This window comes from Pseudomonas neuropathica (assembly GCF_015461835.1).
Classification (GTDB): Bacteria; Pseudomonadota; Gammaproteobacteria; order Pseudomonadales; family Pseudomonadaceae; genus Aquipseudomonas; species Aquipseudomonas neuropathica.
Genome location: NZ_JACOPX010000004.1, coordinates 336,193 through 393,863 on the forward strand (window position 1 = coordinate 336,193; position 57,671 = coordinate 393,863).

51 protein-coding genes (1 of these 51 running past the window's edge) are annotated in these 57,671 nt (G+C 58.5%); 14 read left to right on the top strand and 37 right to left on the bottom strand.

What is annotated here, in order from left to right; all coding sequences use genetic code 11:
• The 3 genes from H8F23_RS07470 to H8F23_RS07480 form a co-directional block, all read right to left on the bottom strand.
• Positions 1-100, bottom strand: partial view of a PIN-like domain-containing protein gene (locus H8F23_RS07470; RefSeq protein WP_194933922.1) — the start only. The gene continues 1,154 nt to the left of window position 1, outside the view; only the first 100 of its 1,254 coding nucleotides appear in the window; it begins with the start codon at positions 98-100; the stop codon falls past the left edge of the window.
• A gap of 960 nt (positions 101-1,060) precedes the next feature.
• Complete coding sequence (locus H8F23_RS07475; RefSeq protein ID WP_194933923.1) at positions 1,061-1,468, bottom strand: hypothetical protein; 408 nt, start codon at positions 1,466-1,468, stop codon at positions 1,061-1,063.
• A 13-nt stretch (positions 1,469-1,481) separates the two neighbouring features.
• The gene (locus H8F23_RS07480) at positions 1,482-2,264 is read right to left on the bottom strand and encodes a tetratricopeptide repeat protein (RefSeq protein ID WP_194933924.1); all 783 of its coding nucleotides are present in this window, start codon (positions 2,262-2,264) and stop codon (positions 1,482-1,484) included.
• Between the two features lie 350 nt (positions 2,265-2,614).
• Here H8F23_RS07480 and mutS point away from each other — a divergent pair, with 350 nt between their 5' ends.
• Together mutS and fdxA are read left to right on the top strand one after the other, a co-directional pair.
• Positions 2,615-5,185, top strand: coding sequence for a DNA mismatch repair protein MutS (mutS, locus tag H8F23_RS07485; protein WP_194933949.1), 2,571 nt, complete (start codon positions 2,615-2,617; stop codon positions 5,183-5,185).
• 163 nt (positions 5,186-5,348) lie between these two features.
• Positions 5,349-5,672, top strand: a complete 324-nt coding sequence (fdxA, locus tag H8F23_RS07490; protein ID WP_007908827.1) for a ferredoxin FdxA — start codon at positions 5,349-5,351, stop codon at positions 5,670-5,672.
• A gap of 510 nt (positions 5,673-6,182) precedes the next feature.
• Here the strand turns inward: fdxA and rpoS are convergent.
• From rpoS to H8F23_RS07530, 8 genes are all read right to left on the bottom strand, one after another.
• Positions 6,183-7,193, bottom strand: a complete 1,011-nt coding sequence (rpoS, locus tag H8F23_RS07495; protein ID WP_038357938.1) for an RNA polymerase sigma factor RpoS — start codon at positions 7,191-7,193, stop codon at positions 6,183-6,185.
• 106 nt (positions 7,194-7,299) lie between these two features.
• On the bottom strand, positions 7,300-8,169 hold the full coding sequence (locus H8F23_RS07500; RefSeq protein ID WP_093436549.1) for a peptidoglycan DD-metalloendopeptidase family protein: 870 nt from the start codon (positions 8,167-8,169) through the stop codon (positions 7,300-7,302).
• A 212-nt stretch (positions 8,170-8,381) separates the two neighbouring features.
• The gene (locus tag H8F23_RS07505; RefSeq protein ID WP_171057346.1) at positions 8,382-9,017 is read right to left on the bottom strand and encodes a protein-L-isoaspartate(D-aspartate) O-methyltransferase; all 636 of its coding nucleotides are present in this window, start codon (positions 9,015-9,017) and stop codon (positions 8,382-8,384) included.
• A 41-nt stretch (positions 9,018-9,058) separates the two neighbouring features.
• Entirely contained in the window at positions 9,059-9,808 is a 750-nt protein-coding gene (gene surE, locus H8F23_RS07510) for a 5'/3'-nucleotidase SurE (RefSeq protein ID WP_007908831.1), read from the bottom strand.
• Positions 9,796-10,854 carry a tRNA pseudouridine(13) synthase TruD gene (gene truD / locus H8F23_RS07515; RefSeq protein WP_194933925.1) on the bottom strand — a complete coding sequence of 353 codons (1,059 nt, stop codon included), beginning with the start codon at positions 10,852-10,854 and terminating at the stop codon, positions 9,796-9,798. Before truD ends, surE begins: the two co-directional genes overlap by 13 nt.
• A complete protein-coding gene (ispF, locus tag H8F23_RS07520; RefSeq protein WP_034149878.1) occupies positions 10,851-11,324 on the bottom strand; it encodes a 2-C-methyl-D-erythritol 2,4-cyclodiphosphate synthase in 474 nt (157 codons plus the stop codon). The genes truD and ispF overlap by 4 nt, the downstream gene beginning before the upstream one ends.
• A 43-nt stretch (positions 11,325-11,367) precedes the next feature.
• The gene (fghA, locus tag H8F23_RS07525) at positions 11,368-12,213 is read right to left on the bottom strand and encodes an S-formylglutathione hydrolase (RefSeq protein WP_093436555.1); all 846 of its coding nucleotides are present in this window, start codon (positions 12,211-12,213) and stop codon (positions 11,368-11,370) included.
• A 94-nt stretch (positions 12,214-12,307) separates the two neighbouring features.
• The gene (locus H8F23_RS07530; protein ID WP_093436558.1) at positions 12,308-13,420 is read right to left on the bottom strand and encodes an S-(hydroxymethyl)glutathione dehydrogenase/class III alcohol dehydrogenase; all 1,113 of its coding nucleotides are present in this window, start codon (positions 13,418-13,420) and stop codon (positions 12,308-12,310) included.
• A 116-nt stretch (positions 13,421-13,536) separates the two neighbouring features.
• Between H8F23_RS07530 and H8F23_RS07535 the strand changes: the two genes are divergently transcribed.
• Complete coding sequence (locus tag H8F23_RS07535; protein ID WP_194933926.1) at positions 13,537-14,433, top strand: LysR substrate-binding domain-containing protein; 897 nt, start codon at positions 13,537-13,539, stop codon at positions 14,431-14,433.
• 87 nt (positions 14,434-14,520) lie between these two features.
• Here H8F23_RS07535 and ispD read toward each other — a convergent pair whose 3' ends face one another.
• The 23 genes from ispD to rpsB form a co-directional block, all read right to left on the bottom strand.
• On the bottom strand, positions 14,521-15,228 hold the full coding sequence (gene ispD / locus H8F23_RS07540; RefSeq protein ID WP_194933927.1) for a 2-C-methyl-D-erythritol 4-phosphate cytidylyltransferase: 708 nt from the start codon (positions 15,226-15,228) through the stop codon (positions 14,521-14,523).
• On the bottom strand, positions 15,225-15,503 hold the full coding sequence (gene ftsB, locus H8F23_RS07545; protein WP_007908838.1) for a cell division protein FtsB: 279 nt from the start codon (positions 15,501-15,503) through the stop codon (positions 15,225-15,227). The genes ispD and ftsB overlap by 4 nt, the downstream gene beginning before the upstream one ends.
• A 171-nt stretch (positions 15,504-15,674) precedes the next feature.
• Complete coding sequence (gene eno / locus H8F23_RS07550) at positions 15,675-16,964, bottom strand: phosphopyruvate hydratase (protein WP_093436567.1); 1,290 nt, start codon at positions 16,962-16,964, stop codon at positions 15,675-15,677.
• Between the two features lie 157 nt (positions 16,965-17,121).
• On the bottom strand, positions 17,122-17,967 hold the full coding sequence (kdsA, locus tag H8F23_RS07555) for a 3-deoxy-8-phosphooctulonate synthase (RefSeq protein ID WP_016985082.1): 846 nt from the start codon (positions 17,965-17,967) through the stop codon (positions 17,122-17,124).
• Positions 17,968-17,972: 5 nt separating this feature from the next.
• On the bottom strand, positions 17,973-19,604 hold the full coding sequence (locus H8F23_RS07560) for a CTP synthase (protein ID WP_093436570.1): 1,632 nt from the start codon (positions 19,602-19,604) through the stop codon (positions 17,973-17,975).
• A gap of 274 nt (positions 19,605-19,878) precedes the next feature.
• Positions 19,879-21,207: a tRNA lysidine(34) synthetase TilS gene (gene tilS, locus H8F23_RS07565; RefSeq protein ID WP_194933928.1), complete on the bottom strand. Its 1,329-nt coding sequence runs from the start codon at positions 21,205-21,207 to the stop codon at positions 19,879-19,881.
• A gap of 132 nt (positions 21,208-21,339) precedes the next feature.
• Positions 21,340-22,287 carry an acetyl-CoA carboxylase carboxyltransferase subunit alpha gene (locus H8F23_RS07570; protein ID WP_108225216.1) on the bottom strand — a complete coding sequence of 316 codons (948 nt, stop codon included), beginning with the start codon at positions 22,285-22,287 and terminating at the stop codon, positions 21,340-21,342.
• Between the two features lie 139 nt (positions 22,288-22,426).
• A complete protein-coding gene (dnaE, locus tag H8F23_RS07575; RefSeq protein WP_038357916.1) occupies positions 22,427-25,948 on the bottom strand; it encodes a DNA polymerase III subunit alpha in 3,522 nt (1,173 codons plus the stop codon).
• Between the two features lie 76 nt (positions 25,949-26,024).
• Positions 26,025-26,651, bottom strand: a complete 627-nt coding sequence (gene rnhB / locus H8F23_RS07580; protein ID WP_093436573.1) for a ribonuclease HII — start codon at positions 26,649-26,651, stop codon at positions 26,025-26,027.
• A gap of 11 nt (positions 26,652-26,662) precedes the next feature.
• Positions 26,663-27,793 carry a lipid-A-disaccharide synthase gene (lpxB, locus tag H8F23_RS07585; RefSeq protein WP_194933929.1) on the bottom strand — a complete coding sequence of 377 codons (1,131 nt, stop codon included), beginning with the start codon at positions 27,791-27,793 and terminating at the stop codon, positions 26,663-26,665.
• 2 nt (positions 27,794-27,795) lie between these two features.
• Positions 27,796-28,572 (bottom strand): acyl-ACP--UDP-N-acetylglucosamine O-acyltransferase, encoded by a 777-nt coding sequence (lpxA, locus tag H8F23_RS07590; RefSeq protein WP_194933930.1) that lies wholly within the window; start codon positions 28,570-28,572, stop codon positions 27,796-27,798.
• On the bottom strand, positions 28,569-29,009 hold the full coding sequence (gene fabZ / locus H8F23_RS07595) for a 3-hydroxyacyl-ACP dehydratase FabZ (protein WP_003222142.1): 441 nt from the start codon (positions 29,007-29,009) through the stop codon (positions 28,569-28,571). Before fabZ ends, lpxA begins: the two co-directional genes overlap by 4 nt.
• 106 nt (positions 29,010-29,115) lie before the next feature.
• On the bottom strand, positions 29,116-30,171 hold the full coding sequence (lpxD, locus tag H8F23_RS07600) for a UDP-3-O-(3-hydroxymyristoyl)glucosamine N-acyltransferase (RefSeq protein ID WP_099758127.1): 1,056 nt from the start codon (positions 30,169-30,171) through the stop codon (positions 29,116-29,118).
• Between the two features lie 3 nt (positions 30,172-30,174).
• Positions 30,175-30,678: an OmpH family outer membrane protein gene (locus tag H8F23_RS07605; protein WP_007908849.1), complete on the bottom strand. Its 504-nt coding sequence runs from the start codon at positions 30,676-30,678 to the stop codon at positions 30,175-30,177.
• Between the two features lie 45 nt (positions 30,679-30,723).
• Positions 30,724-33,099, bottom strand: coding sequence for an outer membrane protein assembly factor BamA (bamA, locus tag H8F23_RS07610; protein ID WP_194933931.1), 2,376 nt, complete (start codon positions 33,097-33,099; stop codon positions 30,724-30,726).
• 74 nt (positions 33,100-33,173) lie between these two features.
• Positions 33,174-34,526, bottom strand: a complete 1,353-nt coding sequence (rseP, locus tag H8F23_RS07615; protein WP_186622030.1) for a sigma E protease regulator RseP — start codon at positions 34,524-34,526, stop codon at positions 33,174-33,176.
• 54 nt (positions 34,527-34,580) lie between these two features.
• The gene (ispC, locus tag H8F23_RS07620) at positions 34,581-35,771 is read right to left on the bottom strand and encodes a 1-deoxy-D-xylulose-5-phosphate reductoisomerase (RefSeq protein ID WP_194933932.1); all 1,191 of its coding nucleotides are present in this window, start codon (positions 35,769-35,771) and stop codon (positions 34,581-34,583) included.
• Positions 35,768-36,574 carry a phosphatidate cytidylyltransferase gene (locus H8F23_RS07625; RefSeq protein WP_194933933.1) on the bottom strand — a complete coding sequence of 269 codons (807 nt, stop codon included), beginning with the start codon at positions 36,572-36,574 and terminating at the stop codon, positions 35,768-35,770. Before H8F23_RS07625 ends, ispC begins: the two co-directional genes overlap by 4 nt.
• Complete coding sequence (gene uppS / locus H8F23_RS07630; protein ID WP_007908854.1) at positions 36,574-37,329, bottom strand: polyprenyl diphosphate synthase; 756 nt, start codon at positions 37,327-37,329, stop codon at positions 36,574-36,576. The genes H8F23_RS07625 and uppS overlap by 1 nt, the downstream gene beginning before the upstream one ends.
• Before the next feature lie 14 nt (positions 37,330-37,343).
• Complete coding sequence (gene frr, locus H8F23_RS07635; RefSeq protein ID WP_194933934.1) at positions 37,344-37,901, bottom strand: ribosome recycling factor; 558 nt, start codon at positions 37,899-37,901, stop codon at positions 37,344-37,346.
• Positions 37,898-38,641 (bottom strand): UMP kinase, encoded by a 744-nt coding sequence (pyrH, locus tag H8F23_RS07640; RefSeq protein ID WP_003222124.1) that lies wholly within the window; start codon positions 38,639-38,641, stop codon positions 37,898-37,900. Before pyrH ends, frr begins: the two co-directional genes overlap by 4 nt.
• 210 nt (positions 38,642-38,851) lie before the next feature.
• Complete coding sequence (gene tsf, locus H8F23_RS07645; protein WP_093436595.1) at positions 38,852-39,715, bottom strand: translation elongation factor Ts; 864 nt, start codon at positions 39,713-39,715, stop codon at positions 38,852-38,854.
• A gap of 192 nt (positions 39,716-39,907) precedes the next feature.
• A complete protein-coding gene (gene rpsB, locus H8F23_RS07650) occupies positions 39,908-40,645 on the bottom strand; it encodes a 30S ribosomal protein S2 (protein ID WP_194933935.1) in 738 nt (245 codons plus the stop codon).
• A 373-nt stretch (positions 40,646-41,018) separates the two neighbouring features.
• Here rpsB and map point away from each other — a divergent pair, with 373 nt between their 5' ends.
• From map to dapC, 3 genes are read left to right on the top strand one after another with little or no spacing between them, the layout of a single operon-like run.
• Positions 41,019-41,801 carry a type I methionyl aminopeptidase gene (gene map / locus H8F23_RS07655; protein WP_007908857.1) on the top strand — a complete coding sequence of 261 codons (783 nt, stop codon included), beginning with the start codon at positions 41,019-41,021 and terminating at the stop codon, positions 41,799-41,801.
• Between the two features lie 41 nt (positions 41,802-41,842).
• Entirely contained in the window at positions 41,843-44,545 is a 2,703-nt protein-coding gene (locus tag H8F23_RS07660; RefSeq protein WP_194933936.1) for a [protein-PII] uridylyltransferase, read from the top strand.
• A gap of 43 nt (positions 44,546-44,588) precedes the next feature.
• Positions 44,589-45,788, top strand: coding sequence for a succinyldiaminopimelate transaminase (dapC, locus tag H8F23_RS07665; protein ID WP_093436601.1), 1,200 nt, complete (start codon positions 44,589-44,591; stop codon positions 45,786-45,788).
• Positions 45,789-45,833: 45 nt separating this feature from the next.
• On the opposite strand, the gene H8F23_RS07670 is transcribed toward dapC, so the two are convergent.
• A complete protein-coding gene (locus tag H8F23_RS07670; RefSeq protein WP_194933937.1) occupies positions 45,834-47,465 on the bottom strand; it encodes a Na+/H+ antiporter in 1,632 nt (543 codons plus the stop codon).
• A gap of 292 nt (positions 47,466-47,757) precedes the next feature.
• Here H8F23_RS07670 and H8F23_RS07675 point away from each other — a divergent pair, with 292 nt between their 5' ends.
• The 4 genes from H8F23_RS07675 (at position 47,758) to H8F23_RS07690 (ending at position 50,927) form a co-directional block, all read left to right on the top strand.
• On the top strand, positions 47,758-48,120 hold the full coding sequence (locus tag H8F23_RS07675; protein WP_003222107.1) for an ArsC family reductase: 363 nt from the start codon (positions 47,758-47,760) through the stop codon (positions 48,118-48,120).
• A 32-nt stretch (positions 48,121-48,152) separates the two neighbouring features.
• Positions 48,153-49,187, top strand: coding sequence for a 2,3,4,5-tetrahydropyridine-2,6-dicarboxylate N-succinyltransferase (gene dapD, locus H8F23_RS07680; RefSeq protein WP_003222105.1), 1,035 nt, complete (start codon positions 48,153-48,155; stop codon positions 49,185-49,187).
• A 133-nt stretch (positions 49,188-49,320) separates the two neighbouring features.
• Positions 49,321-50,526: an aminotransferase class V-fold PLP-dependent enzyme gene (locus tag H8F23_RS07685; protein WP_194933938.1), complete on the top strand. Its 1,206-nt coding sequence runs from the start codon at positions 49,321-49,323 to the stop codon at positions 50,524-50,526.
• Complete coding sequence (locus tag H8F23_RS07690) at positions 50,523-50,927, top strand: SufE family protein (RefSeq protein WP_194933939.1); 405 nt, start codon at positions 50,523-50,525, stop codon at positions 50,925-50,927. Before H8F23_RS07685 ends, H8F23_RS07690 begins: the two co-directional genes overlap by 4 nt.
• A gap of 102 nt (positions 50,928-51,029) precedes the next feature.
• Here the strand turns inward: H8F23_RS07690 and tcdA are convergent, their stop codons facing one another.
• Positions 51,030-51,848, bottom strand: coding sequence for a tRNA cyclic N6-threonylcarbamoyladenosine(37) synthase TcdA (tcdA, locus tag H8F23_RS07695; RefSeq protein ID WP_095050392.1), 819 nt, complete (start codon positions 51,846-51,848; stop codon positions 51,030-51,032).
• Between the two features lie 214 nt (positions 51,849-52,062).
• Between tcdA and H8F23_RS07700 the strand changes: the two genes are divergently transcribed.
• The 4 genes from H8F23_RS07700 (at position 52,063) to H8F23_RS07715 (ending at position 57,268) form a co-directional block, all read left to right on the top strand.
• Positions 52,063-54,651, top strand: a complete 2,589-nt coding sequence (locus H8F23_RS07700) for a glycosyltransferase (RefSeq protein ID WP_194933940.1) — start codon at positions 52,063-52,065, stop codon at positions 54,649-54,651.
• 203 nt (positions 54,652-54,854) lie between these two features.
• A complete protein-coding gene (gene dapE / locus H8F23_RS07705; protein WP_095050390.1) occupies positions 54,855-56,006 on the top strand; it encodes a succinyl-diaminopimelate desuccinylase in 1,152 nt (383 codons plus the stop codon).
• A complete protein-coding gene (locus H8F23_RS07710) occupies positions 56,006-56,815 on the top strand; it encodes a putative RNA methyltransferase (protein WP_093436625.1) in 810 nt (269 codons plus the stop codon). The genes dapE and H8F23_RS07710 overlap by 1 nt, the downstream gene beginning before the upstream one ends.
• Before the next feature lie 75 nt (positions 56,816-56,890).
• Positions 56,891-57,268: a hypothetical protein gene (locus tag H8F23_RS07715; RefSeq protein WP_064120729.1), complete on the top strand. Its 378-nt coding sequence runs from the start codon at positions 56,891-56,893 to the stop codon at positions 57,266-57,268.
• 130 nt (positions 57,269-57,398) lie between these two features.
• Here H8F23_RS07715 and H8F23_RS07720 read toward each other — a convergent pair whose 3' ends face one another.
• Positions 57,399-57,608 (bottom strand): cold-shock protein, encoded by a 210-nt coding sequence (locus H8F23_RS07720; RefSeq protein WP_007908870.1) that lies wholly within the window; start codon positions 57,606-57,608, stop codon positions 57,399-57,401.
• Positions 57,609-57,671 lie beyond the last annotated feature (63 nt).

A 57,671-nucleotide genomic window follows, 5' to 3' on the forward strand; every position in this document is an offset into this window, starting at 1 on the left:
CCAGTAAAACATTTGCGTCGAGAGCAATGATCCCGCCCTCCCATAGCCCTTTCAATTTCTCAGGTTCATTTGCGAACTGCCCTGGAAATAAACTTCTCATAACGATCCCTCGACCCGTCCCAAAAATGGCTAATGGACAGTATGGCACCGGCCTTGACTCTCGCGAAATCTTCAACATCGGTTCGTTGTAGTCTTTCCCAATCGAAGCAACGCACAAAAACCCTTGGCAGAAAATAAAATTCGCCCCTTTTTTACCCTAGATATTTTCACAAAGCTCGCTAAGCCGCTGATGAATAGAACAATTTCAGACCTGTCCTCCCACACGTTTTGCAATGATCGGTCGTGAACCAGGTCCCCTGACGAAGGCAGAGTTCGACCAGTGAATAAATAAGGGCTGTTTACACGTTCAGGATTCGGCTGCGATCACACTCGCCGAGTACTAAGGCTTTCGGCCCGGAGAACTATGCGGGCTTGCAGTGGAGGATATTGACCTCGAACCCGGACAGCAGCACATAACCAGGGCGATCACTGCAGGTGGCACCTTCAAACTACCCAAGACCGGAAAGCTTCGCACCGTGTTTTTAATGCCTCCAGCCCTCGATGCGTGCAAAACCCTTATAGGTTGGTTGCCAACTATGAGCCGAGTAGGATCGAGATCTATATGAATCAGCATGAGAGCAGGGAGGAAATGGGACGCCATTGCCGTCTCCGACCACGCAGGCTAGAAAGAAAATAATCAATCACTGTTACGTCCCACCGTCATGGAATACCAAATGGGCCGCCATACAGGAGCGCTGAGATACGCCCACGTCGACCCAATCAGTCCAGACATACATATGCATGCCAGTGAATGACTGCGCGCGGAAATTTGGCGTTCATTGCGAAACGGATGGGACACAAAGACTTCACTATGCTCGTGGTTGTCTATGCGAAATGGATGGACAACGCCTCAAATATTGAGAACATCCATATCTGGAAAGGAATTTCGAAATTGATGTCTAACTGAAGCCCCTGATAACAGGTGCGAAAAATAGAAAAAGGAGCCGAAGCTCCTTTTTTTTCATGCCGCCTTTGAGGAAATAAGTTGCTGTACCAACGCAATTTTAGACGCACAGCGAAGGTATACCGCTTCAGCATCAATATGAGTGACAGTAGCATCCAGATGATAATCTGATTTACAACGCAACTCATGCAGACTCTTCAGGGACCATCCAATCTGTTTCAAATGCATTCTGACCTGTTTATCAGCGTGCATATGATTTTGATAGTACGCCCCGAGGGTGGCGTGAACTGGCCCTCTTACATCAGAAACTGGAGGCACACTTATCGTATCAGCATACTCGAGAGAGACATGATACAAACCGTAATACGCACGCGATACAGCACTACGTCGCTCAGCCTCTGTACCGGGCACCGCATTCAGTAAGGTCAACGCTACATTGCTAATATCTTCATAACTGACTGGCATACCGCAAATCCTTTTACGCTACCGCGGAAGATAGGACCGAACGACGATCAATGAAGTTCACTACCAATCTATCCCAGCTTAAAATATCGTCACAACCGAGCACTAACTCAGCAACACGATCATTGATTGCAACTAACTGCGCTGCATCCTTCACAGGTAAAGGAACTTCAATATAAATATGCTTAACGCCGTCGAAGTTACTGAGCTTCTCATGCATAAAGCTTGCAACAAGCCCAAACTCAATCATTGCCTGCTCAACAAATGTACCAACCAACTTATATTCAGACAAAGAGATATTCATCTCTCCCAGATGGCTGATAACAGATCGTGCAGTGGCCATACAAGGCATATCCTCTATGACAAAAGTTGGATTTGCTCTCGCAAAACCCGCGACAATCTTTTCAAGATCTTCGTAGTCACAAACAAAAGTGCTCGTATGTACAATTTTTTCGAGTATTTCTGGAGAGCCTGGCGATCTTTCTAAAGCTTTAAGAAAATAAACTTTAGCCTCGGTGTACCTACCGAGCATTCTCAATGAGATGCCGTAGTTAACCAACCCGACCTCATCCATGGATAAGCGCAGGTTTTTAAGATGAAGCTCCTTAGAAGCATCATATTCGCCAAGTGCTGCTTTAAGCATACCGGAGAGCATAAAAGCTTCGGCAGCGCTAATAGCTTTCAGACGCTCGATATCACGCTCGATAGACTTAACGTCAAAAGGACGTTTGGTTTCCTGGTCGCTGAGGGCCTGGATCCTATCTGTGATGCCTGCGGTCGCAAGCTGGGGAACGGGCATAAACCCTCCTTTGAACGGCTTTCCTTGCCATAATTTTCGCGATCTCTACCGTGCATGGCGGACCGCAAAAACGCTTACCTATCCTTACATAGGTAAGCGTTCTCGCCTTGGGGGCGGAAGTCTACGTAGCAGATTGGCATCAAGCAACATAGTCCGACGAAACACCCCTTCTCCATAGCTCCCGAGGACGACATTTTCTCATCGTGTTAACCTCGTTCAACTCATGCTAGTGACTGGGACAATAAAAGAACAGCACCATTCGAAAATAAATATCAGGCTGTTTTGTAATTTGCCCCATTTCTGCCCCACCTATCCTTACGATTAACGCTAACCTACTGATGAATAAAGCTATTTCAGATCTGTCCTCCCACACTCCGATGATGCAGCAATACTGGCGCCTGAAGAATCAGCACCCGGACCAGCTGATGTTCTACCGCATGGGCGACTTCTACGAGATCTTCTACGAAGACGCGAAGAAGGCGGCCAAGTTGCTCGACATCACCCTGACCGCGCGCGGACAGTCGGCGGGACAGGCGATTCCGATGTGCGGGATTCCGTATCACGCGGCGGAAGGCTATCTGGCAAAACTGGTCAAGCTTGGCGAGTCCGTGGTGATTTGCGAGCAAGTCGGCGACCCGGCCACCAGCAAAGGCCCGGTGGAACGTCAGGTGGTGCGTATCCTCACGCCGGGGACGGTCAGCGATGAGGCACTGCTGGATGAACGCCGCGACAACCTGATTGCAGCCCTGCTGGGTGACGAACGTCTGTTCGGCCTTGCCGTGCTGGACATCACCAGCGGCAACTTCAGCGTGTCGGAAATCAAAGGCTGGGAAAACCTGCTGGCGGAACTGGAGCGGATCAACCCGGTTGAGTTGCTGATTCCGGATGACTGGCCGAGAGACCTGCCAGCGGAAAAACGCCGTGGTGTCAGTCGCCGCGCACCGTGGGATTTCGAGCGTGACTCGGCGCTGAAAAGTCTTTGCCAACAGTTTTCCACTCAGGACCTCAAAGGCTTCGGCTGCGAGAACCTGACCCTGGCCATCGGCGCGGCCGGTTGCCTGTTGGCCTACGCCAAAGAAACCCAGCGCACCGCCCTGCCCCACCTGCGCAGCCTGCGCCATGAACGTCTCGACGACACCGTGGTACTCGACGGCGCAAGCCGCCGCAACCTCGAACTCGACACCAACCTGGCCGGTGGTCGCGACAACACCCTGCAATCGGTGGTCGATCGCTGCCAGACCGCCATGGGCAGCCGCTTGCTGACCCGTTGGTTGAACCGTCCGTTGCGCGACTTGACCGTGTTGCTGGCGCGCCAGACCTCGATAACATGCCTGCTTGATCGCTATCGCTTCGAAAAGCTGCAACCGCAGCTCAAAGAAATTGGCGACATTGAGCGGATCCTCGCGCGGATCGGCCTTCGTAATGCCCGCCCTCGTGACCTCGCGCGCCTGCGTGACGCGCTCGGCGCACTGCCTGAACTGCAAATGGCGATGACCGATCTGGAAGCGCCGCACCTGCAAGGTTTGGCGACGATCACCAGCACTTATCCGGAACTGGCGGCATTGCTGGAAAAAGCCATCATCGACAACCCGCCAGCGGTGATCCGTGACGGCGGTGTGTTGAAAACCGGCTATGACAGCGAACTCGACGAGCTGCAATCGCTGAGCGAAAACGCCGGCCAGTTTCTCATCGACCTGGAAGCTCGGGAAAAGGCCCGCACCGGCCTGAGCCACCTCAAAGTCGGCTACAACCGTATTCACGGCTACTTCATCGAGTTGCCGAGCAAGCAGGCCGAATCGGCCCCGGCGGACTATATCCGGCGCCAGACGCTGAAGGGTGCCGAGCGCTTCATTACGCCGGAATTGAAAGAGTTCGAAGACAAGGCCCTCTCCGCCAAGAGCCGTGCCCTTGCGCGCGAGAAGATGCTGTACGAGGCGCTGCTGGAAGACCTGATCAGCCAGTTGCCACCTTTGCAGGACACCGCCGGCGCGCTGGCCGAATTGGACGTATTGAGCAACCTCGCCGAGCGTGCGCTGAATCTTGATCTGAACTGCCCGCGCTTCGTCAGCGAGCCGTGCATGCGCATCTCCCAGGGTCGTCACCCGGTGGTCGAGCAAGTGCTGACCACCCCATTCGTGGCCAACGACCTGAGCCTCGATGACAACACGCGCATGCTGGTGATCACCGGCCCGAACATGGGTGGTAAATCCACCTACATGCGCCAAACCGCATTGATCGTGTTGCTCGCTCACATCGGCAGCTTCGTGCCGGCAGCCAGTTGCGAACTGTCGCTGGTCGACCGCATCTTCACTCGAATCGGTTCCAGCGATGACCTGGCCGGTGGCCGTTCGACCTTCATGGTCGAAATGAGCGAAACCGCCAACATCTTGCACAACGCTACCGAGCGCAGCCTGGTGCTGATGGACGAAGTCGGGCGCGGCACCAGCACCTTCGACGGTCTATCGCTGGCATGGGCGGCGGCCGAGCGCTTGGCGCATCTGCGCGCGTACACGCTATTTGCCACCCACTACTTCGAACTGACTGTGTTGCCGGAAGCCGAGCCACTGGTGGCCAACGTCCACCTCAATGCGACCGAGCATAACGAACGCATCGTCTTCCTGCACCACGTGCTGCCGGGACCTGCCAGCCAGAGCTACGGTCTGGCGGTGGCGCAACTGGCTGGTGTGCCAAGTGAAGTCATCGTGCGTGCCCGCGAGCACTTGAGCCGACTGGAAGAAACCGCTTTGCCGCATGAAGCGCCGAAACCTGCAGCCAAAGGCAAACCGGTAACGCCGCAGCAAAGCGACATGTTCGCCAGCCTGCCACACCCGGTTCTCGATGAGCTGGCTAAACTGGATCTGGATGACCTGACCCCGCGCCGAGCTCTCGAAATGCTCTATGCACTGAAGAACCGGATATAAGCACTGAAGAAGCGGATATAACGCAAACGGCTTCAAGCTGTTAGAATCTCGCGCGGTTTGGGATGCTGCTGGCTAATAGCCTGGCCAGCAGGTATCGCTCCCGAACCTGGCGACCCCAACCGTGAAGGGGCAACGCTGCCGCCGCCTGAGGAGAAAATTAGAAATGACCTTCGTCGTCACCGACAACTGCATCAAGTGCAAGTACACCGACTGCGTAGAAGTGTGTCCGGTGGACTGCTTTTACGAAGGCCCGAACTTCCTGGTGATTCACCCGGATGAGTGCATCGACTGCGCCCTGTGCGAACCGGAATGCCCGGCCGTAGCCATTTTCTCCGAGGACGAAGTTCCGGAAGAGATGCAGGAGTTCATTCAACTCAACGTTGAGCTGGCTGAAATCTGGCCGAACATCACCGAGAAGAAAGAATCGCTGCCAGATGCCGAAGAGTGGGATGGCGTCAAAGGCAAGATCAAAGACCTCGAACGCTGATCAGCCCCGCGCTCGAACGAAAAGGCCCCTCGCGGGCCTTTTTACTTTTCTGCAGGCGAAAAAAGGGGCGGTATGACCCGCCCACATTTTTCCCTATTCCCTGTATTCCTTTTCATCGTCCTGATGAATCGCGTCCTGCGATGTCCGTTCCCCTCTTCCTTGAAGGGCGTGTCTGTCCGTCGACACAGCCCCGATACTAGAGAGTTCCCTGACAAGAGCAATCGGCTGTGGGTGCCGAAAAAAATTGTCATAAGCACTTAATGTTAAAAAATAAACATATAAAACAATAAGTTAGATTGAGACGATGGCCGCAATCGACGTCTGCCGTCTTGTAAAAATAGGGAACACTTACGAGAGAGTAAGCCAAGGCTTACACCGCGAGACTACAAAGGATGGAAATGCCAACCGTACGTCCGACAATGAAAAAGAGCGGCGGAATGCCCAGCAAATCGAGGCTAACAAAAAACCCCGAACCAGTCGGGGCTTCTTGCGGGCGAGCGTGTGAGGCGCTTACTGGAACAGCGACTCGCTCGACAGGCCATTCTTCTCGAGGATTTCACGAAGGCGCTTGAGGCCTTCTACCTGGATCTGCCGCACCCGTTCCCGGGTCAGGCCGATCTCCAGGCCTACATCTTCCAGCGTGCTGCTCTCGTGGCCGCGCAGACCGAAGCGGCGTACAACCACCTCGCGCTGCTTGTCGGTCAACTCCGACAGCCATTGATCGATGCTCTGCGACAGGTCGTCATCCTGCAGCAATTCACAAGGATCGGTCGGACGATCGTCGGTAAGGGTGTCCAGCAGGGTTTTATCCGAATCCGGACCCAGCGAGACGTCGACAGAAGAAACCCGCTCGTTCAGGCCAAGCATGCGCTTGACCTCGCCCACCGGTTTTTCCAGCAGGTTGGCGATTTCTTCGGGTGAAGGTTCGTGGTCGAGCTTTTGTGTCAGCTCCCGTGCAGCCCGCAGGTACACGTTGAGCTCCTTGACCACATGGATCGGCAACCGGATGGTCCGGGTCTGATTCATGATCGCGCGCTCGATGGTCTGACGAATCCACCAGGTCGCATAGGTCGAGAAGCGGAAGCCGCGCTCGGGATCGAACTTTTCCACCGCCCGGATCAATCCGAGGTTGCCCTCTTCGATCAGATCCAGCAGCGACAGCCCCCGATTGACGTAACGCCGGGCGATTTTGACCACCAGCCGCAGGTTACTTTCAATCATGCGCTTGCGCCCGGCCGGATCGCCACTTTGCGACAGTCGCGCAAAATGAACTTCTTCTTCCGGAGAGAGCAGTGGGGAAAAGCCGATTTCGTTGAGATACAACTGCGTGGCATCAAGTGCACGCGTGTAGTCGATGTACTTATGTTGTTTAAGTGAAGCGGAGTGTTTGGATTTGGAACGAACGGAAGGTGGAGCAGCCCCTTCATCATTCGACATCGAAGATTCCGAATCGATGCCGGTCTCCATAAGGAGAACCTCATCGTCGATGTCAAACTCCGGCACTTCTTTACTGAGAGCCATTGTTATAGTCCTTTGGTGAGTTCGACCCCAAGCTCAAGCGACGCCTTTATCCTTGGCAGCGCTGGAGCCTGTCCCCTCTACGCGACGGAACAGGCTGGCTTACAAATCAACGTCTTGGCAGGAACTGCAGCGGATCTACAGGTTTACCTTGGCGGCGAATCTCAAAATGCAGTTTCACCCGGTCTGTACCCGTTGACCCCATTTCGGCAATTGTCTGTCCGACCTTGACCTGCTGTCCCTCCCGAACCAACAGCCTGCGGTTATGTCCGTAGGCACTGACGTAGGTTTCGCTGTGTTTGATGATGACTAATTCGCCGTAGCCCCTTAAGCCACTCCCGGCGTATACCACCGTCCCATCAGACGCAGCTAAAACAGGCTGTCCCAAATCTCCGGCGATATCAATTCCTTTATTCAAACTACCGTTTGAAGAGAATTTTCCAATCAGAATGCCATTAGATGGCCATCCCCAGCCGGTCGGGGCTGGGCCTGCCGGAGGCAACGGCGCGGGCGCTTGCTTGTTGGCGACGGACGGTACAGCCCCCGTAGAACCGGTGGTTGTAGTGGTCGTGGTGCCATTTGCCTGGCGCCGGATTACCGTGGTTTTACTCGACGAAGAAGGTGAAGAACTGCTGTTGCTCACCACCGCCGTCGGCGTTGAACCGGTGCGGCCGTCGAAGCGAATCGTCTGACCCGGATGGATCGTATACGGCGTAGGAATATTGTTCCGGGCCGCGAGGGCTTTGTAGTCCCAGCCGTAACGAAACGCGATCGAAAACATCGTATCGCCCGGACGGACTACATACTGTCCGGTCGTCACCGTAGGACGCTGGGCCACCGCGTTATTGCGATCGACCACCCGCACATTGCTCGATTTGGTGCTGGAGCAACCGACCAGCAAGGTGCTCAAGACAAGGCCAGTCACCAGGCGCTGAAAGCTCGTGTTACCCATACGCTGCGCAATGACTGTGAGACTCACCCGCCGCTCCCTTTGTGGTGGCTGAAAAATGTGGAATGCCGGATGTCGGCATGAGGTGTCGCAAGTATAACGGGCCGGATCGGCTTTACCTTTAATGAAGCGAAATGGCTTCACGCACACGTTTGCCAGCTGACAATCTGCTGCGTTTAAACCATCGTTGCCCGAGTAAGACACAGGCGAACGAAAGGAATTCAGCGCGCGTAAACAAATGCTCAGGCCAGTGGCCCATTGAGCAACGGCACAAAACGGACAGCCCCGAGAACATGCCGGGAAAAGCCGTTTTCCTCACGCACGATCAGCAACAATTGCTGCACTTCCCCGGAGCCTACCGGAATCACCATGCGTCCGCCCGGAGCCAGTTGATCAAGCAAGGCTTGCGGTACATCAGTGGCAACGGCGGTGACGATAATGCCGTTATAAGGTGCCAGCGCCGGCCACCCTTCCCAACCATCGCCCCAGCGGAACACCACGTTGCGCAGGTTCAGTTCAACCAAACGTTCCTTGGCGCGATCCTGCAGTACCTTGATGCGCTCAACCGAGAACACCCGCTCAACCAGTTGTGACAACACCGCCGTCTGGTAACCGGAACCGGTGCCGATCTCCAGCACCTTATCCAGTGGGCCCGCCTCCAGCAGCAGCTCGCTCATGCGCGCCACCATATAAGGCTGGGAAATCGTCTGGTTATTGCCGATCGGCAGCGCCGTGTCTTCATAAGCACGGTGTGCCAGCGCTTCATCGACGAACAGGTGACGCGGCGTACGCCGGATCACTTCCAGCACCTTGGCGTTGGACACGCCCTCTTCGTACAGTCGCTGGATCAGCCGCTCGCGGGTCCGCTGAGAGGTCATGCCGATCCCGCTGCGCAGCCTGTCTTCATGTTCACGGGCCATCAGCGCAGTCCCTCCAGCCAGCCATCGAGGCTTCTGAACGCATCATTGAAGGTGCGATCGAGCTGCAACGGGGTGATGGAAACGTAGCCCTGCATCACCGCATGGAAGTCCGTGCCCGGGCCGCCGTCTTCGGCGTCGCCGGCTGCAGCAATCCAGTAACCGGCCTTGCCACGCGGATCGACCACTTTCATCGGCGCCGCTGCACGGGCGCGATGGCCGAGGCGGGTCAATTGAATACCGCGAATATGGTCGATCGGCAGATTGGGAATGTTCACGTTGAGCACCGTGCGCGGTGGCAGATCAAGCCCGGCATGGGCCTCGACCAGTTTGCGCGCAAAGTAAGCCGCCGTCGGCAGATTATCCACCTGCCGCGAGACCAGTGAAAAAGCGAACGACGGACGTTCGAGAAAACGTCCCTCAAGGGCGGCCGCCACTGTCCCGGAATACAGCACGTCATCGCCAAGATTGGCGCCGAGGTTGATCCCGGAAACCACCATGTCCGCCTCGCGCTCCAGCAAGCCGTTTAGGCCCAGGTGCACGCAGTCGGTCGGAGTGCCGTTGAGGCTGATAAAGCCGTTGGCCAGGTATTGCGGGTGCAGCGGACGGTCGAGCGTCAGCGAACTGCTGGCGCCGCTTTTGTCCTGCTCCGGGGCGATAACCACGCACTCGGTGTAATCCGCCAGCGCAGCATAAAGCGCGGCGAGACCGGGTGCGGTTACCCCATCGTCGTTAGAAATCAGAATACGCATGGGCTGTCCGTCTGCCCCACCGGCACCAGATCAACGAGTTCGCGCACCAATACGGTGGCGAAGCATCCGGCCGGGAGGACGAATTCCAGTTGCAGAATGTCAGGCTGGGGATAATGCCACGTCAACCCGCCAATGGGCAGCCGCAGGATGCGACGTTCGTGGCTCATACCGGCGTTGATCAACCAATCGCGCAGCTCTGCTTCACCGGCAGCAATCCCCTGCTCCAGATCATGGACAGCGCCTGCGGTCGGCGAGTCACCCTCGCCCCACTGCGGGCCCGTCGGATGCAGGTCAAGAATCGCCAGACGCGGGTCGCTGCACTCGGCTTCACCGGCCGGGAAAAAACTGCGGCTGTCGGTGAACGCGAGCAGGTCGCCGACCTGGGCTTTTTGCCAGGTGCCATCGGCCACTCGTGCGGCGAGCACCTTGTTGAAGAGAAAACTGCGCGCCGTCGAGAGCAGGCGCGAACGCACATTGCGTTGTTCCGGCAAGGCCTTGCGCGCCGCCCACGAACGCGCATCAACGACGTTGCCGCCGTCGTGGCCGAAACGCTGGGCGCCGAAATAATTGGGGATGCCTTGTTGGGCTATCAGCTGCAGGCGCTGGTCAATCGCCGCTTTATCGCCATCGAACTGAGTCAAACGCAAGGTGAAACCGTTGGCCGAATGCGCACCGCGTTGCAATTTGCGTTTGTGACGAGTGGTCTTGAGAATCTTCAGCGTGTCATTTTCCGCCGCTGACAGATCCGGATCGGCCTTGCCCGGCAATTGCACGCTGAACCACTGGCGAGTCAGCGCCTGACGATCCTTGAGGCCGGCATAGCTGACGGTGCGCAACGGCACGCCGGCAGCCTTGGCGATACGCCGCGCGGCTTCTTCAGTGTTCAGGCCGCGTTTTTCGACCCAGATCCACAGATGTTCGCCATCGCCGCTGAACGGAATATCGAGGACTTCATCGACCTGAAAGTCTTCAGCGATGGCTTTCAGTACCGCAGTGCCGAGGGGTTCACCATAGGCCCGCGGGCCGAGCAATTGCAGTTCGTTCATGCGCGCAGCAACAAGGCAACGGAGTGCACGGCGATACCTTCTTCGCGACCGACAAAGCCGAGCTTTTCGGTGGTGGTAGCTTTCACGTTCACTTGATCCAACTCAACTTGAAGATCCGCCGCGATCAGCGCGCGCATCGATTCGATATGCGGGGCCATTTTCGGTGCCTGGGCAACGATAGTGTTGTCGACATTGCCGACTTTCCAGCCTTTGGCATGGATCAGCGCGACCACATGACGCAGCAGCGCACGGCTGTCGGCGCCCTTGAATTGCGGGTCGGTGTCCGGGAAATGCTTGCCGATATCACCCAGCGCAGCGGCGCCGAGCAAGGCATCGCTCAAGGCGTGCAGCAGGACGTCACCGTCGGAATGAGCGAGCAGCCCGAAGCTGTGTGCGATGCGCACGCCGCCCAGAGTAATGAAATCGCCTTCAGCGAAACGGTGCACATCATAGCCGTGGCCAATACGCATAAAAAAACGCCCCGATTTTTGTCAGGGCGTGATTCTACCTGCATTAGTCCCGAAGGGCTTGTGCGTGATGCTGCAAGTGGTCGTCTATGAAGCTTGAGATGAAGAAATAGCTGTGGTCGTAGCCCGGTTGCAGGCGCAATGTCAGCGGATGACCCGCTTGTTTTGCCGCTTGTTGCAGAGCTTCGGGTTTGAGCTGGGTGGCGAGGAAGTCATCGCGATCCCCTTGATCGACCAGCAGCGGCAGTTTTTCATCCGCCTCGGCAATCAGTGCGCAGGCATCCCACTCTTTCCATTTGGAACGGTCTTCGCCCAGGTAGCGCGAAAAGGCTTTCTGGCCCCACGGACAATCCATCGGGTTGTTGATTGGCGAGAACGCCGACACCGATTGATAGCGTCCCGGGTTACGCAGCGCACAGACCAGCGCACCGTGACCGCCCATGGAGTGACCGCTGATGCTGCGTTTGTCCGAGGCGGGGAAATGCGCTTCGACCAGTGCAGGCAACTCATGCACGACATAGTCATGCATCCGATAGTGGCGCGACCAAGGTTCCTGCGTGGCATTCAGATAGAAACCGGCACCGAGGCCGAAATCCCACGCGCCATCCGGATCACCCGGCACATCCGGCCCACGGGGGCTGGTGTCCGGCGCAACGATGATCAGACCCAGTTCGGCAGCCATGCGCATCGCGCCGGCCTTTTGCATGAAATTCTCGTCGGTGCAGGTCAGGCCGGACAACCAGTACAGCACCGGCAACTTGCCGCCCTGCTCCGCCTGCGGTGGCAGGTACACGGCGAACACCATGTCGCAACCGAGCACGTCTGAGCGATGGCGATAACGCTTGTGCCAACCGCCGAAACTCTTCTGACAGGAGATGTTTTCCAGACTCATGGGATTCTCCCAGCTGCAAGTGGCAAGCTTCGAGCTCCAAGAAAGGGCAAAAGCGCCTTTGCTTGCAGCTTGAAGCTTGTACTTGGCGCTGCTTTTAGAAATGAATGACGGTACGGATGCTCTTGCCTTCGTGCATCAGGTCGAAGGCCTTGTTGATGTCTTCCAGGCCCATGGTGTGGGTGATGAAAGTATCCAGCGGAATCTCGCCGCTCTGGGCCATGTCGACATAGCTTGGCAATTCGGTACGGCCACGCACGCCGCCGAACGCCGAACCGCGCCAGACGCGACCAGTCACCAGCTGGAATGGACGGGTTGCGATTTCCTGGCCGGCACCGGCCACACCGATGATCACCGACTCGCCCCAACCTTTGTGGCAGCACTCAAGGGCGGCGCGCATCAGTTGCACGTTGCCGATGCATTCGAAGGAGAAGTCGACGCCGCCATCGGTCATGTCAACAATCACTTCCTGAATCGGACGATCGAAATCTTTCGGGTTTACGCAGTCGGTAGCGCCGAGTTGTTTGGCGATCTCGAACTTGGCCGGGTTGATGTCGATGGCGATGATTCGCGCAGCCTTGGCTTTCACCGCGCCAATGACTGCGGACAAACCAATGCCGCCCAGACCGAAGATGGCCACGGTGTCACCGGGTTTGACCTTGGCAGTGTTGAGCACCGCACCGATACCGGTGGTGACGCCGCAGCCCAGCAGGCAAACCTTTTCCAGCGGCGCATCTTTGGAGATCCTGGCCACGGAGATTTCCGGTAACACGGTGTATTCCGAGAATGTCGAAGTACCCATGTAGTGGAAAATGGTTTCGCCCTTGTAGGAAAAACGCGAAGTGCCGTCCGGCATCAAACCCTTGCCCTGAGTCGCGCGAATCGCCTGACACAGGTTGGTCTTGCCCGACTTGCAGAATTTGCACTGGCCACATTCCGGGGTGTACAGCGGAATGACGTGATCGCCCACTGCAACCGAGGTCACGCCTTCGCCGATCGCTTCGACGATGGCGCCGCCTTCGTGGCCGAGGATCGACGGGAAGATGCCTTCCGGGTCTGCACCGGACAGGGTGTAGGCATCCGTGTGGCAAACCCCGGAAGCCACCACGCGCAGCAACACTTCACCGGCCTTGGGCATGGCGACATCGACTTCTACGATTTCCAGCGGCTTCTTGGCCTCGAAGGCAACGGCGGCGCGCGACTTGATCATGCTGACTCTCCAGTGAATCCAATGAATAAAAAACCAGACGGCCAGTGTAGTTCAACGCCAACTGATGAATAATCAGGACAAAAGCAAAACATTATTGCCATACAGGGATAATCCCGATGTCCGAAAGCCGCTGGGAAGGCATTGACGAGTTTGTCGCCGTTGCCGAATGCAGCCAGTTCACCGCCGCCGCCGAACGCCTTGGGGTTTCGTCCTCGCACATCAGTCGACAAATCGTACGGCTGGAAGAAAGACTTCAGACGCGCCTGCTCTATCGCAGCACACGCCGGGTGACGCTGACCGAGGCCGGGCAGACCTTCCTGCAACATTGCCAACGCTTGCAGGATGGCCGCGAAGAAGCCTTGCGCGCCGTCGGCGATCTGACCAGCGAACCGAAAGGCATGCTGCGCATGACCTGCGCCGTGGCTTACGGCGAGCGTTTTATCGTGCCGCTGGTGACGCGATTTATGGGCCTTTATCCGCAGTTGCGCATCGATATCGAGTTGAGCAATCGCCAGCTCGATCTGGTGCATGAAGGGCTGGATCTGGCGATTCGCCTGGGTCGTTTGCAGGACTCGCGATTGGTCGCGACACGCCTGGCGCCACGGCGAATGTATCTGTGCGCATCACCGTCCTACGTCGAGCGGTACGGTCGCCCACATAGCCTGTCGGAATTGAGTCGGCACAATTGCCTGATTGGCAGCTCGGACATCTGGCAGCTTGAGCAAAACGGGCGGGAGTTTTCCCAGCGCGTGCAGGGCAACTGGCGCTGCAACAGCGGGCAAGCGGTGTTGGATGCGGCGTTACAGGGGGTGGGGTTGTGTCAGTTGCCCGATTATTACGTGCTGGAGCATTTGCACAGCGGCGCGCTAATTTCGTTGCTGGAGGCGCATCAGCCGCCAAATACGGCAGTGTGGGCGCTATACCCGCAACAGCGGCATTTGTCGCCGAAGGTGCGCAAGTTGGTGGACTTTCTCAAGGAAGGATTGGCTGAGCGGCCGGAATATCGAGGTTGAAAAGCAAAAGATCGCAGCCTTCGGCAGCTCCTACAAAGGCATGCGAACCCATGTAGGAGCTGCCGAAGGCTGCGATCTTTTGATCTTTTAGCGGCGATTCGCCCAACGCTGGCGCAACCATTCAAGATCTTCCGGCCGGGTCACCTTAAGGTTATCCGCCCGCCCTTCAATCAGACGAGGCTTAAGCCCCGCCCACTCCATCGCCGAAGCTTCATCAGTGATCACAGCATCCGCCACCAGACTGTCCGCCAACGCCCGATGCAACGCGCCGAGGCGAAACATCTGCGGCGTATACGCCTGCCAGATCACGCTGCGATCGACGGTTTCCAGCACTCGACCGTACTTGTCGACTCGCTTCAAGGTGTCGCGCGCCGGGACGGCGAGCAGGCCGCCGACCGGATCGTCCGCCAGTTCATCCAGTAACTTGTCGAGATCTTCGCGACTCAGATTCGGTCGTGCCGCATCGTGCACCAGCACCCAATCCTCATCATCGGCACCCTGCGCATGCAAATGCAGCAAGGCATTGAGCACCGAACTGGAACGCTCGGCGCCGCCTTCGACGCGCTGAATACGCGAGTCGCCAGCGCACGCCAGGTTCGGCCAATAAGGATCATCAACAGCAAGACTGACCACCAGGCCCTTGAGGCTTGGGTGATCGAGGAAACAGCCGAGGCTGTGTTCGAGAATTGTGCGTCCGCCCAGTTGCAAGTATTGCTTGGGACGGTCCGCGGCCATTCGGGCACCGATGCCCGCAGCAGGAATCACGGCCCAGAAGGCCGGCAGGGAATTGATCATTGGGCCAACTGGTAAAGGGTTTCGCCGTCCTTGACCATGCCCAGTTCGTGACGAGCCCGCTCTTCAACGGTCTCCATGCCCTTTTTCAACTCGCTGACTTCAGCGTCCATCACACGGTTGCGCTCCAGCAAACCTTCGTTCTCGGCGTGTTGATCAGCAATCTGCTGATTCAGCTCGGCGACCTGCGCCAGACTGCCATTGCCCACCCACAGGCGGTACTGCAGACCGGCCAGTAGCAAGAGCAAAACGAGAAACAACCAGTAAGGACTGCGCATCGAATATCAGGTATCCAGTGAAAAAAGACAGCCACGCCAAAACTTTGAAGCATCTGATAGCACGAAGCCTGGAAGACCCAGGCTTGTGCTGTTAAGGCATCAGATTAGTGGCAAATCCATCGCTGTCACGACTTTTTCGACACAATCCGGTGTCCTTCCATCGATTTGTACTTAGCCGCGGAACTCGCTGCGACCGTTGTACTTGGCCTTGCCATTCAACTGCTCTTCGATACGCAGCAGTTGGTTGTACTTGGAAACGCGGTCGGAACGGCACAGGGAACCGGTCTTGATCTGGCCAGCCGAGGTGCCCACAGCCAGGTCGGCAATGGTCGAATCTTCGGTTTCGCCCGAACGGTGCGAGATCACTGCAGTGTAACCGGCAGCCTTGGCCATCTGGATGGCTTCCAGGGTTTCGGTCAGGGTGCCGATCTGGTTGAACTTGATCAGGATCGAGTTGGCGATCTTTTTATCGATGCCTTCTTTCAGGATCTTGGTGTTGGTTACGAACAAGTCGTCGCCCACCAGCTGAGTCTTCTCGCCGATCTTGTCGGTGAGGATCTTCCAGCCAGCCCAATCGGACTCGTCCAGACCGTCTTCGATCGAGATGATCGGATAACGTTCGGTCAGGCCTTTGAGGTAATCGGCGAAACCTTCAGCGGTGAACACCTGACCTTCGCCGGACAGGTTGTACTTGCCGTCTTCGTAGAATTCGCTGGCCGCGCAGTCCAGGGCCAGGGTCACGTCGGTGCCCAGCTTGTAACCGGCATTGGCCACAGCTTCCGAGATCACTTTCAGCGCGTCTTCGTTGGACGCCAGGTTCGGTGCGAAACCGCCTTCGTCGCCAACGGCAGTGCTCAGGCCACGGGCCTTCAGCACAGCTTTGAGGTGATGGAAAATCTCGGTGCCCATGCGCAGACCTTCCGAGAAAGACTTGGCGCCAACCGGCTGTACCATGAATTCCTGGATGTCGACGTTGTTATCAGCGTGCTCGCCACCGTTGATGATGTTCATCATCGGCACCGGCATCGAGTAGACACCCGGAGTACCGTTGAGGTTAGCGATGTGTGCGTACAGCGGCAGGTCCTGGTCCTGCGCAGCAGCCTTGGCCGCAGCCAGAGACACGGCGAGGATGGCGTTGGCGCCCAGTGTCGCTTTGTTTTCGGTACCGTCTAGCTTGATCATCGCGTGATCCAGGGCTTTCTGGTCGCTTGGGTCGGTGCCCAGCAGCAGATCGCGGATCGGACCGTTGATGTTGGCTACCGCTTTGAGCACGCCCTTGCCCAGGTAACGGCTCTTGTCGCCATCACGCAGCTCGAGTGCTTCACGCGAGCCAGTGGATGCACCGGACGGCGCGCAAGCGCTGCCGATGATGCCGTTGTCGAGAAGCACGTCCGCTTCCACGGTGGGATTGCCACGGGAGTCGAGAACTTCACGACCTTTGATGTCGACGATTTTTGCCATTGTTGTAAACACTCCAAAGTTGACGAAAACGACGCAGCTAGAGGAAATCTTTTTACCGTCGGCAAGGGGTGTGCAGCGGGCAGGCTTGCAGACGATAACGCTCACACCCGAGGGCATGAGCGACAAATCGTGCGGTACTTTACCGGAGAATTGAGGTTTACGCGGTTTCTACCGTCGGAAAACTCTTCACCAGTTCGTCCAAAGCCTTGAGCTGGGCCAGGAATGGCTCCAGTTTGTCCAGACGCAAGGCGCAAGGGCCGTCGCATTTGGCATTGTCCGGATCCGGGTGCGCTTCGAGGAACAGACCCGCCAGCGACTGGCTCATGCCGGCCTTGGCCAGATCCAGAACCTGGGCACGACGGCCGCCGGCGGAGTCGGCACGACCACCCGGCATTTGCAGCGCGTGGGTCACGTCGAAGAATACCGGGTACTCGAACTGCTTCATGATGCCGAAGCCGAGCATGTCGACCACGAGGTTGTTGTAGCCGAAGCTCGAACCACGCTCGCAGAGGATCAATTGATCGTTACCCGCTTCCACGCACTTGTTCAGGATGTGTTTCATTTCCTGAGGCGCGAGGAACTGGGCTTTCTTGATGTTGATCACTGCATTGGTCTTGGCCATCGCGACGACCAGATCGGTCTGGCGCGACAGGAAGGCCGGCAGTTGAATGATGTCGCAGACCTCAGCGACGACCGCGGCCTGATCAGGCTCGTGGACGTCGGTGATGATCGGCACGCCAAAGGCTTGTTTGATGTCCTGGAAGATGCGCATGCCCTCTTCCAGGCCAGGACCACGATAAGAGGTCACAGAAGAACGGTTAGCCTTGTCGAAACTGGCCTTGAACACGTAAGGGATACCGAGTTTTTCGGTGACCTTTACGTACTCTTCGCAAACCTGCATGGCCATGTCACGGCTTTCCAGCACGTTCATGCCGCCGAACAGCACCATGGGTTTGTCGTTGGCAATTTCGATGTCGCCGACGCGGATGATCTTCTGTGCCATCGGGGTTACGCCTTCTTCTGGTGTTGAGCCAACGCTGCTTTGACAAAACCGCTGAACAGCGGATGGCCATCACGTGGTGTCGAGGTGAACTCAGGGTGGAACTGGCAAGCGACGAACCATGGGTGATCGGCCGCTTCAACCACTTCAACCAGCGCCGCATCAGCGGAGCGACCGGAGATTTTCAGGCCAGCTTCGATCAGCTGTGGCAGCAGGTTGTTGTTCACTTCGTAACGGTGACGGTGACGCTCGACGATCACGTCCTTGCCGTAGCAGTCGTGGACCTTGGAACCGGCTTCAAGCAGGCAGTCCTGAGCGCCAAGGCGCATGGTGCCGCCCAGGTCGGACGATTCGGTACGTACTTCAACAGCACCGGTCGCGTCTTCCCACTCGGTGATCAGACCGACCACCGGATGACCGCTGGCGCGATCGAACTCGGTGGAGTTGGCGTCTTTCCAGCCCATCACGTTACGGGCGAACTCGATGACCGCCACTTGCATGCCCAGGCAGATACCCAGGTACGGAACCTTGTTTTCGCGAGCGTACTGAACGGCAGTGATCTTGCCTTCCACGCCACGCAGACCGAAGCCGCCCGGTACGAGGATCGCGTCAACACCTTCGAGCAGCGCAGTGCCCTGGTTTTCGATGTCTTCGGAATCGATGTAACGCAGGTTGACCTTGGTGCGGTTGCTGATGCCGGCGTGACTCATCGCTTCGATCAGCGACTTGTAGGCGTCCAGCAGCTCCATGTACTTGCCGACCATGGCGATGGTCACTTCATGTTCCGGGTTCAGCTTGGCGTCAACCACTGCGTCCCACTCGGACAGATCTGCGCTGCCGCATTGCAGGCCGAAACGCTCAACGACGAAATCGTCCAGACCCTGCGAGTGCAGGATGCCCGGGATCTTGTAGATGGTGTCGGCGTCTTCCAGCGCGATCACCGCACGTTCTTCAACGTTGGTGAACTGAGCGATCTTGCGACGCGACGAGATGTCGATCGGGTGATCGGAACGGCACACCAGCACGTCTGGCTGCAGGCCGATCGAACGCAGTTCTTTTACCGAGTGCTGGGTTGGCTTGGTTTTGGTCTCGCCAGCGGTGGCGATGTACGGCACCAGTGTCAGGTGCATCAGCATCGCGCGCTTGGCGCCGACTTCGAAACGCAGTTGACGGATGGCTTCGAGGAACGGTTGCGACTCGATGTCACCGACGGTGCCACCGATTTCAACCATCGCCACGTCAGCGTCACCGGCACCCTTGATGATGCGGCGCTTGATTTCGTCGGTGATGTGCGGGATCACCTGGATGGTTGCACCCAGGTAGTCACCACGGCGCTCTTTGCGCAGCACGTGCTCGTAGACACGGCCGGTGGTGAAGTTGTTGTTCTGGGTCATGGTCGTGCGGATGAACCGCTCGTAGTGCCCCAGGTCCAGGTCGGTCTCGGCGCCGTCGTGAGTGACGAACACTTCACCGTGCTGGAACGGGCTCATGGTGCCCGGATCGACGTTGATGTACGGATCCAGCTTCAGCATGGTGACCTTAAGTCCCCGCGCCTCCAGGATGGCTGCCAATGAAGCCGATGCAATGCCTTTCCCCAATGAAGAAACAACACCGCCCGTGACGAATATGTAGCGCGTCATGAAAAACCCTAGAAGTCTGCGTTAAAGCGGTACGAGCCGCCGGGGAAAGCGAAGGAAGGCCGAAGCCCCCGATCACCTGCATTAATCACAGTGCACCTTTCAAAAAAACCGCCGCGTTGGGACAGACCGGCAGGTGAAACACCGGTACGTTGCTCGCTACACATTTTTTGGAATCGCCCAGCAAAGACTGCTTGGTAATCGGCAACTCCTGCAATTCAGGCGAATCCACAGAAGTTGTATCAAGAAGGGAGCGTAGTCTACCGGAATGCTCCTTTCAGCTCAAACCTTGATCTTCGTCTGTTGGCAGCCAATGCAATTTCCAGCCGTCCTGTGCATGACCATCAAGTCCCGGCAGGTTCGCCACCGCGAGCAATTCATCGCCGCGAAACAGCAGCGGCAATCTGCCACGGACGAAGCCCGGCACCGCGCGCTCATTGAGCAGGCGCTTGAGGTCACGGTGGCCGCGATCCGCCAGCTGCATGACTTCACCGCCCTGACGATAGGCAATGCGCAAAGGCCCGACGGGAGTCTGCCCGCTGAACGTGACATGTCCGTTATCCGCCAAGCGTAGCGCTGACGCCGGGCTCTGCCACTCGGCGCCGATCACTGGCGTGTGCAACCAGCCGCCGCTGAGCCACCACAGGCGCCCGGCGCTGCGGTGCAGTTCGCCATCTGCCAGACGCCAGATAGGGGAAGCATCGGGAGCGGCATCACAGAGATCCGTCCAACCCGACCAATGGTCGGTGTCAGGCAATTGTGTGAAGGGTTCAAGCCAATGGCTGATCGCGTTCCGTTGGCGCGCGGCGGACAGTGCGGCGAGTGGCGCCAGCTCCAGCGATGACAATCCCAGCCATTCGAATTCATGAGCGGTGGCGGCTTGAGCCAGATCAATCTGCGCCAACTCATCGAGCAGCCCCTGCGCCTCACGCAGATGCGCGGCGCTGCGGGCCATGTTCGCCTGCGCTTGCGGCCAGCGCTCGCTCAGCACCGGCATGACCTGATGGCGCAGGTAATTGCGCGAAAACTGCCGATCCTGATTTGACGGGTCTTCGATCCAGCTTAACGAGTGAGCCTGTGCGTAACGTTCCAACTCGGCGCGAGTGACATCCAGCAACGGGCGAATCAGCGTGCCCTGCCCCACTGGCCTTTGCTGCGGCATTCCCGACAATCCACGCACTCCCGCTCCACGCAGCAGCCGGAACAGCAGTGTTTCCGCCTGATCATCACGATGCTGGCCAGTGAGCAACATGTCATTGGCTTGCGTCAGCGCACTGAACACGGCGTATCGCGCATTCCGCGCCGCCCGCTCCAGACTTGCACCCGGTTGCACCCTCACCCGTTCAATCAGCAACGGCACCCCCAGCGCATCGCAGACAGACTGGCAGTGTTGCGGCCACGCATCAGCCGCAGCCTGAAGGCCGTGATGGATATGGATTGCGCTTAGCGCGGGGATGGATTCGGTTTTTGCCAGATCGGCAAGCAGGTGCAGCAGGACGGTGGAATCGAGACCACCGGAAAACGCAATCCGCCAATGAGCGGCGCTGCGCCACGGCTCAAGGTTGCGCAAAAACCGTGAAGGCAAATCAATCATGGACCGACCCATATTTAACTCTTTGCCCCAAAACAAATGTAGGAGTGAGCCTGCTCGCGATAGCGGTGTGACAGCCAACACATTGGTTGAATGTTACGCCCTCATCGCGAGCAGGCTCACTCCTACAGGGGTATTGCGTTCAACTTAGAGACCGTAGCTCATCAGTCGATCATAACGGCGCTTCAGCAACGCTTCGTTATCAAACTTCTTCAGCATCGCCAGTTGCGAGCTCAGCTCGGCACGGATCGACGCAGCGGCAGCTGCCGGATCACGGTGGGCGCCGCCCAGAGGCTCGCTGATCACCTTGTCGACGATACCGAGGCCTTTCAGACGCTCGGCAGTGATGCCCATTGCTTCAGCAGCATCCGGCGCTTTTTCGGCGGTTTTCCACAGAATCGAAGCGCAACCTTCCGGCGAGATTACCGCGTAGGTCGAGTATTGCAGCATGTTCAACTGATCGCAGACGCCGATGGCCAGCGCACCACCGGAACCACCCTCACCGATAACGGTGGCGATGATCGGGGTCTTCAGGCGCGACATCACGCGCAGGTTCCAAGCGATCGCTTCGCTCTGGTTACGCTCTTCAGCGTCGATACCCGGGTAAGCACCCGGGGTGTCGATAAAGGTCAGGATCGGCATCTTGAAACGTTCGGCCATTTCCATCAGACGGCAAGCCTTGCGGTAGCCTTCCGGACGCGGCATGCCGAAGTTACGGCGCACCTTCTCGCGGACTTCACGACCCTTCTGGTGACCGATGATCATCACCGGCTGGTCTTCCAGACGGGCGATACCGCCAACGATGGCCGCGTCGTCAGAGAAGTGACGGTCGCCGTGCAGTTCGTCGAACTCGGTGAAGATGTGCTCGATGTAATCGAGGGTGTACGGGCGTTTCGGGTGACGCGCCAGACGTGCGATCTGCCAGCTGGTCAGCTTGCCGAAGATGTCTTCGGTCAGCGTTTTGCTCTTGTCCTGCAGGCGGGAGATCTCATCGCCGATATTCAGCGAATTGTCATTACCGACCAAGCGCAACTCTTCGATCTTGGCTTGCAGGTCGGCGATCGGCTGTTCGAAATCTAGAAAATTCGGGTTCATAGGCGTCCGTCTTGGGTCGTGTCCCAAATGAGCTTGGGCCGGCCGGTTGTCTATTCGCGCCCTACCTTAAGGGAGAGGCGCGCTGAGGTCGAGATTAAAAATTCAGGTTGCGGGCAAGCGCCATGATGGCGCTTGCCGGTCAACGGTATTGGAGGAAGACGTTGTCTCGCCCGAACTGGTCACGCAGGGCTTGAATCAACGCATCCGCCGGATCGATCCGCCAGGTCTCACCGAACTGCAGCAAGGTCTTCGCATCCGGACTGGTGTACTCCATGGTGATCGGGCACGCGCCGCGATGACGCTTGAGCAAATCCCCCAACCAGCGTAGCTGATCGCCTTTCAGATCCTGGGTTTGCAGCTTCAGGCGCAGGCTTTCGGCCAGATTGGTGCGCGCATCTTCCATGCTCATCACACGTTTGACCCGCAGGCGCAGGCCGCCGGAGAAGTCATCGTTGCTGACTTCACCTTCGACCACCACCATCGCGTCGGTCTGCAACAACGACTGCGCAGAATGGAACGCATCGGCAAACAACGATGCCTCGATCCGCCCCGAGCGGTCGTCGAGGGTGATGAAGCCCATCTTGTCGCCCTTCTTGTTCTTCATTACGCGCAGGGCAATGATCATCCCCGCCACGGTTTGCGTATCGCGCGCCGGCTTCAGATCGATGATGCGTTGACGAGCGAAACGGCGAATTTCGCCTTCGTATTCGTCAATCGGGTGACCGGTCAGGTACAGACCCAAGGTGTCTTTCTCACCTTTGAGGCGTTCCTTGAGGGTCAGCTCCTTGGCCTTGCGATGGGACGCATAAACGTCGGCATCTTCTTCGACAAACAGCCCGCCAAACAGGTCGGCGTGGCCAGAGTCGTGGGTACGCGCAGTCTGCTCGGCCGCCTTGATCGCCTCTTCCATCGCTGCCAGCAGTACGGCGCGATTGCGGTCGATGTTGGCCTGATAGGCTTTTTGTTCGTCGTGGAAGTACGGCCCGAGACGATCAAGCGCACCGCTGCGGATCAAGCCGTCGAGGGTACGTTTGTTGATGCGCTTGAGGTCGACACGCGCGCAGAAGTCGAACAGATCCTTGAACGGACCTTCCTGACGCGCCTCGGTGATCGCCTCAACCGGGCCTTCACCAACACCTTTGATCGCGCCGAGGCCGTAGACGATGCGGCCGTCGTCGTTCACCGTGAACTTGAACTCCGAAGTGTTCACGTCCGGCGCGTCGAGGCGCAGCTTCATCGTGCGCACTTCCTCGATCAAGGTCACGACCTTGTCGGTGTTGTGCATATCCGCCGACAGTACCGCAGCCATGAACGGCGCCGGGTAGTGAGCCTTCAGCCACGCGGTCTGGTACGACACCAGACCGTAGGCGGCGGAGTGGGATTTGTTGAAGCCGTAACCGGCGAACTTTTCTACCAGGTCGAAAATGTTACCGGCAAGGTCGGCATCGATGTTGTTGGTCGCGCAACCTTCAATGAAACCGCCGCGCTGCTTGGCCATTTCCTCGGGTTTTTTCTTACCCATCGCCCGACGGAGCATGTCCGCACCGCCGAGGGTGTAACCGGCCATGACCTGAGCAATCTGCATCACCTGTTCCTGATACAGGATGATGCCGTAAGTCGGTGCCAGAACAGGCTTCAAACCTTCGTACTGGTAATCCGAATGCGGGTAAGCCAGTTCGGCGCGACCGTGCTTACGGTTGATGAAGTCGTCCACCATGCCGGACTGCAGCGGGCCCGGACGGAACAGGGCCACCAGTGCGATCAGGTCTTCCAGGCAGTCGGGCTTGAGCTTTTTGATCAGCTCTTTCATGCCGCGCGATTCAAGCTGGAACACCGCGGTGGTTTCAGCTTTCTGCAACAACGAGTACGTCGGTTTGTCGTCCAGCGGGATAAACGCGATATCCAGTGGCGGCTCGTTGACCTTGGCGCGGTCGCGGTTAATGGTTTTCAGCGCCCAGTCGATGATCGTCAGAGTCCGCAGACCGAGGAAGTCGAACTTCACCAGACCAGCCGCTTCAACGTCGTCCTTGTCGAACTGGGTCACCAGACCGTCACCGGCTTCATCGCAATAGATTGGCGAGAAGTCAGTCAGTTTGGTCGGCGCAATAACCACACCACCGGCGTGTTTACCAACGTTACGCACAACGCCTTCGAGCTTGCGCGCCATCTCCCAGATTTCCGCAGCCTCTTCATCGACCTTGATGAAGTCACGGAGGATTTCTTCCTGCTCGTAGGCTTTTTCCAGGGTCATGCCGACTTCGAACGGAATCATCTTCGACAGACGATCCGCCAGGCCGTAGGACTTGCCCTGCACACGCGCCACATCGCGCACCACAGCCTTGGCCGCCATGGAACCGAAAGTGATGATCTGGCTTACCGCGTTGCGGCCGTACTTCTCGGCCACGTAATCGATCACGCGGTCACGACCGTCCATGCAGAAGTCGACGTCGAAGTCGGGCATCGAGACCCGTTCCGGGTTAAGGAAACGTTCGAACAGCAGGTCGTATTCCAGCGGATCGAGGTCGGTGATCTTCTGTACATAAGCCACCAACGATCCGGCACCCGACCCCCGGCCAGGACCTACCGGAACGCCGTTATTCTTGGCCCACTGGATAAAGTCCATCACGATCAGGAAGTAACCGGGGAAACCCATCTGGATAATGATATCCAGCTCGAAATTCAGCCGGTCGACGTAGACCTGACGCTTGGCTTCGTAGTCTTCGGTGGTGTCCTTGGGCAGCAGCACCGACAAGCGTTCTTCGAGACCGTCGAAGGAGACTTTGCGGAAATATTCGTCGATGGTCATGCCATCGGGAATCGGGAAGTTGGGCAAAAAGTGCGTGCCCAACTTCACTTCGATGTTGCAGCGCTTGGCGATCTCGACGGTGTTTTCAATCGCGTCGGGAATATCGCTGAAGAGCTCGATCATTTCCTCGGCGCTTTTCAGGTATTGCTGATCGCTGTAATTCTTCGAGCGGCGCGGATCGTCGAGGGCGCGGCCCTCACCGATGCACACGCGGGTTTCGTGGGCGGCGAAGTCTTCCTGCTTGATGAAGCGCACATCGTTGGTCGCCACCAGCGGCGCGCCGAGCTTGTCAGCGAGCGCGACAGCACCGTGCAGCTGTTCTTCATCGTTAGGGCGGTTGGTGCGCTGGATTTCCAGATAGAAACGATCCGGGAATACCGCCATCCATTCGCGCGCCAAAGCCTCGGCCTCAGCCGGGTTGCCGCCGATCATGGCCATGCCGATCTCGCCTTCTTTGGCGGCGGACAGCATGATCAGACCTTCGTTGGCTTCAGCTACCCACTCGCGCTCGACGATGATCATGCCGTTGCGCTGGCCTTCGATGAAGCCGCGCGAGATCAACTCGGTGAGGTTGCGATAGCCCTTGGCATTCATCACCAACAGGCTGAGCCGGCTCAGCGGAGCGTCCGGATCTTTGTTCGACAGCCACAGGTCGGCACCGCAGATCGGCTTGATGCCCGCGCCCATGGTGTTTTTATAGAATTTGACCAGGGAACACATGTTGTTCTGGTCGGTGACTGCGACCGCCGGCATGTTCATGGCCGTCAGTGCCTTGACCAGCGGCTTGATCCGCACCAGCCCGTCGACCAGGGAGTATTCAGTGTGCAGGCGTAGATGAACGAATGAAGCCGGCATAGTGATCCTGTCCAGTTACATAGAGACAACAAGGCCCGGATTGTACCGGGCCTCGAACAAAACATCAGCCTTGCGACTAAACCTGCGTCAGACCTTCCAGCGCTTCGTAAGCCAGACGCACCGGGGCGAACGAGCGCCGGTGAATCGGCGTCGGGCCAAGACGCGACAAGGCTTCCAGATGAACGGGCGTCGGGTAGCCTTTATGGCCGCCGATGCCGTAACCCGGATAGATCAATTCGAAGGCAGCCATTTCGCGGTCGCGGCTGACCTTGGCCAGAATCGACGCCGCAGCAATCGCCGGCACCTTGCCGTCGCCCTGCACCACCGCTTCGGCACGCATCGGCAGTTGCGGGCAGCGGTTGCCGTCGATCATCGCCAGTTTCGGCTGAATGTGCAGGCCGGCCACCGCGCGCTGCATGGCCAGCATGGTCGCGTGCAAGATGTTCAGCTCGTCGATTTCTTCCACTTCGGCGCGCGCAATACACCAGCTCAAGGACTTTTCGATGATTTCGTCGTAAAGCTTTTCGCGCTTGGCCTCAGTGAGTTTCTTCGAGTCGTTGAGACCGAGGATCGGCCGGTTCGGATCGAGGATCACCGCCGCCGTCACCACCGCACCGCACAACGGGCCGCGACCGACTTCATCAACGCCGGCAACCAGCTCTTCTACTTCGGCGACCAGAGTGAAATCCAGGCCCATCTGCATGCTTGTCTTGCTCATCGCGTTTGACCGATCAGGTTAAGGACGGCGTCCGCCGCCTGATTGGAGGCATCCAGCCGCAGTGTGCGGTGGATCTCGTCGAAACCACGGGTCTGTTCTTCGCCACCTTCGATCAGTGGCGACAGGGTCTGTGCCAGCGCGTCGACTGTCGCATCATCCTGCAACAATTCAGGGACCAGCAGGCGCTGGGCCAGCAGGTTCGGCAAGGACACGTACGGGCTCTTGACCATGCGTTTGAGGATCCAGAACGTCAACGGCGCCAAGCGATACGCCACCACCATCGGCCGCTTGTACAACAGCGCTTCAAGGGTCGCGGTGCCGGAGGCAATCAACACGGCATTGCACGCTGCCAGGGCCAGATGGGATTTGCCGTCGAGCAAGGTCACCGGCAGATCACGCCCGGCGAGCAGCTCTTCAAGTTGCGCGCGGCGTTCGGGGTTGGCGCACGGGATGACAAAGCGCAAACCCGGGCGCATCGCACGCAGACGTTCGGCGGTGTCGAGGAACAGCGCGCCCAGACGGGAGACTTCGCCGCCGCGACTGCCGGGCATCAACGCCACCAGCGGGCCGTCGGGCAGGCCCAGTTCGGCACGCGCCGCAGCGCGATCGGCTTCCAGCGGAATGGTATCGGCCAGCGTGTGACCGACGAACCGCACCGGCACGCCTTTCTCTTCGTAGAATTTTGCTTCGAACGGCAGCAGCGTCAGCATCAGGTCGCAGCCTTCACGGATCTTCAGCACCCGTTTCTGCCGCCACGCCCATACCGACGGGCTGACGTAATGCACGGTCTTGATCCCGGCCTGACGCAGCTTGAGTTCGATATTGAGGTTGAAGTCCGGCGCGTCGATACCGATGAATACATCCGGTTTCTCGGCGATCAGCGTCGCGATCAGGTCCTTGCGGCGCTTGAGCAGCTCGCGCAGGCGACCAAGGACTTCCACCAGGCCCATGACCGACAAACGTTCCATGGGAAAGTAGGACGTCAGGCCCTCGGCCTGCATCAACGGACCGCCGACGCCGATGAACTCGACCGCCGGATGCTGAGCCTTGAGCGCGCGCATGAGGCCGGCACCGAGAATGTCACCGGAAGCTTCACCCGCCACCAGCGCAATACGCAGATTGGCCATGATCAGCGAGTGATGCCGCGAGTCGATGACTGGATGGAATCGCGGAACACCGCAACTTCCGGAAACTGCGCAGCAGGCTCGGCCAGCTCAGCCAGTGCCTGCTCAACCGTCAGACCTTGGCGATAAACGGTTTTATAGGCGCGACGCAGAGTGTGAATCGCGTCCTCGCTGAAACCACGACGGCGCATGCCTTCGAAGTTCATGCTGCGCGCTTCGGCGGGGTTGCCGAACACGGTGACGAAGGCAGGAACGTCCTTGCCGATGGCGGTGCCCATACCGGAAAAGCTGTGGGCGCCGATGTGGCAATACTGGTGCACCAGAGTGAACCCGGAGAGGATCGCCCAGTCATCCACGTGCACATGCCCGGCCAACGCGGTGTTGTTGACCAGAATGCAGTGGTTGCCGATAACGCTGTCATGTCCGATGTGGGCATAAGCCATGATCAGGTTGTGATCACCCAGCGTGGTTTCCGAACGGTCCTGGACGGTGCCACGGTGAATGGTCACGCCTTCACGGATGACGTTGTGGTCACCGATCACCAAGCGGGTTTCTTCACCCTTGTACTTCAGATCAGGCGTGTCTTCACCTACCGAGGAAAACTGGTAGATGCGATTGTGCTTGCCGATGCGGGTCGGGCCTTTGAGGATTACATGCGGCCCGATCACGGTACCCTCGCCGATTTCCACACCTGCGCCGATGATCGACCACGGGCCGACCTCGACGCCCTCAGCCAGAACGGCCGACGGATCGATGATTGCGCGAGGGTCAATCAAACTCATAGCTTGCGTTCCGCACAGATGATTTCAGCCGAGCAGACCGGCTTGCCATCGACCGAAGCCTGGCACTCGAATTTCCAGATCTGACGCTTGCAGCTGATGAACTTGGCTTCGAGGATCAACTGGTCGCCCGGCAAGACTGGCTGGCGGAAGCGCAGCTTGTCGGAACCGACGAAGTAATACAGCGTGCCGTCGGCAGGCTTCACATCAAGCATTTTGAAACCGAGGATCCCGGCAGCCTGAGCCATCGCTTCGATGATCAGCACGCCCGGCATGATCGGGTGCGCCGGGAAGTGACCATTGAAGAACGGCTCATTGATGCTGACATTCTTGTAGGCGCGAATGCGCTTGCCTTCAGTGTCCAGTTCCACCACCCGATCCACCAGCAGGAACGGGTAACGGTGAGGCAGGTATTCGCGAATCTCGTTGATGTCCATCATTTCGGGGGGAAGCCTATGTAAAGATTGGGAGCGCGACTGACGCGCACTCCTCTAGCAAATCAAGGAGGCAGTCTAGAGGCTGTGCACACTTGATATGGAAATGGTATCAGCCATCTGATGAAGCATTGCCGTCAGGGGTCACTTCCCCTACGCGCTTTTCCAGCTGTTTCAAACGTCGCGCGATGTCATCGAGCTGACGGATGCGGGCCGCGCTTTTGCGCCATTCGGCCGCCGGTTGCATGGCTGTGCCGGAAGAATAGGCACCCGGCTCGGTAATCGAGTGAGTCACCATGGTCATCCCGGTCAGGAAAACGTTGTCGCAAATATCAATATGGCCCACCAGGCCAACACCGCCGGCCAGCATGCAATGCTTGCCGATTTTGGTGCTGCCGGAGATCCCCACGCACGCCGCCATCGCGGTGTGATCACCGACCTGGACGTTGTGGGCGATCTGGATCTGGTTGTCGAGCTTCACGCCATTGCCGATCACGGTATCGGCCAGAGCGCCGCGGTCGATGGCGGTATTCACGCCAATCTCGACATCGTCGCCGATGGTCACGCCACCGATCTGGGCGATTTTCTGCCAGATACCTTTCTCATTGGCGAAGCCGAAGCCTTCACCACCGAGCACGGCACCGGACTGAATCACCACACGCTTGCCGATGCGCACATCGTGATACAGCGTCACGCGTGGGGCGAGCCAGCCGCCTTCACCGATTTCGCTGCGGGCACCAACAACGCAATGTGCGCCCAGTGTCACCTGCGCGCCAATCCGCGCACCGGCTTCGATCACCACAAAGGGGCCGATGCTGGCGCTTGGATCAACCACCGCGTCCGGCGCAATCACCGCTGACGGATGGATACCCGCAGAGGCTTTTGGCTTCGGATCGAACAGGTGGGAGATGCGCGCGTACGCCAGGTAAGGATCAGGCACCACCAACGCATTACCGGCAAAACCTTCGGCATCGGCCTCTTTAAGCAACAGTGCTGCCGCCTGCGAGCCCGTCAGGTATTTGCGATATTGAGGATTTGCCAGAAAGCTCAATTGAGCTGGGCCAGCCTCTTGCAAAGTGGCTAGCCCAGTAATTTGCTTCTCAGGGTCGCCACGCAGGGTGGCGCCGAGGAACTCGGCCAACTGGCCGAGCTTGATAGTCACGGTCATGGGTTACTTCAGCTGATTCATGCGCTCGATAACCTGGCGCGTGATGTCGTACTGAGGCTTGACATCGATCACTGCGCCACGCTCGAACACCAGGTCAAAACCACCTTTCTTGATGACTTCTTCCACTGCGCTATCCAGTTTCGGCTTCAGTTGCTTGAGCATTTCGCGGTCGGCAACGGCTTTGGCTTCGTTCAGTTCCTTGGACTGGAACTGGAAGTCACGGGCCTTTTGCTTGAATTCCAGCTCCAGACGCTCGCGCTCACCTTGCTGCATTTTGTCGCCGCCGGCCATCAGACGATCCTGAATGCCCTTGGCGCTGCTTTCCAGCGTCTTCAGCTTGGTCAGTTGCGGACCAAACTTCTTCTCGGCATCAACGGCGTATTTCTTCGCCGCGTCGGATTCCAGCAAGGCCATCTGATAGTTCAGAACGGCAATTTTCATGTCGGCAAATGCCGGGCCTGCCACCATCAAGGAGGCCAGGAGAACCAATTGAGTCAACTTACGCACGATGCACTCCTACAAAATCCATTGTCGTTATCTTGGGTCAGACGCTTAGAACGTCTGGCCGAGGGAGAATTGGAACACTTGAGTTTCAGCGTCATCCGGTTTCTTGATCGGCATGGCCAACGCAAAGCTCAGAGGCCCCAGTGCGGTGACCCAGGTCACACCCACACCGACGGAACTGGCCATGTTGCTCAGGCTGATGTCGTTGCACTTGGTGTTCGACGTCGAGCCGTTTGCATTGGTAGTGTCCTTGCACTGCGAGTCAAATACGTTACCCACATCCCAGAAAACAGAAGTACGCAGGGAACGCTGATCTTTCACGAACGGCAGCGGGAACAGAACCTCGACACCACCCTGGATCAGGACGTTACCACCGAACGGCAGTGGATCCTGGTCCGGGTCAGCCAGCGTACCCGGGTTGGTACCACGGCTCGGCGTACTGCGCGGGCCGAGGGTGCTGTCCTTGAAGCCACGAACCGAGTTGAAACCACCAGCATAGTAGTTTTCATAGAACGGCAAGCCGTCAGTCGAACCGTAACCGTCGCCATAACCCAGCTCGGTGTGCAGACGCAGGGTGTAGTTCTCGCTGATCGGCTGGAACAGCTGACCACGGTAATCAAGTTTGTAGAACGACAGGTCGCTACCTGGAATGGTGGTTTCCAGGGTCAGGCTCTGCGAACGACCACGGGTCGGCAATACGCCTTTGTTCAAGGTGGACTCGGACCAGCCGGCCGATGCCTTGAAGTTCAGGTACTGGTCGCCTTCCTGCTTAACGAAGTCGAAAATCTCGTCAACGGTGTAAGTACCGGTCTTGATCTTGTCTTGCTGCGCGGACAGGCCGAAGGTCAGACGCGAAGTTTCGCTGATCGGGTAACCAACGTTCACGCCGGCACCCAGGCTGTCTACCGCATAGCTTGCTACGTCGACGTCGAGGTCTTTGTAGTCAGTGGTGCGATAGAACGCGTTGTAACCCAGGCTCACGCCATCGGCGGTCCAGTACGGGTCAACGTAACCGAAGTTGTAGCGGCTCTGGTATTCGCTTCGGGTCAGGCCGATGCTGACGCGGTTACCGGTACCGAGGAAGTTGTTCTGAGTGATCGAACCACCGAGGATCAGACCGGCGCTCTGGGCGAAACCGACGCTGGCGGTAATCGAACCGGAAGCCTGTTCTTCAACGGCGTAGTTCACGTCAACCTGATCGTCGACACCCGGGACAGCCGGAGTTTCAACGTTCACTTCTTTAAAGAAGCCCAGACGCTCAAGACGGGTCTTGGACTGGTCGATCAGGTAAGTCGAAGCCCAGCCACCTTCCATCTGACGCATTTCACGACGCAGCACTTCGTCTTCCGACTTGGTGTTGCCACGGAAGTTGATGCGGTTGACGTAGGCACGCTTGCCCGGATCAACGGCGAACAGGATGTCTACAGTGTGATCATCATCGTGTGGCTGAGGTACGCCGTTGACGTTGGCGAAGGTGTAACCCTCGTTACCCAGACGACGGGTGATCAGCTCGGATGTGGTAGTCATCAGCTTGCGCGAGAACACCTGCCCCTTCTGCACCAACAACAGGGACTTGACCTGATCTTCAGGGACTTTCAGATCACCACTGAGCTTGACGTCACGAACGGTGTACTTCTCGCCTTCGGTGACGTTGACAGTGATGTAGACGTGCTTCTTGTCCGGGGTGATGGACACCTGGGTCGAAGCGATATCCATGTTGATATAGCCACGGTCCAGGTAGTAGGAACGCAGACGCTCCAGGTCACCGGACAGTTTTTCACGGGCGTACTTGTCATCGTTCTTGAAGAACGACAGCCAGTTGGTGGTTTTCAGCTCGAACAGGTCGGTCAGGTCTTCCTCGGGGAAAACCGTGTTGCCTACCACGTTGATGTGCTGAATGGCCGCAACGGTGCCTTCGTTGATCTTCACCTTCAGGCCCACGCGGTTACGCGGCTGCGATACCACCTCAGTATCAACGGTAGCCGAGTAGCGACCTTGCGCGACGTACTGACGTTGCAGTTCGTTACGCACACCCTCAAGGGTGGCGCGCTGGAAGATCTCGCCTTCGGCCAGACCGGATTGTTTGAGACCTTTCATCAAGTCTTCAGTGGAGATCGCCTTGTTGCCTTCGATCTCGATACTGGCGACCGACGGGCGTTCAACGACCGTGATTACCAGAACGTTGCCTTCGCGGCCCAGCTGGATATCTTGAAAGAAACCGGTTTTGAACAACGCACGAGTGGATTCCACCAGGCGACGATCATCCGCCTGCTCACCGACGTTCAACGGCAAGGCACCAAAGACGCTACCCGCGGAGACCCGCTGGAGGCCATTGACGCGAATATCAGAGATAGTGAAGGACTCGGCGTGAACTTCGGCGATCATCAATACGGTGAGAACCGCAGTTAGCAGCAGACGTTTCATGAAGTCCTTTCTTATTCCAACTGGCAATAAACAAACTGCCGCAAAATGCGGCAGATTCGCAATTCAGCGAAGCGTTACAGACGACCCAGATCGTTGACCAGAGCAAGCAACATCACCCCGACCACCAAACTGATACCGATCTGTATCCCCCAACCTTGCACCCGATCCGACAAGGGACGACCACGCGCCCACTCGATCAGATAAAACAACAAATGCCCCCCATCCAGTACAGGAATGGGCAGCAAATTCAGAACGCCCAGGCTAATACTCAGATAAGCAAGGAAATTCAGGAAATCAGCGACGCCCGACTGGGCAGAAGCGCCCGCCACTTTAGCAATGGTTATCGGTCCACTCAAGTTTTTTACCGAGAGCTCGCCGAACAGCATTTTCTTCAGTGAATCGAGCGTCAGAATGCTCATGGTCCAAGTGCGACGGGCACCCTCGCCAATTGCAGCCAACGGCCCGTAACTGACCTCGCGGATCATCTCCGGTGGCCAGTCGACAGCTTTTACGCCCGCTCCCAGATATCCGCTGGGCGATTTGCTTTCACCGCGCGCTGCCAGGGTCACAGGGACGTCGATTTGAGCATTGTCGCGCTCGATACGCAGCATGATTTTGGTATCAGGACGCGTACGCACTGTATCAACCACTTGCTGCCAGTCATTCAACGCCTGACCGTCGAGCGCCAACAGACGATCGCCAGTCTTCAGGCCGGCCGCCTGGGCCGGACCTTTCGGATCAAGTTCGGCGAGTACCGGCGGCAAGGCCGGGCGCCACGGGCGAATCCCCAGGGAGCGGATCGGATCCGGCTCATCTGCGCCTTTGAGCCAGTTATCCAGCTTCAGCTCACGCGGCGAATCGACAGTCGTGCCCTGTTCGCGCACCAGCAACTGCAGGGAACCGCTTTCACCAAGGCGCCGGACCAATTGCAGATTGACGGCAGCCCAACCGGTAGTCGGCTCCCCATCGACAGCAACAATTTCCTGACCAGCGTTCAAACCGGCACTGGCGGCGATACTGCCGGATTCAACTGCACCAATGACCGGGCGAATCTGCTCGCTGCCGAGCATGGCCAACACCCAAAAGAACACCAACGCCAACAGGAAGTTGGCAATGGGGCCAGCGGCAACAATGGCGATACGCTGACGCACGGATTTGCGGTTGAACGACTGATCAAGCTGATCGACTGGCACTTCGCCTTCGCGCTCATCGAGCATCTTGACGTAGCCACCCAACGGTATCGCCGCGATTACAAATTCGGTGCCTTGCTTGTCATGCCAGCGCAGCAACGGCATGCCGAAGCCTACGGAAAAGCGTAGAACCTTGACGCCACAGCGACGCGCGACCCAGAAATGGCCGAATTCGTGAAAGGTGACCAGCACACCCAAGGCGATCAGGGTGCCGGCAATCATATAGAGCGCGCTCATCTACTTTCTCCGCAATCCTGTTCAGTGCCGCGTGTAGCCATTGTGTTGCAAATTTTATCGAGCGTGACGCTTCAACCATTGCTCAGCCAGGACTCGCGCCTTGGCATCAGCCGTGAACACGGCCTCGAGATCTGCCAATGCAACAACCGGCTCGAGGTTCAAGACTTCCTCGATGATACTCGCGATTTCCAGGTAACGGACCCGTCCATCGAGAAACGCCGCCACCGCCACTTCATTGGCCGCGTTAAGCATCGCCGGAGCACTGTCGCCAGCCTCGGCAGCTTGCCGCGCCAGACGCAGGCAAGGGAAGCGTTCTTCATCCGGCGCTTCGAAATCCAGACGCGCGAGGGCGAACAGATCCAGCGGTGCTACACCGGAATCAATGCGCTCCGGCCAGGCCAGCGCATTGGCAATCGGTGTACGCATATCGGGATTGCCCAACTGCGCCAGTACCGAACCGTCGACATAATCGACCAGCGAGTGAATCACGCTCTGCGGATGAATCACCACCTCGACCTGCGAAGGCCTTGCATCGAACAACCAACAAGCCTCGATCAACTCAAGACCTTTATTCATCATGCTGGCCGAATCGACCGAAATCTTGCGCCCCATGGACCAGTTCGGGTGCGCACACGCCTGATCAGGTGAAACATGCGCCAATTCACTCATGGGCGTCTGTCGGAACGGACCACCAGAGGCTGTGAGTAAAATCCGACGGACACCGACCGAGCTCAACCCACGAGCAAAATCCAGTGGCATGCACTGGAAAATCGCGTTGTGTTCGCTGTCGATCGGCAGCAGCACTGAACCGCTCTTGCGCACCGCTTGCATGAACAAGGCGCCGGACATCACCAGCGCCTCTTTATTGGCCAGAAGAATCTTCTTGCCTGCTTCAACGGCCGCCAAGGTCGGACGCAGCCCTGCTGCACCAACGATTGCTGCCATCACCGCGTCGACTTCCGGAGCAGCAGCGACCTGACACAGGCCCTCTTCCCCTACTAATACGCGGGTCGGCAAACCGGCGGCACGCAAATCGTCCTGCAAACTGCGCGCGGCAGCTGCCTCGGGCACCACAGCGAATTGCGGCACGTGGCGCACGCACAAGGCAAAAAGCTCGCTCAAACGCGTGAAACCACTCAACGCGAAAACCTGATAACGCTCAGGATGACGGGCAATGACATCAAGCGTGCTCAGGCCGATCGAGCCCGTCGCGCCCAGAACGGTAATCTGCTCAGGACGACTCACGGCGCAGCCATCCACAACAGCACGGCAAACACCGGAATTGCCGCGGTCAGACTGTCGATACGATCAAGCACGCCGCCATGACCGGGCAGCAGATTACTGCTGTCCTTGATACCGGACTGACGCTTGAACATGCTTTCAGTCAGATCGCCAACCACGGAGATGAAGACGATCAGCGCAGCGCCAATCAAGCCTTTAAGCAACTCGGCGACGGTCCAGTCGCGGACAAACGCGACAATGGCGGTAATCAGCAGACTCAGCGCCAGACCACCGTAGACGCCTTCCCAGCTCTTGCCCGGGCTGACTTGCGGGGCCAGCTTGCGCTTGCCGAATTTGCGACCAGAGAAGTAGGCACCGATATCGGCACCCCAGACCAGCACCATCACGGCCATGATCAGCCAGTTACCCAGCGGGTACTGTTTGATCTGCACCAGACCTTGCCAGGCCGGCAAAAGAATCAGCAAGCCAATGACCAGTTTGGTGGCAGCCGTGGACCAATGCTCGCTGGAACGCGGATATGTCAGCACCAGATAAGTCGCCACCGCCCACCAGAGCACCGAGGCACCCAGCACCCAAGGTGCCAGGCCCGGCAGCACATACATGACGAACAACATCAATGCGACGACCGCGGCATACCCGACGCGGAACGATTGAGCGGTAAAGCCCGCCAGTCGCGCCCATTCCCAGGCGCCCAGACTCACGACCAGACCGATGAACAGGGCAAAACCCGAACCTTCGAGCAGGAAAAAACCGCACAAGGCGATCGGCAGCAGGATCAGCGCAGTGATGATTCGTTGTTTAAGCATTAAACCCGGGCTCCAGCTTCGACCTGTTCGCTCGTTTTACCGAAGCGACGCTGGCGCGAAGCGAAATCGGCCAGCGCATTACGCATGGCATCGTGTTTGAAGTCCGGCCAGAACAGGTCGGAGAAGTACAACTCGGCGTAAGCCAGTTGCCACAGCAAGAAGTTGCTGATGCGGTGTTCGCCACCGGTACGGATGCACAGGTCCGGCAATGGCAGATCGCCGGTCGCCAGACAGGTTTGCAAAAGATCCGGGGTGATGTCTTCCGGGCGCAGGTGCCCGGCCTGGACTTCACGTGCCAGACGCTGGGCAGCCTGTGCAATATCCCACTGACCACCGTAATTGGCGGCGATCTGCAGGATGAAACGGTTGGCACCGGCCGTCATCGCTTCAGCTTCACGCATTGCTGCCTGAAGCTCCGGATGAAAGCGTGAACGATCGCCGATGATGCGCAGGCTGATGTTGTTGTCGTTGAGGCGCTTGGCCTCACGACGCAATGCCTTGAAGAACAGATCCATCAAGGCACTGACTTCATCGGCCGGGCGCTGCCAGTTTTCACTGGAAAACGCGAACAGGGTGAGCACCTCGACCTTGGCCTCGGCGCACACCTCGATGACGGCACGCACAGCATCCACGCCCGCTTTATGCCCGGCGACACCCGGCATAAAGCGTTTTTTCGCCCAGCGATTGTTGCCATCCATGATGATCGCGACATGGCGCGGCACCGCGGACGGCGCAGTCTGCTTGGTCTTGTCCATTAAAAGCTCGAACCTTATACGGCCATCAGATCCGCTTCTTTTTGCTTGGTAGCCGCGTCGATATCAGCTTCAGCCTTGTCGGTGATTTTCTGAATATCGGCAGCAGCACGACGCTCTTCGTCTTCGCTGATTTCTTTGTCTTTGACCAGCTTCTTCAGCTCACCCAAGGCATCACGACGAATGTTGCGCACGGCAACTCGCGCGTCTTCGGCGGCACTGCGCGCCTGCTTGGTGAAGCCCTTGCGGGTTTCTTCAGTCAGGGCCGGCATGGAGATCAGCAACAACTCGCCCAGGTTGGTCGGGTTGAGGTTCAGGCCAGCGCTCTGGATCGCCTTGTCGATTGCGGCGAGCATGTTGCGCTCGAACGCAACGACTTGCAGGGTACGCGAGTCCTTAACGGTGATGTTCGCCACTTGAGTGATGGAGGTGTCTGCGCCGTAGTACGGCACCATCACGCTACCCAGAATGCTTGGGTGAGCCTTGCCGGTACGAATCTGACCAAAGGCGTGGGTCAGAGAGTCCAGGGATTTCTGCATGCGCTCTTGAGCGTCTTTTTTGATTTCGTTGATCATTGTTGACCTTCCTCGATCAGGGTGCCTTCAGCGCCGCCATGGACGATGTTCAGCAGGGCACCGGGCTTGTTCATGTTGAATACGCGCAGCGGCATCTTGTGGTCGCGGCACAGGCAAATAGCAGTCAGATCCATCACACCCAGCTTGCGATCCAGTACTTCATCATAAGTCAGATGATCGAACTTCTCGGCATGCGGGTCTTTGAACGGGTCAGCGGTGTAGACGCCATCGACCTTGGTCGCCTTGAGCACGACATCGGCATCGATTTCGATTGCACGCAGGCAGGCTGCCGAATCCGTGGTGAAGAACGGATTACCGGTACCGGCCGCGAAAATCACCACGTCTTTGGAGTTCAGGTGGCGCATGGCTTTGCGGCGATCATAGTGATCGGTCACGCCCACCATGGAAATGGCCGACATCACGATGGCCGAGATATTGGCACGCTCCAGCGCGTCGCGCATGGCCAGGGCGTTCATCACAGTGGCCAGCATGCCCATGTGGTCACCTGTCACCCGATCCATACCGGCTTTGCTCAACGCTTCGCCACGGAACAGGTTGCCACCACCGATCACCAGACCGACCTGTACGCCGATGCCGACCAGTTGGCCGACTTCCAGCGCCATCCGATCCAGCACTTTTGGATCGATCCCGAACTCTTCCGAGCCCATCAGGGCCTCGCCGCTAAGCTTGAGTAGAATGCGTTTATAGCGAGCCTGATAACCACTGCCCTGCTGAGCCATTGCGAATCTCTCCTGCGGCGTATTTAAAAATTCTTTGCGAGCTGTTTACAGCTGGCGTTCACTCTAGCTTGGCGCTGCTTCAGCGCCATCGGAACATGGCTTTGTAAGTCAGTTCCAAGTGGAAACCAATTAAAAATTGGCAACCCCATCTGAAAAGAGGCTGCGCGCGTAAGCGGGCAGCCTCTTTCGGGCGACAGTTGAAAAACCGTCTTATTGCTTGGCGGCAGCCAGCTGGGCAGCAACTTCTTCAGCGAAGTTGTCGACCGGCTTCTCGATGCCTTCGCCTACTTTGTAGTAAGTGAAGGAAACGATTTCTGCGCCGCCTTTCTTGGCCAGCTCGCCAACCTTGATTTCAGGGTTCTTGACGAACGCCTGCTCAACCAGGCTTGCTTCTGCCAGGAACTTGCTGATACGGCCTTTGACCATGTTCTCAACAATGTTTTCTGGCTTGCCTTTGATCTTCTCTTCGTTCAGCTGCAGGAACACAGCTTTTTCACGCTCGATCGCTTCAGCCGAAACTTGCGAAGGCAGCAGGAACTCAGGGTTGCTGGCAGCAACGTGCATCGCGATGTCTTTGGCCAGCTCGACGTCACCGCCTTTCAGAGCCACAACAACACCGATCTTGTTGCCGTGCAGGTACGAACCTACAACGTCACCTTCGATACGGGTCAGACGACGGATGTTGACGTTCTCGCCTACTTTGGCAACCAGTGCTTCACGAGCAGCTTCTTGCGAAGCGATCAGTGGAGCAGCGTCGGTCAGCTTGTCAGCGAAGGCTTTTTCAACGCTGGCAGCAACGAAGTTTTTGAAGTCGTCTTGCAGAGCCAGGAAGTCGGTCTGCGAGTTCACTTCCAGGATAACGGCAGCTTTACCGTCGTCCTTGATTGCGATTGCGCCTTCAGCGGCAACGTTGCCAGCCTTTTTCGCAGCCTTGATCGCGCCCGAAGCACGCATGTCATCAATGGCTTTTTCGATGTCGCCGTCAGCCTTTTCCAGGGCTTTCTTGCAGTCCATCATGCCTTCGCCGGTACGCTCGCGCAGTTCTTTAACCAACGCTGCAGTAATTGCTGCCATTTTCAAATTCCTCTTGGATAGGTTTTCAACCATTCCACCCGATCGAACGGGCGTTCAATTCGTCCCGAGCCCCACCTTGTAGCTGCTGCACGTTACAGGAGCTGTAGCTGCGCCGCCGACAAATGGTTTTCGAGGTGGCAAAAAGGGGGCCAAGCCCCCTTTTTGCTTACTGAGTTAACGCCAGGGCGTTAATTACTCAGCTGCAGCCTGAGTTTCTTCAGTTGCGAATTCTACAGTGCCGCCAGCAACATTGTTGCGACCACGGATCACTGCGTCAGCCATCGAACCCATGTACAGCTGGATAGCGCGGATTGCGTCATCGTTGCCTGGGATGATGTAGTCAACGCCTTCCGGGCTGCTGTTGGTGTCGACAACGCCGATTACCGGGATGCCCAGCTTGTTGGCTTCGGTGATCGCGATGCGCTCGTGGTCAACGTCGATCACGAACAGTGCGTCTGGCAGACCGCCCATGTCCTTGATGCCGCCCAGCGAACGATCCAGCTTTTCCAGGTCACGGGAGCGCATCAGCGCTTCTTTCTTGGTCAGCTTGGCGAAAGTACCGTCTTCGGCTTGAACTTCAAGGTCACGCAGACGCTTGATGGAAGCACGAATGGTTTTGAAGTTGGTCAGCATGCCGCCCAACCAGCGGTGATCGACGTACGGCGAACCGCAACGTGCTGCTTCTTCAGCAACGATCTTGCCAGCGGAACGCTTGGTGCCGACGAACAGAATCTTGTTTTTGCCCTGGGCCAGACGCTCTACGAAAGTCAGAGCTTCGTTGAACATTGGCAGGGTTTTTTCAAGGTTGATGATGTGAATCTTGTTACGCGCGCCGAAAATGTACTTACCCATTTTCGGATTCCAGTAACGGGTTTGGTGACCGAAGTGCACACCGGCCTTCAGCATATCGCGCATGTTGACTTGGGACATGATAGTTCCTTAATAAGTCGGGTTTGGCCTCCACGTATCCCAATGACCAACCAGTGGCATAAAGCCAAAAGCACCCAGGTCATCGTGTCGACACGTGTGTGGATTTAAGCTTTTCGGGGTATCCCCGGAAAGCGGCGCATTTTATACCACAGGGTGCGCAGAAACGGAACCCGGAATCTGTATTCGTACCAAGGACATGGGCGCAGCCCCCTTGGAATCGGCCCCGAACGCACCATTGTATAGAGAGAAGCGATGCACGCGGGCGCTGAATTGCGCCGTGCGTCTGTTAGAATCGCGTTTTTCAGGGTCGCCAATCGAACACTCGCCACCCTATTCGTATCAGCAAGCGCCGCCGAGCGCAGAGAGAGCCTGTATGACCGTCAACCTCAAAACTCCCGAGGACATCGCTGGCATGCGCGTCGCCGGCAAACTGGCCGCCGATGTGCTGGAAATGATTGCCGAACATGTCAAGCCGGGCGTCACCACCGATGAGCTGAACCAGATCTGCCACGACTACATCGTCAACGTGCAGCAAGCCATCCCTGCCCCGCTCAACTACAAGGGCTACCCGAAGTCGATCTGCACCTCGATCAACCACGTGGTCTGCCATGGCATCCCGAACGACAAACCGCTGAAAAACGGCGACACCCTGAACATCGACGTGACCGTGATCAAGGACGGCTACCACGGCGACACCAGCCGCATGTTCCACGTCGGCGAAGTGCCGGTCTGGGCCGAGCGTCTGTCGCAGATCACCCAGGAATGCATGTACAAGGCGATCGAGATCGTCAAACCCGGCTGCCGCCTCGGCGACATCGGCGAAGTGATCCAGAAGCACGCCGAGAAGAACGGTTTCTCGGTGGTTCGCGAGTTCTGCGGTCACGGCATCGGCAAGGTCTTCCACGAAGAGCCGCAGATCCTGCACTACGGCCGCGCGGGCACCGGCATGGAACTGAAGGCCGGCATGACCTTCACCATCGAGCCGATGATCAACCAGGGCAAGGCCGACACCAAAGTACTCGGCGACGGCTGGACCGCGATCACCAAGGACCGCAAGCTCTCGGCACAGTGGGAACACACCCTGCTGGTCACCGACACCGGCTACGAGATCTTCACCCTGCGCGCCGATGACACCATCCCGCGCGTCTCGGCCTGATCCACACAACGCTCCCAGCCTTATAGAAGGAAAGCCAATCGATGCCGCAGGTGGATCCCGAACTCTTCGACCGCGGCCAGTTCCAGGCTGAACTGGCCCTGAAAGCGAGTCCTATCGCGGCGTTCAAGAAGGCGATCCGCCAGGCTCGCGAGGTGCTCGACACGCGTTTTCGCCAGGGTCGCGACATTCGCCGCCTGATCGAAGACCGCGCCTGGTTCGTCGACAACATCCTGCAAAAGGCCTGGGAGCAGTTCAACTGGAGCGAAGACGCCGACATCGCGCTGGTCGCGGTCGGTGGCTACGGTCGCGGTGAGCTGCACCCGTATTCCGACATCGACTTGCTGATCCTGCTGGACAGCGCCGATCACGAAGTTTTCCGCGATTCCATCGAGCGTTTTCTGACGCTGCTGTGGGACATCGGCCTGGAAGTCGGTCAGAGCGTGCGCTCGGTCGACGAATGCGCCGAAGAGGCGCGCGCCGACCTGACCGTCGTCACCAACCTGATGGAAAGCCGCACCATCTGCGGCCCCGAGCGTCTGCGCCAGCGCATGCTCGATGTCACCAGCACCGCCCACATGTGGCCGGCCAAAGAGTTCTTCCTGGCCAAGCGCGCCGAGCAAAAAGCCCGTCACCACAAATACAACGACACCGAATACAACCTGGAACCCAACGTCAAAGGCTCGCCCGGTGGCCTGCGGGATATCCAGACGATTCTGTGGGTGGCCCGGCGTCAGTACGGCACCCTGAACCTGCGCGCCCTCGCCGGCGAAGGCTTCCTGGTCGAGAGCGAAAACGCCCTGCTCGCCTCCTCCCAGGAATTCCTCTGGAAAGTGCGTTACGCCCTGCACATGCTCGCTGGCCGTTCCGAGGACCGCTTGCTGTTCGATCACCAGCGCACCATTGCCGGGCTGCTCGGTTTTGAAGGCGACGACGCCAAACAGGCGGTCGAAAACTTCATGCAACAGTATTTCCGCGTGGTGATGAGCATCGCCCAGCTCAGCGACCTGATCATCCAGCACTTCGAAGAAGTCATCCTCGCGCCGGAAGACGAAGCGCCGCCGCAGCCGATCAATGCGCGCTTCCAGTTGCACGACGGTTATATCGAGGCACGCAACGACAACGTGTTCCGCCGCACGCCATTCGCCATGCTCGAGATCTTCGTGCTGATGGCCCAGCAGCCGGAAATCAAAGGCGTGCGTGCCGATACCATTCGTCTGCTGCGGGAAAACCGTCACCTGATCGACGACAACTTCCGCAACGATATCCGTAACACCAGCCTGTTCATCGAGCTGTTCAAGTGCAAGATCGGCATCCACCGCAACCTGCGCCGGATGAACCGTTACGGCATTCTCGGGCGTTATCTGCCGGAGTTCGGCTTTATCGTCGGGCAGATGCAGCACGACCTGTTTCACATCTATACGGTCGATGCGCACACGCTGAACCTGATCAAGCACCTGCGCAAATTGCAGTACACCCAGGTCTCGGAGAAATTTCCGCTGGCCGCCAAGCTCATGGCCAAACTGCCCAAACCCGAACTGATCTACATGGCGGGCCTGTACCACGACATCGGTAAAGGCCGGCATGGCGATCACTCGGAGATCGGCGCAGTCGATGCCGAGGCGTTCTGCCAGCGTCATCAGTTACCGGTGTGGGATAGCCGTCTGATTGTCTGGCTGGTGCAGAACCATCTGGTGATGTCGACCACCGCGCAGCGTAAGGACTTGTCCGACCCGCAGGTGATCCACGACTTTGCCCTGGCCGTTGGCGATGAAACCCGCCTCGACTATCTCTACGTGCTGACCGTGGCCGACATCAACGCGACCAACCCGACGCTATGGAACTCGTGGCGCGCCAGCCTGTTGCGCCAGCTCTACACCGAGACCAAGCGCGCCTTGCGCCGTGGCCTGGAAAACCCGGTGGATCGCGAAGAACAGATCCGCCAGACCCAAAGCGCCGCGCTGGATATTCTGGTGCGTGGAGGCACAGACCCGGACGACGTCGAGCAGTTGTGGGCGCAATTGGGCGATGACTATTTCCTGCGCCACACCGCCGGCGACGTGGCCTGGCACAGCGATGCGATCCTGCAGCAACCAGTCGATGGCGGGCCGCTCGTGCTGATCAAGGAAACCACCCAGCGCGAATTCGAGGGCGGCACGCAGATCTTCATTTATGCACCGGACCAGCACGACTTTTTCGCCGTGACCGTGGCGGCGATGGATCAGCTCAACCTGAACATTCACGACGCCCGGGTCATCACCTCGAGCAGCCAGTTCACCCTCGACACCTACATCGTGCTCGACAACGAAGGCGAATCGATCGGCGACAACCCGGCACGGGTCAAGCAAATCCGCGAAGGCCTGACCGAAGCCCTGCGCAATCCGGACGATTACCCGACGATCATCCAGCGCCGCGTGCCGCGCCAGCTCAAGCATTTCGCCTTTGCGCCACAGGTGACGATTCACAACGATGCCCAGCGTCCGGTGACCGTGCTGGAGTTGACCGCACCCGACCGCCCAGGACTGCTGGCGCGGATCGGCGGGATTTTCCTCGAGTTCGACTTGTCGCTGCAGAACGCCAAGATTGCGACGTTGGGCGAACGAGTAGAAGACGTGTTCTTCATCACCGACGCCCACAACCAACCGTTGTCCGACCCGTTGCTGTGCAGCCGTTTGCAGGATGCGATCGTTGAGCAACTGAGCGTCAATCAGGAACCCGATATCAAATTGTCGCGCCTCAGTATTTGATGGTGCCCCGGATTCAAATGGCTTTGCGAGAGACCCAGCCCCAATGAACAACGCTCTGAACCAGCTCCAGCCGTACCCGTTCGAAAAGCTCCGCGCCCTGCTCGGCACCGTCACGCCGAACCCGGACAAACGCCCGATCGCCCTGTCGATCGGCGAGCCGAAACATCGCTCGCCAAGCTTTGTCGCCGAAGCGCTGGCCAACAGTCTGGATCAGATGGCCGTCTACCCGACCACCCTCGGTATCCCCGCCCTGCGCGAAGCCATCGCCGGCTGGTGCGAGCGTCGTTTCGGCGTGCCAAGCGGCTGGATCGATCCGGCGCGCAACGTGCTGCCGGTCAATGGCACCCGTGAAGCGTTGTTTGCGTTCACCCAGACCGTGGTCAACCGTGGCGATGATGCGTTGGTGGTCAGCCCGAACCCGTTCTACCAGATCTACGAAGGCGCCGCGTTCCTCGCCGGGGCCAAGCCGCACTACCTGCCGTGCCTGGACGAGAACGGCTTCAACCCGGATTTCGATGCCGTTTCGCCGGACATCTGGAAACGTTGCCAGATCCTGTTCCTCTGCTCGCCGGGCAACCCGACCGGCGCGCTGATCCCGGTCGACACCCTGAAAAAACTGATCGCCCTGGCCGACGAATACGATTTCGTGATCGCCGCCGACGAGTGCTACAGCGAGTTGTACTTCGACGAACAAACCCCTCCGCCGGGCCTGCTGACTGCCTGTGTTGAACTGGGTCGCAAGGACTTCAAGCGTTGCGTGGTGTTTCATAGCCTGTCCAAACGCTCCAACCTGCCGGGCCTGCGCTCGGGTTTTGTTGCCGGCGATGCCGACATCCTCAAAGGCTTCCTGCTGTATCGCACCTACCACGGCTGCGCGATGCCGGTACAAACGCAACTGGCCAGCGTCGCCGCGTGGAATGACGAAGTGCATGTGCGTGCCAACCGTGCGCTGTATCGCGAGAAATTCGATGCGGTGCTGGAGATCCTCAGCCCGGTGATGGACGTGCAGCGCCCGGATGGCAGCTTCTACCTGTGGCCGAACGTGCAAGGTGATGACGCAGCGTTCTGCCGCGATCTGTTTGAGCAGGAGCACGTGACCGTGGTGCCGGGTTCGTATCTGTCCCGTGATGTCGATGGCGTCAACCCGGGCGCAGGCCGTGTGCGCATGGCGCTGGTCGCCCCCTTGGCCGAATGCGTCGAAGCCGCCGAACGGATTCGCGCCTTCATCACTCGCCAGCAGTAATCATCAAGAGTCCGCACCAGGCATCTGATGCGGACTCTTGGTGGATTATTTGACCTTCCCCAGATTAGCCTCACTCAAATCCAGATCGGCCAACACTTCTCTGAGGACGTCATCACCTATCTGGTGATGACGACTGAGACTATAGAGTTCCAGACGCTGTGCCCTGAGCGCTTTCAGGCGCATGCGCCGCTCGAGTAAATCCATCTGAAACGCGAGGGCCTGCGCTTCGGCGGAATCGTTGAAAACGTCCAGTTGATGGCGATACTCGGACATGATCCGCGCCTTCAACTCGGCGGACAAAGCCGCCTGAGCAGCGTCCTGCGGAGTGGTTTCCACTGTCTCTAGCGCATGAATCGCCGCTTCCGCGGTTTTGCGCCAGGCATCGCGCACTTCCTGGCGCCGCTTGTCGTCCGGACTTTTTTCAATTCCGCGCAACAACAGCGGCAGCGCGATGCATGCCGAAATCAGCGACAGCAGAATCACCCCGGCGGCGATAAAGATCAGAAGGTCACGCTCGGGAAACGCGTCCGTCCCCATCAACATCGGCACCGACATCACGCCGGCCAGCGTTACTGCACCGCGCACACCGCCGACAGTCAGCAGCCAGCAGGAGCGCGCGGTCGGGACTTGCGTCAGCTCGCCCTTGCCGCGCAAGCGTCGCAACAGCACCGATAAACGCCAGATGCTCTGCACCCAGACAAACCGCAACAACACCAGCGCAAGAAAAATCGCCACGACATCGAGGCAGCGATAGAACAACGTCGGCCACAACGTCGGCTCGTGACTGACCACGGCTTTGATGATGTCCGGCAACTGCAGGCCGAGCAGGAGGAAAATCAAACCGTTGAAAGCGAACTCCAGCAGCGACCAGACGCTGCGATTGAGCAAGCGGGTGCTGGTCTGCCGAGGCAACAGATCAAGCCAGCTCTGCATCATCCCTGCCGCCACGGCCGAGAGAATGCCCGAGACGCCGAGACGCTCGGCCAGCACATAAGCCGCGAACGGCAGCAACAACATGAACACCACGTGCGTCGCCGGATCATCCCAGCCACGGGCAATCATCCACGCCCGCAAGCGCCCGACCAACCAGCTCAAGGCCACACCGACCGCCAACCCGCCGAGCGCCACCAGGACGAAAGTCAGGCTGGCATTGGTCAGCGAGAACACGCCTGTGATGGCCGCCACCAGGGCGAACTTGAAGGTCACCAGACCGGAGGCATCGTTCATCAGCGCCTCGCCCTGCAATATATGCATCAACGGGGTCGGCAAGCGGTTTTGCGAAATGGCCGACACCGCCACAGCGTCCGTCGGCGACAACACTGCCGCCAGGGCGAAAGCCACCGGCAGCGGAATTGACGGCAATAACCAATGAATGAAGTAGCCGGCGCCGACCACGGTAAACAGTACCAGCCCGACGGCCAGCGTCAGAATCGGTCCGCGCAGTTGCCAGAACTCACGCTTGGGCATGCGCCAACCATCAGAAAACAACAAAGGAGGCAGGAACAGAAACAGGAACAATTCGGGATCGAGGGCCACGTGCAGACCCAGGGTCGGCCAGGCGAGCAAGGCGCCGGCGGCGATCTGCACCAATGGCAGCGGCAACGGGATGACCCGTCCGACCAGCCGCGAGACGCTGACCAGCATCAGCAGGATCAGGACGGTGTAAGCGGTTTGCATAAAGCGGAAATCTCAGACAATCGACAGCGTTGAACTGCCATATTAGCCGCTTAGGATGGATCTGACCGTTGCACCTATGTCTCACGCCCGCAACGACATTCCAATGTGGGAGCGAGCTTGCTCGCGAATACGGTGTGTCATAAACAGAGATTTTGCCTGACACGGCCCCTTCGCGAGCAAGCTCGCTCCCACAGGGTTTTGCATTGCCAAATGAAGCCGGGCGCCCGAAACGCTTTGGTCATGGCATAATCCGACACCATTTTTCTCCAGCACCTGTAAAGGGGGCGATTCCTTGACCGTTTCAAGTAAAACGTTGCACCTTTTCGGCATCAAAGCCTGCGACACCATGAAGAAGGCGCGCACCTGGCTCGATGAACACGCTGTCAGCTACGACTTTCACGATTACAAAACCGCCGGCATTGACCGTGAACACCTGACCCAATGGTGTGACGAACACGGCTGGCAAACGGTGTTGAACCGCGCAGGCACGACCTTTCGCAAACTCGACGACGAACGCAAAGCCGATCTCGACCAGTCGAAAGCCATCGAACTGATGCTCGCTCAACCCTCGATGATCAAGCGCCCGGTGCTCGATCTCGGTGACCGAACCCTGATTGGCTTCAAGCCAGACATCTACGCGGCCGCACTCAAATAAGCAGCCCGTCACTTATTGCTAGAGGTATTCACATGTCCAACTCCCTGTTCAGCATCGCCTTTGGTGTCGGCACTCAGAACCGTCAAGGCGCCTGGCTGGAAGTGTTCTACGCCCAGCCACTGCTCAATCCGTCGGCCGAACTGGTCGCTGCCGTTGCGCCGATCCTCGGTTACACCGAAGGCAACCAGGCCATCACCTTCACCACCGCCCAAGCGGCGCAACTGGCTGAAGCCGTGAAAGGCATCGACGCCGTACAAGGCAAGCTGCTGACCCGTCTGGCGGAAAGCCACAAGCCGCTGGTCGCCACCCTGCTGGCCGAAGACGCGCAACTGACCTCGACACCTGAGGCTTACCTCAAGCTGCATCTGCTGTCGCACCGTCTGGTCAAGCCACACGGCGTGAGCCTGGCCGGGATCTTCCCGCTGCTGCCGAACGTAGCGTGGACCAGCCAAGGCGCCATCGACCTGAGCGAACTGGCGGAAATGCAACTGGAAGCCCGTCTGCGTGGCGAGCTGCTGGAAGTGTTCTCGGTGGACAAGTTCCCGAAAATGACCGACTACGTGGTTCCGGCCGGCGTGCGTATCGCTGACGCCGCGCGTCTGCGTCTGGGTGCTTACGTTGGTGAAGGCACCACCGTGATGCACGAAGGCTTCATCAACTTCAACGCCGGCACCGAAGGCCCGGGCATGATCGAAGGCCGCGTTTCCGCTGGCGTATTCGTCGGCAAGGGTTCGGACCTGGGCGGCGGTTGCTCGACCATGGGCACCTTGTCGGGCGGCGGCAACATCGTGATCAAGGTCGGCGAAGGCTGCCTGATCGGCGCCAACGCCGGTATCGGTATCCCGTTGGGCGACCGCAACACCGTTGAGTCGGGCCTCTACGTGACGGCGGGTACCAAGGTTGCGCTGCTGGACGAGCACAACAATCTGGTTAAAGTTGTGAAAGCGCGTGAGCTGGCCGGTCAGACTGACCTGCTGTTCCGTCGCAATTCGGAAACCGGTGCTGTGGAGTGCAAAACCCACAAATCGGCGATCGAACTGAACGAAGCGCTGCACGCTCACAACTAAGTGCTTGAATAATCCATTGTAGGAGTGAGCCTGCTCGCGATGCTTTTAGCGCCCTCACGGACGCCATCGCGAGCAGGCTCACTCCTACAGGATTTGGCGTACATCCCGCCCCTCTTCACCAGGGCTAAAAACTGTGATGATTCCCTCCCCATGGCGTGCCGATTTCCCGGCCATCGCCGCGCTGCAACGGCAAGACCAGACCTATCTGGACAACGCCGCCACCACGCAAAAACCCCAAGCCCTGCTCGACGCACTGACGCATTACTACGCCAACGGCGCGGCCAATGTGCATCGTGCGCAACACCTGCCCGGCGCCCATGCCACGCAGGCGTTCGAGGACAGTCGGCTGAAGGTTGCCCAGTGGCTGAATGCTGATGACAGCGGGCAAATCATCTTTACCCACGGCGCCACCAGTGCGCTGAACCTCCTGGCTTATGGCCTGGAACATCTTTTCCACCCGGGCGATGAAATTGTCATCAGCGCCCTGGAGCATCACGCCAACCTGTTGCCGTGGCAGCAACTGGCCCAACGGCGAAGTCTCAAACTGGTGATCCTGCCGCTGGATGCCGACGGTCTGATCGACCTTGCTGCCGCTGTGCATTTGATAGGCCCGCGCACGCGATTGCTGGCAGTCAGTCAGTTGTCCAACGTGCTCGGTGCGTGGCAACCGTTGCCGGCGCTGCTGGGCATGGCCAAGGCGCAGAACGCGCTGACCGTGGTCGATGGCGCGCAAGGCGTGGTGCATGGTCGGCATGACGTGCAGGCGCTAGGGTGCGACTTCTACGTGTTTTCCAGCCACAAGCTGTACGGCCCCGATGGCCTCGGCGTGCTGTTCGGACGCAACGCTGCGCTTGAACAGCTGAAGCCCTGGCAGTTCGGCGGTGAGATGGTGCTGGAAGCCAACTATCACGACGCGCGTTTCCGCCCGGCACCGCTGGGCTTCGAGGCGGGTACGCCGCCGATTGCCAGCGTGATCGGCCTCGGCGCGACGCTGGATTATCTGGCCGGTCTGGATCAGGACGCGGTGTCCGCCCACGAGGCTGCGCTGCATGACTATTTGCTGCGTGGTCTCGCCGCCCGTAACGGCATTCGTTTGCTCGGCAAGCCGCAATTGGCGCTGGCGAGTTTTGTTGTCGAGGGTGTGCATAACGCCGATCTCGCGCATCTTTTGACCGAGCAAGGGATCGCCGTGCGCGCCGGGCATCACTGCGCGATGCCGCTGCTGAAAAGCTTCGAACTGGCTGGGGCGATTCGGGTTTCGCTGGCGCTGTACAACGACTCGGAAGATCTGGAACGCTTCTTTGAAGCGCTGGATCAGGCGCTGGAGTTATTGCGATGAGTTTGCCGGTCGAAGCGGCTGAGGCGCTGCAGACTTTTCAGAATGCAGCGGGCTGGGAGCAGCGGGCGCGGTTGTTGATGCAGTTTGGTGACCGTTTGCCGCCACTAAGTGACGCCGACAAGTGCGAGGCTAACCGGGTGCATGGCTGTGAGAGTCAGGTCTGGCTGGTTGGTGAACTGCACGACGGTCACTGGCAATTCAGCGCCAGCAGCGATGCGCGGATGATTCGCGGGTTGGTGGCGTTGTTACTGTTGCGGGTTAACAGTTTGTCGGCCACTGAGCTGCAGCAGGTTGATTTGCCGGACTGGTTCAATCAACTAGGGCTTTCGCGGCAGCTATCGCCATCGCGTAGCAATGGCCTCAATGCCGTGCTCCAGCGGATGAATGAGTTGGCGCTTTAAAGCGGCTGCTTCGCAGCCATCGCGAGCAGGCTCACTTCTACAATTGGAATGCGTTCCCCTGTAGGAGTGAGCCTGCTCGCGATAAGGCCATAAGCCCCACCATCAAACCTGAGGCTTGACTCTGTCGGCCGGGCGCCGCACACCCGCGACAATCTTGTCCACAGCCTTGGTCGCCGCAACCATACCGAACGTTGCCGTCACCATCATCACCGCACCAAACCCGCCGGCGCAGTCGAGCTTCACACCGTCACCGACAAAACTCTTCTGCAAGCAAATGCTGCCATCCGGCTTCGGATAACGCAGTTGTTCCGTAGAGAACACACACGGCACGCTGTAATGGCGGGTCACGGTGCGCGAAAAACCATAATCACGACGCAGCGTCGAACGCACTTTCGAGGCCAACGGGTCGTTGAACGTGCGGTTGAGATCGCACACCTGAATCAGCGTCGGATCGATCTGCCCGCCCGCACCGCCAGTGGTGATGATCTGGATCTTGCGGCGCTTGCACCAGGCAATCAGCGCAGCCTTGGCGTTGACCGCGTCGATGCAGTCGATCACGCAGTCGATGTTCGGCGTGATGTATTCGGCCATGGTCTCGCGGGTGACGAAATCCGCCACGGCGTGCACGGTGCAATCCGGGTTGATCCCGCGCAGACGCTCGGCCATCACTTCGACCTTGGGCTTGCCGACGGTGCTGTCCAGTGCGTGCAACTGGCGGTTGGCGTTGCTGACGCAAACGTCATCAAGGTCGAACAGCGAAATCTCGCCGACACCACAACGGGCCATGGCTTCCGCCGCCCAGGAACCGACGCCACCGACGCCGACGATCGCCACATGGGCCGCGCGCAAGCGCTCCATGCCTTCGATGCCATACAAACGGGCGATGCCTGCAAACCGCGGATCTTCTGTACTCATGACCATTACCCCAAAAACCGGCGCGCATTATAGGGCTACACAGCGACAAGTTTTAAGCTTCGAACTACAAGTGTAAGAACTTAAGTCAAAGTCGGCTGCCCAATGTCGGGCATTTCCCTGTCTGATGTACGACTTGCGAACTGCCGGTGTAGGATGCGCGCCCCTCGGGCGTATAGCCGACCGATCCTCCGTTCCACAGCCTTTGGAACCCGAAATAGCTATGTCATCGCGTAAATTTGGACTCAACCTGGTGGTGGTTCTGGCAATCGCCGCCCTGTTCACCGGTTTCTGGGCGCTGATCAATCGCCCGGTTTCCGCGCCGAACTGGCCGGAGCAGATCTCCGGTTTCTCCTATTCGCCGTTCCAGCAGGGACAATATCCGCAAAAAGATCAGTACCCGACTGACGACGAAATGCGCCGCGACCTGGAGATCATGAGCAAGTTGACGGATAACATCCGCATCTACTCGGTCGACGGTTCGCTGCAAGACATCCCGAAACTGGCTGAAGAATTCGGCCTGCGCGTGACGCTGGGGATCTGGATCAGCCCGGATCAGGAACGCAACGAACGGGAAATCACCCGTGCCATCGAACTGGCCAACACTTCACGCAGCGTGGTTCGCGTGGTGGTCGGTAACGAAGCGATCTTCCGCAAGGAAATCACCGCCCAAGAGCTGAGCGTGCTGCTTGATCGCGTGCGCGCAGCGGTGAAGGTGCCGGTGACCACGTCCGAGCAATGGCACGTCTGGGAAGAACACCCGGAACTGGCCAAACACGTTGACCTGATCGCTGCGCACGTTCTGCCGTACTGGGAGTTCATTCCGGTCGACAAGGCCGGCCAGTTCGTTTTCGATCGCGCTCGCGATCTGAAAAAGCTGTTCCCGAAAAAACCGCTGCTGCTCTCCGAGGTCGGCTGGCCGAGCAACGGTCGCATGCGTGGCGGTGCCGATGCGTCGCCGGCGGATCAGGCGATCTACCTGCGCACTCTCGTCAACAAGCTCAACCGCCAAGGCTTCAACTACTTCGTGATCGAGGCGTTTGACCAGCCGTGGAAGGCCAGCGACGAAGGCTCGGTCGGCGCGTACTGGGGCGTGTTCAACGCTGCGCGTCAGCAGAAATTCAACTTCGAAGGCCCGGTGGTCGCGATCCCGCAGTGGCGCGTGCTGGCGATCGGTTCGGTGGTGCTGGCGCTATTGTCGCTGACCCTGCTGATGATCGACGGCTCAGCATTGCGTCAGCGTGGGCGGATCTTCCTGACCTTTATCGCGTTCCTCTGTGGTTCGGTGCTGGTGTGGATCGGTTACGACTACAGCCTGCAATACAGCACGTGGTTCAGTTTGACCGTTGGCTTCCTCTTGGCGCTGGGTGCGCTCGGGGTGTTCATCGTTTTGCTCACCGAAGCGCATGAACTGGCCGAAGCGGTGTGGATTCACAAGCGGCGGCGCGAGTTCCTGCCGGTCGAGGGCGACTCCAGCTATCGCCCGAAAGTCTCGATCCATGTGCCGTGCTACAACGAGCCGCCGGACATGGTCAAACAGACCCTCGACGCCCTCGCCGCCCTCGATTATCCGGACTACGAAGTCCTGATCATCGACAACAACACCAAGGATCCGGCGGTGTGGGAGCCGGTGCGCGATTACTGCGCAACCCTCGGCCCACGCTTCAAGTTCTTCCACGTCTCGCCCCTGGCCGGTTTCAAGGGTGGCGCGCTGAACTACCTGATTCCGCACACGGCCAAGGATGCCGAAGTGATCGCGGTGATCGACTCCGATTACTGCGTGCACCCCAACTGGCTCAAGCACATGGTGCCGCACTTCGCTGACCCGAAAATCGCCGTGGTGCAGTCGCCGCAGGATTACCGCGACCAGAACGAAAGCACCTTCAAGAAGCTCTGCTACGCCGAATACAAAGGCTTCTTCCATATCGGTATGGTCACTCGTAACGACCGTGACGCAATCATCCAGCACGGCACCATGACCATGACCCGCCGCTCGGTGCTGGAAGAGTTGGGCTGGGCTGACTGGTGCATCTGTGAAGACGCCGAGCTCGGCCTGCGCGTGTTCGAGAAAGGCCTGTCGGCGGCGTATTACCACGACAGCTACGGCAAGGGCCTGATGCCGGATACGTTTATCGACTTCAAGAAACAGCGTTTCCGTTGGGCTTACGGTGCGATTCAGATCATCAAGCGCCACACCGGCAGCCTGTTGCGCGGCAAAGACACCGAGCTGACCCGTGGCCAGCGTTACCACTTCCTTGCGGGCTGGTTGCCGTGGGTCGCGGACGGCATGAACATCTTCTTCACCGTCGGCGCGCTGTTGTGGTCGGCGGCGATGATCATCGTGCCGCAACGGGTCGATCCGCCGCTGCTGATCTTCGCGATCCCGCCTCTGGCGTTGTTCGTGTTCAAGGTCGGCAAGATCATCTTCCTTTACCGTCGCGCCGTTGGCGTGAACCTGAAAGATGCCTTCTGCGCGGCACTGGCCGGGCTGGCGTTGTCGCACACCATCGCCAAAGCGGTGCTGTATGGCTTTTTCACCAGCAGCATTCCGTTCTTCCGCACGCCGAAAAACGCCGACAACCATGGTTTTTGGGTGGCGATTTCCGAAGCGCGGGAAGAGCTGTTCATCATGCTGCTGTTGTGGGGCGCGGCGCTGGGGATCTTCCTGGTCAACGGCATGCCAAGCAACGACATGCGCTTCTGGGTGGTGATGTTGCTGGTGCAGTCGCTGCCGTATCTGGCCGCGCTGATCATGGCGTTCCTGTCGTCGCTGCCCAAACCGGCGGCCAAGCCTGAGCCGGCAACAGCATAATCGGTAACGGATAACGTCAAACGGCGGCCTTCGGGCCGCCGTTTTGCTTTAGAATGACCGCCTTTTTCAATGCCAACAAACTCGGTAGGAGCTGCCGAAGGCTGCGATCTTTTGATCTTGCTGTTGATTTTAAAAAACAAAATCAAAAGATCGCAGCCTGCGGCAGCTCCTACAGGTTTACCGTGCGCACCCGGAGTTATTACATGACGGCCCACGCCGACCTTTCGCCGACCCTCCAACTCGCCATCGACCTGATCCGCCGTCCGTCCGTGACGCCGGTCGACGCCGATTGCCAGAAGCAGATGATGCAGCGCCTGGGCGATGCCGGTTTCAGCCTCGAGCCGATGCGCATCGAAGATGTGGATAACTTCTGGGCCACCCACGGCAACAACGACGGCCCGGTGCTGTGCTTCGCCGGCCACACCGACGTGGTGCCGACCGGCCCGGTCACGGCGTGGCAGATCGACCCGTTCAACGCGCTGATCGATGAACACGGCATGCTCTGCGGCCGTGGCGCAGCGGACATGAAAGGCAGCCTGGCGTCGATGACCGTCGCCGCTGAGCGTTTCGTCGCCGACTACCCGAACCACAAAGGCAAGGTCGCGTTCCTGATCACCAGCGACGAAGAAGGCCCGGCGCACCACGGCACCAAGGCTGTGGTCGAACGCCTGGCAGCACGCAACGAGCGCCTGGACTGGTGCATCGTTGGGGAACCATCGAGCACCACTTTGGTTGGCGACGTGGTGAAGAACGGCCGTCGCGGCTCGCTCGGTGCCAAGCTCACCGTCAAAGGCATTCAGGGTCACGTGGCCTATCCGCACCTGGCGAAGAATCCGATCCACCTCGCCGCTCCGGCGCTGGCCGAACTGGCCGCCGAGCATTGGGATCACGGCAACGATTTCTTCCCGCCGACCAGTTTCCAGATCTCCAACGTCAATTCCGGCACTGGCGCGACCAACGTGATTCCGGGTGATCTGGTGGCGGTGTTCAACTTCCGGTTCTCCACCGAATCGACCGTCGAAGGCCTGCAGAAACGCGTGGCCGATATTCTCGACAAGCACGATCTGGACTGGCACATCGATTGGGCACTGTCCGGCCTGCCGTTCCTCACCGAACCGGGCGCGCTGCTCGACGCGGTGTCGGCGAGCATCAAGGACATCACCGGTCGTGAGACCAAGGCGTCGACCAGCGGCGGAACGTCCGACGGTCGTTTCATCGCGACCATGGGCACGCAAGTGGTTGAACTGGGCCCGGTCAACGCGACCATTCACCAGGTCAACGAACGCGTTCTGGCCGCCGATCTCGATGTACTGACCGAGATCTACTACCAGACCCTGATCAAGTTGCTCGCCTGATGCTCGCTTGCCCCATCTGCAGTGAACCGCTGAACACAGTGGACAACGGCGTGGTCTGCCCCGCCGGGCATCGCTTCGACCGTGCGCGTCAGGGTTACCTGAACCTGCTACCGGTGCAGCACAAGAACAGCCGTGATCCTGGCGACAACCAGGCCATGGTCGAAGCACGCCGGGACTTCTTGAACGCCGGGCATTACGCGCCGGTGGCCAAGCGACTGGCCGAACTGGCAGCGAGTTATGCGCCAGATCGCTGGGTCGACATCGGTTGTGGCGAGGGTTACTACACCGCGCAAATCGCCGAGGCCTTGCCGAACGCGGATGGCTACGCGCTGGACATCTCCCGTGAAGCGGTCAAACGCGCCTGCAAACGTAATCCGGCGATCACTTGGTTGATCGCCAGCATGGCCCGTGTGCCGTTGGCGTCGGGCAGTTGCCAGTTTCTCGCCAGCGTTTTCAGTCCTCTGGACTGGGAAGAAGCCAAGCGCCTGCTCAGTGTCGGCGGCGGCCTGATGAAAGTCGGCCCGACCAGCGGCCACCTGATGGAGTTGCGCGAACGTCTTTATGACGAAGTGCGCGAATACACCGACGACAAGCATCTGGCCCTGGTGCCGGAAGGCATGGCGCTGGCGCACAGCGAAACCCTGGAATTCAAGCTGACGCTGGACAAGCCTGAGGATCGCGCCAACCTGTTGGCGATGACACCTCACGGCTGGCGCGCCAGTGCCGAGCGTCGTGCGGCGGTGATCGAACAGGCCGAGCCGTTCGTGACCACCGTGTCGATGCGCTACGATTATTTCGTTCTTCAATAACTTTTGGTCTCGGGCGAGTGCCCGGGGCCGGCTAAATCCGCGAATGGATTTTTCAGACCCGCAGTGAGGACATCCATGCGCCAACCGGACATCGAGATTTACCTGAAAGACGCCGACGTCGACCACAAGGCCATTTCGGCCTGGCTGGGCGAAGCGCTGGGCCCGTGCAGTGACTGGGTACAGAAAGGCCAGACCTACAAATGCAAGGCCGGCAACGTGCCGGTGACCTGGCTGCCGAAAGCCGTGGGCAAGTGGAACAGCCTGTACCTCGAAAGCGACCAGACCCCATGGGACGACGACATCGCCTGCGCCCGCGCCGCGTTTGCTGCGCTGAACGTCGAAGTGCGTTGCGCGCCGGGGACGTGGGTTGAAGAAGAAGGTGAAGAGACGGCGGATCGCTGGATGCGCATCAGCGCCGACGGTGAAGAAGAAATCACCTGGAAAACCGCCTAAACACCGATCCCATGTAGGAGTGAGCCTGCTCGCGATTGCGGTGTGCCAGTCGATATCAATGTTGACTGATACACCGCAATCGCGAGCAGGCTCACTCCTACAATGGTTTTTGGCGTTTTGAAGGTCTGTGTTACAGGCCTACAACGTCTTCCGCCTGCAAACCCTTCTCACCGGTAATCACTGCGTATTCAACCTGCTGGCCTTCAGTCAGCGACCGATGCCCTTCGCCGCGAATCGCGCGGTAGTGCACGAACACGTCCACCCCGTCTTCGCGCTGGATAAAGCCGTAGCCCTTGGCGTCGTTGAACCACTTCACGTTGCCGGTTTCACGTGTTGCCATCTGTTCATACTCCTTTTTTATTATTGGACAGGCTTTTCGCAGGAAAGCCTTTGCGGAACGTCA

Excerpts from the sequence above, each read along its gene's own strand:
- H8F23_RS07715 (WP_064120729.1), top strand. The coding sequence starts at position 56,891 with ATGCGCCAACCGGACATCGAGATTTACCTGAAAGACGCCGACGTCGAC.
- H8F23_RS07625 (WP_194933933.1), bottom strand. The coding sequence starts at position 36,574 with ATGCTTAAACAACGAATCATCACTGCGCTGATCCTGCTGCCGATCGCC.
- rpsB (WP_194933935.1), bottom strand. The coding sequence starts at position 40,645 with ATGTCCCAAGTCAACATGCGCGATATGCTGAAGGCCGGTGTGCACTTC.
- dapC (WP_093436601.1), top strand. The coding sequence starts at position 44,589 with ATGAACAACGCTCTGAACCAGCTCCAGCCGTACCCGTTCGAAAAGCTC.
- H8F23_RS07535 (WP_194933926.1), top strand. The coding sequence starts at position 13,537 with ATGTCCGAAAGCCGCTGGGAAGGCATTGACGAGTTTGTCGCCGTTGCC.
- lpxD (WP_099758127.1), bottom strand. The coding sequence starts at position 30,171 with ATGACCGTGACTATCAAGCTCGGCCAGTTGGCCGAGTTCCTCGGCGCC.
- pyrH (WP_003222124.1), bottom strand. The coding sequence starts at position 38,641 with ATGGCTCAGCAGGGCAGTGGTTATCAGGCTCGCTATAAACGCATTCTA.
- dapE (WP_095050390.1), top strand. The coding sequence starts at position 54,855 with ATGACGGCCCACGCCGACCTTTCGCCGACCCTCCAACTCGCCATCGAC.
- surE (WP_007908831.1), bottom strand. The coding sequence starts at position 9,808 with ATGCGTATTCTGATTTCTAACGACGATGGGGTAACCGCACCCGGTCTC.
- fdxA (WP_007908827.1), top strand. The coding sequence starts at position 5,349 with ATGACCTTCGTCGTCACCGACAACTGCATCAAGTGCAAGTACACCGAC.
- H8F23_RS07530 (WP_093436558.1), bottom strand. The coding sequence starts at position 13,420 with ATGATCAAGTCGCGCGCCGCCGTTGCCTTCGAGGCCAAGAAGCCGCTG.
- H8F23_RS07560 (WP_093436570.1), bottom strand. The coding sequence starts at position 19,604 with ATGACGCGCTACATATTCGTCACGGGCGGTGTTGTTTCTTCATTGGGG.
- H8F23_RS07710 (WP_093436625.1), top strand. The coding sequence starts at position 56,006 with ATGCTCGCTTGCCCCATCTGCAGTGAACCGCTGAACACAGTGGACAAC.
- H8F23_RS07690 (WP_194933939.1), top strand. The coding sequence starts at position 50,523 with ATGAGTTTGCCGGTCGAAGCGGCTGAGGCGCTGCAGACTTTTCAGAAT.
- uppS (WP_007908854.1), bottom strand. The coding sequence starts at position 37,329 with ATGGACAAGACCAAGCAGACTGCGCCGTCCGCGGTGCCGCGCCATGTC.
- ispD (WP_194933927.1), bottom strand. The coding sequence starts at position 15,228 with ATGATCAATTCCCTGCCGGCCTTCTGGGCCGTGATTCCTGCTGCGGGC.
- H8F23_RS07570 (WP_108225216.1), bottom strand. The coding sequence starts at position 22,287 with ATGAACCCGAATTTTCTAGATTTCGAACAGCCGATCGCCGACCTGCAA.
- ispF (WP_034149878.1), bottom strand. The coding sequence starts at position 11,324 with ATGCGTATTGGCCACGGCTATGATGTGCACCGTTTCGCTGAAGGCGAT.
- map (WP_007908857.1), top strand. The coding sequence starts at position 41,019 with ATGACCGTCAACCTCAAAACTCCCGAGGACATCGCTGGCATGCGCGTC.
- frr (WP_194933934.1), bottom strand. The coding sequence starts at position 37,901 with ATGATCAACGAAATCAAAAAAGACGCTCAAGAGCGCATGCAGAAATCC.
- H8F23_RS07505 (WP_171057346.1), bottom strand. The coding sequence starts at position 9,017 with ATGACCTCTCAGCGGACCCGCGAGCGGCTGATCCAGCGACTGTACGAA.
- rseP (WP_186622030.1), bottom strand. The coding sequence starts at position 34,526 with ATGAGCGCGCTCTATATGATTGCCGGCACCCTGATCGCCTTGGGTGTG.
- bamA (WP_194933931.1), bottom strand. The coding sequence starts at position 33,099 with ATGAAACGTCTGCTGCTAACTGCGGTTCTCACCGTATTGATGATCGCC.
- H8F23_RS07660 (WP_194933936.1), top strand. The coding sequence starts at position 41,843 with ATGCCGCAGGTGGATCCCGAACTCTTCGACCGCGGCCAGTTCCAGGCT.
- kdsA (WP_016985082.1), bottom strand. The coding sequence starts at position 17,967 with ATGGCACAGAAGATCATCCGCGTCGGCGACATCGAAATTGCCAACGAC.
- ftsB (WP_007908838.1), bottom strand. The coding sequence starts at position 15,503 with ATGCGCAGTCCTTACTGGTTGTTTCTCGTTTTGCTCTTGCTACTGGCC.
- lpxA (WP_194933930.1), bottom strand. The coding sequence starts at position 28,572 with ATGAGTTTGATTGACCCTCGCGCAATCATCGATCCGTCGGCCGTTCTG.
- rnhB (WP_093436573.1), bottom strand. The coding sequence starts at position 26,651 with ATGCAGATGGGCCTGGATTTCACTCTGGTCGCCGAAGTAGAAGAGCTG.
- H8F23_RS07670 (WP_194933937.1), bottom strand. The coding sequence starts at position 47,465 with ATGCAAACCGCTTACACCGTCCTGATCCTGCTGATGCTGGTCAGCGTC.
- rpoS (WP_038357938.1), bottom strand. The coding sequence starts at position 7,193 with ATGGCTCTCAGTAAAGAAGTGCCGGAGTTTGACATCGACGATGAGGTT.
- H8F23_RS07720 (WP_007908870.1), bottom strand. The coding sequence starts at position 57,608 with ATGGCAACACGTGAAACCGGCAACGTGAAGTGGTTCAACGACGCCAAG.
- H8F23_RS07475 (WP_194933923.1), bottom strand. The coding sequence starts at position 1,468 with ATGCCAGTCAGTTATGAAGATATTAGCAATGTAGCGTTGACCTTACTG.
- tcdA (WP_095050392.1), bottom strand. The coding sequence starts at position 51,848 with ATGGTCATGAGTACAGAAGATCCGCGGTTTGCAGGCATCGCCCGTTTG.
- tsf (WP_093436595.1), bottom strand. The coding sequence starts at position 39,715 with ATGGCAGCAATTACTGCAGCGTTGGTTAAAGAACTGCGCGAGCGTACC.
- fghA (WP_093436555.1), bottom strand. The coding sequence starts at position 12,213 with ATGAGTCTGGAAAACATCTCCTGTCAGAAGAGTTTCGGCGGTTGGCAC.
- eno (WP_093436567.1), bottom strand. The coding sequence starts at position 16,964 with ATGGCAAAAATCGTCGACATCAAAGGTCGTGAAGTTCTCGACTCCCGT.
- fabZ (WP_003222142.1), bottom strand. The coding sequence starts at position 29,009 with ATGATGGACATCAACGAGATTCGCGAATACCTGCCTCACCGTTACCCG.
- dapD (WP_003222105.1), top strand. The coding sequence starts at position 48,153 with ATGTCCAACTCCCTGTTCAGCATCGCCTTTGGTGTCGGCACTCAGAAC.
- lpxB (WP_194933929.1), bottom strand. The coding sequence starts at position 27,793 with ATGGCCAATCTGCGTATTGCGCTGGTGGCGGGTGAAGCTTCCGGTGAC.
- truD (WP_194933925.1), bottom strand. The coding sequence starts at position 10,854 with ATGAACGAACTGCAATTGCTCGGCCCGCGGGCCTATGGTGAACCCCTC.
- tilS (WP_194933928.1), bottom strand. The coding sequence starts at position 21,207 with ATGGGTCGGTCCATGATTGATTTGCCTTCACGGTTTTTGCGCAACCTT.
- dnaE (WP_038357916.1), bottom strand. The coding sequence starts at position 25,948 with ATGCCGGCTTCATTCGTTCATCTACGCCTGCACACTGAATACTCCCTG.
- H8F23_RS07700 (WP_194933940.1), top strand. The coding sequence starts at position 52,063 with ATGTCATCGCGTAAATTTGGACTCAACCTGGTGGTGGTTCTGGCAATC.
- H8F23_RS07480 (WP_194933924.1), bottom strand. The coding sequence starts at position 2,264 with ATGCCCGTTCCCCAGCTTGCGACCGCAGGCATCACAGATAGGATCCAG.